General features: G+C 42.8%; 54 protein-coding genes and 1 riboswitch (2 of these 55 running past the window's edge). Of the genes, 26 read left to right on the plus strand and 28 right to left on the minus strand.

The window, feature by feature from the left end:
• Nucleotides 1-150: the start of a TonB-dependent siderophore receptor gene (locus A8L45_RS00775; RefSeq protein ID WP_068898197.1), read on the minus strand. Its footprint begins 2049 nt before the window's first position; only the first 150 of its 2199 coding nucleotides appear in the window; its start codon is at nucleotides 148-150; its stop codon lies off the left edge, out of view.
• A 635-nt stretch (nucleotides 151-785) separates the two neighbouring features.
• On the opposite strand from A8L45_RS00775, the gene A8L45_RS00780 reads away from it, so the two are divergent.
• The 7 genes from A8L45_RS00780 (at nucleotide 786) to A8L45_RS00810 (ending at nucleotide 12147) form a co-directional block, all read left to right on the plus strand.
• Nucleotides 786-3386 (plus strand): GNAT family N-acetyltransferase, encoded by a 2601-nt coding sequence (locus A8L45_RS00780; protein ID WP_068898201.1) that lies wholly within the window; start codon nucleotides 786-788, stop codon nucleotides 3384-3386.
• Nucleotides 3387-3932: 546 nt separating this feature from the next.
• Entirely contained in the window at nucleotides 3933-5471 is a 1539-nt protein-coding gene (locus tag A8L45_RS00785) for a pyridoxal phosphate-dependent decarboxylase family protein (protein ID WP_068898204.1), read from the plus strand.
• 4 nt (nucleotides 5472-5475) lie between these two features.
• Nucleotides 5476-6774, plus strand: coding sequence for a lysine N(6)-hydroxylase/L-ornithine N(5)-oxygenase family protein (locus A8L45_RS00790; RefSeq protein WP_068898206.1), 1299 nt, complete (start codon nucleotides 5476-5478; stop codon nucleotides 6772-6774).
• A 62-nt stretch (nucleotides 6775-6836) separates the two neighbouring features.
• The gene (locus tag A8L45_RS00795; protein ID WP_139122266.1) at nucleotides 6837-7994 is read left to right on the plus strand and encodes an MFS transporter; all 1158 of its coding nucleotides are present in this window, start codon (nucleotides 6837-6839) and stop codon (nucleotides 7992-7994) included.
• A 1-nt stretch (nucleotide 7995) separates the two neighbouring features.
• Entirely contained in the window at nucleotides 7996-10389 is a 2394-nt protein-coding gene (locus tag A8L45_RS00800) for a GNAT family N-acetyltransferase (RefSeq protein ID WP_068898211.1), read from the plus strand.
• Nucleotides 10386-11075, plus strand: a complete 690-nt coding sequence (locus A8L45_RS00805) for a hypothetical protein (protein ID WP_068898213.1) — start codon at nucleotides 10386-10388, stop codon at nucleotides 11073-11075. Before A8L45_RS00800 ends, A8L45_RS00805 begins: the two co-directional genes overlap by 4 nt.
• Complete coding sequence (locus tag A8L45_RS00810; protein WP_068898215.1) at nucleotides 11065-12147, plus strand: heparan-alpha-glucosaminide N-acetyltransferase domain-containing protein; 1083 nt, start codon at nucleotides 11065-11067, stop codon at nucleotides 12145-12147. The genes A8L45_RS00805 and A8L45_RS00810 overlap by 11 nt, the downstream gene beginning before the upstream one ends.
• A gap of 148 nt (nucleotides 12148-12295) precedes the next feature.
• On the opposite strand, the gene fhuB is transcribed toward A8L45_RS00810, so the two are convergent.
• The 6 genes from fhuB to A8L45_RS00840 all read right to left on the minus strand — a co-directional run bounded on the left by fhuB (nucleotide 12296) and on the right by A8L45_RS00840 (nucleotide 20079).
• Complete coding sequence (fhuB, locus tag A8L45_RS00815; RefSeq protein WP_068898217.1) at nucleotides 12296-14275, minus strand: Fe(3+)-hydroxamate ABC transporter permease FhuB; 1980 nt, start codon at nucleotides 14273-14275, stop codon at nucleotides 12296-12298.
• Entirely contained in the window at nucleotides 14272-15192 is a 921-nt protein-coding gene (locus tag A8L45_RS00820) for an iron-siderophore ABC transporter substrate-binding protein (RefSeq protein WP_068898219.1), read from the minus strand. Before A8L45_RS00820 ends, fhuB begins: the two co-directional genes overlap by 4 nt.
• Complete coding sequence (locus A8L45_RS00825; protein WP_068898221.1) at nucleotides 15186-15953, minus strand: ABC transporter ATP-binding protein; 768 nt, start codon at nucleotides 15951-15953, stop codon at nucleotides 15186-15188. The genes A8L45_RS00820 and A8L45_RS00825 overlap by 7 nt, the downstream gene beginning before the upstream one ends.
• Before the next feature lie 94 nt (nucleotides 15954-16047).
• Entirely contained in the window at nucleotides 16048-18225 is a 2178-nt protein-coding gene (locus A8L45_RS00830; RefSeq protein ID WP_068898224.1) for a TonB-dependent siderophore receptor, read from the minus strand.
• 282 nt (nucleotides 18226-18507) lie between these two features.
• Nucleotides 18508-19443, minus strand: coding sequence for an AraC family transcriptional regulator (locus tag A8L45_RS00835; protein WP_068898226.1), 936 nt, complete (start codon nucleotides 19441-19443; stop codon nucleotides 18508-18510).
• A gap of 285 nt (nucleotides 19444-19728) precedes the next feature.
• Nucleotides 19729-20079, minus strand: a complete 351-nt coding sequence (locus A8L45_RS00840) for a hypothetical protein (protein WP_068898227.1) — start codon at nucleotides 20077-20079, stop codon at nucleotides 19729-19731.
• A gap of 222 nt (nucleotides 20080-20301) precedes the next feature.
• On the opposite strand from A8L45_RS00840, the gene A8L45_RS00845 reads away from it, so the two are divergent.
• The 3 genes from A8L45_RS00845 (at nucleotide 20302) to alaE (ending at nucleotide 21967) form a co-directional block, all read left to right on the plus strand.
• Nucleotides 20302-20757 (plus strand): hypothetical protein, encoded by a 456-nt coding sequence (locus A8L45_RS00845; protein WP_068898229.1) that lies wholly within the window; start codon nucleotides 20302-20304, stop codon nucleotides 20755-20757.
• Nucleotides 20758-20827: 70 nt separating this feature from the next.
• Nucleotides 20828-21355, plus strand: coding sequence for a hypothetical protein (locus A8L45_RS00850; RefSeq protein WP_068898231.1), 528 nt, complete (start codon nucleotides 20828-20830; stop codon nucleotides 21353-21355).
• Between the two features lie 171 nt (nucleotides 21356-21526).
• A complete protein-coding gene (alaE, locus tag A8L45_RS00855) occupies nucleotides 21527-21967 on the plus strand; it encodes an L-alanine exporter AlaE (protein WP_245680615.1) in 441 nt (146 codons plus the stop codon).
• 110 nt (nucleotides 21968-22077) lie between these two features.
• Here the strand turns inward: alaE and A8L45_RS00860 are convergent, their stop codons facing one another.
• Entirely contained in the window at nucleotides 22078-22719 is a 642-nt protein-coding gene (locus tag A8L45_RS00860) for a hypothetical protein (RefSeq protein ID WP_068898236.1), read from the minus strand.
• A gap of 172 nt (nucleotides 22720-22891) precedes the next feature.
• Nucleotides 22892-23800, minus strand: coding sequence for a LysR substrate-binding domain-containing protein (locus A8L45_RS00865; RefSeq protein WP_068898238.1), 909 nt, complete (start codon nucleotides 23798-23800; stop codon nucleotides 22892-22894).
• Between the two features lie 111 nt (nucleotides 23801-23911).
• Between A8L45_RS00865 and A8L45_RS00870 the strand changes: the two genes are divergently transcribed.
• Both A8L45_RS00870 and A8L45_RS00875 read left to right on the plus strand, forming a co-directional pair.
• Entirely contained in the window at nucleotides 23912-24451 is a 540-nt protein-coding gene (locus A8L45_RS00870; RefSeq protein WP_068898240.1) for an NADPH-dependent FMN reductase, read from the plus strand.
• Between the two features lie 200 nt (nucleotides 24452-24651).
• Complete coding sequence (locus A8L45_RS00875; RefSeq protein WP_068898243.1) at nucleotides 24652-24843, plus strand: DUF3565 domain-containing protein; 192 nt, start codon at nucleotides 24652-24654, stop codon at nucleotides 24841-24843.
• Nucleotides 24844-24995: 152 nt separating this feature from the next.
• On the opposite strand, the gene trpS is transcribed toward A8L45_RS00875, so the two are convergent.
• On the minus strand, nucleotides 24996-26012 hold the full coding sequence (gene trpS, locus A8L45_RS00880) for a tryptophan--tRNA ligase (RefSeq protein WP_068898245.1): 1017 nt from the start codon (nucleotides 26010-26012) through the stop codon (nucleotides 24996-24998).
• A 710-nt stretch (nucleotides 26013-26722) separates the two neighbouring features.
• Nucleotides 26723-26872: riboswitch (FMN riboswitch) on the plus strand.
• Between the two features lie 172 nt (nucleotides 26873-27044).
• On the opposite strand from trpS, the gene ribB reads away from it, so the two are divergent.
• Nucleotides 27045-27710 carry a 3,4-dihydroxy-2-butanone-4-phosphate synthase gene (gene ribB, locus A8L45_RS00885; protein WP_068898247.1) on the plus strand — a complete coding sequence of 222 codons (666 nt, stop codon included), beginning with the start codon at nucleotides 27045-27047 and terminating at the stop codon, nucleotides 27708-27710.
• Between the two features lie 261 nt (nucleotides 27711-27971).
• Here ribB and A8L45_RS00890 read toward each other — a convergent pair whose 3' ends face one another.
• Nucleotides 27972-28319 (minus strand): DUF3147 family protein, encoded by a 348-nt coding sequence (locus tag A8L45_RS00890; RefSeq protein ID WP_068898249.1) that lies wholly within the window; start codon nucleotides 28317-28319, stop codon nucleotides 27972-27974.
• Between the two features lie 66 nt (nucleotides 28320-28385).
• Between A8L45_RS00890 and A8L45_RS24325 the strand changes: the two genes are divergently transcribed.
• On the plus strand, nucleotides 28386-28604 hold the full coding sequence (locus tag A8L45_RS24325; protein ID WP_175401864.1) for a hypothetical protein: 219 nt from the start codon (nucleotides 28386-28388) through the stop codon (nucleotides 28602-28604).
• A 328-nt stretch (nucleotides 28605-28932) separates the two neighbouring features.
• Nucleotides 28933-29493 (plus strand): histidine phosphatase family protein, encoded by a 561-nt coding sequence (locus tag A8L45_RS00895; RefSeq protein WP_068898251.1) that lies wholly within the window; start codon nucleotides 28933-28935, stop codon nucleotides 29491-29493.
• Nucleotides 29494-29501: 8 nt separating this feature from the next.
• Here the strand turns inward: A8L45_RS00895 and A8L45_RS00900 are convergent, their stop codons facing one another.
• Both A8L45_RS00900 and A8L45_RS00905 read right to left on the minus strand, forming a co-directional pair.
• Nucleotides 29502-30497 (minus strand): hypothetical protein, encoded by a 996-nt coding sequence (locus A8L45_RS00900; RefSeq protein WP_068898254.1) that lies wholly within the window; start codon nucleotides 30495-30497, stop codon nucleotides 29502-29504.
• Nucleotides 30498-31275: 778 nt separating this feature from the next.
• Nucleotides 31276-31749, minus strand: a complete 474-nt coding sequence (locus A8L45_RS00905) for a class I SAM-dependent methyltransferase (RefSeq protein WP_217492103.1) — start codon at nucleotides 31747-31749, stop codon at nucleotides 31276-31278.
• 484 nt (nucleotides 31750-32233) lie between these two features.
• Between A8L45_RS00905 and A8L45_RS00910 the strand changes: the two genes are divergently transcribed.
• The gene (locus tag A8L45_RS00910) at nucleotides 32234-34864 is read left to right on the plus strand and encodes a M64 family metallopeptidase (RefSeq protein ID WP_068898259.1); all 2631 of its coding nucleotides are present in this window, start codon (nucleotides 32234-32236) and stop codon (nucleotides 34862-34864) included.
• A complete protein-coding gene (locus A8L45_RS00915) occupies nucleotides 34861-35346 on the plus strand; it encodes a hypothetical protein (protein ID WP_068898261.1) in 486 nt (161 codons plus the stop codon). The genes A8L45_RS00910 and A8L45_RS00915 overlap by 4 nt, the downstream gene beginning before the upstream one ends.
• Before the next feature lie 139 nt (nucleotides 35347-35485).
• Here A8L45_RS00915 and A8L45_RS00920 read toward each other — a convergent pair whose 3' ends face one another.
• Both A8L45_RS00920 and A8L45_RS00925 read right to left on the minus strand, forming a co-directional pair.
• Nucleotides 35486-35833: a hypothetical protein gene (locus tag A8L45_RS00920; protein WP_068898263.1), complete on the minus strand. Its 348-nt coding sequence runs from the start codon at nucleotides 35831-35833 to the stop codon at nucleotides 35486-35488.
• 294 nt (nucleotides 35834-36127) lie between these two features.
• Complete coding sequence (locus A8L45_RS00925; RefSeq protein WP_068898488.1) at nucleotides 36128-36550, minus strand: VOC family protein; 423 nt, start codon at nucleotides 36548-36550, stop codon at nucleotides 36128-36130.
• 382 nt (nucleotides 36551-36932) lie between these two features.
• Here A8L45_RS00925 and A8L45_RS00930 point away from each other — a divergent pair, with 382 nt between their 5' ends.
• Nucleotides 36933-37442, plus strand: coding sequence for a hypothetical protein (locus A8L45_RS00930; RefSeq protein WP_068898265.1), 510 nt, complete (start codon nucleotides 36933-36935; stop codon nucleotides 37440-37442).
• A 439-nt stretch (nucleotides 37443-37881) separates the two neighbouring features.
• On the opposite strand, the gene A8L45_RS24100 is transcribed toward A8L45_RS00930, so the two are convergent.
• Complete coding sequence (locus A8L45_RS24100) at nucleotides 37882-40170, minus strand: tetratricopeptide repeat protein (RefSeq protein WP_068898267.1); 2289 nt, start codon at nucleotides 40168-40170, stop codon at nucleotides 37882-37884.
• 204 nt (nucleotides 40171-40374) lie between these two features.
• A complete protein-coding gene (locus A8L45_RS00940) occupies nucleotides 40375-41046 on the minus strand; it encodes a GIN domain-containing protein (protein WP_068898269.1) in 672 nt (223 codons plus the stop codon).
• A gap of 492 nt (nucleotides 41047-41538) precedes the next feature.
• Between A8L45_RS00940 and A8L45_RS00945 the strand changes: the two genes are divergently transcribed.
• The gene (locus A8L45_RS00945; protein WP_068898271.1) at nucleotides 41539-41925 is read left to right on the plus strand and encodes a DUF2306 domain-containing protein; all 387 of its coding nucleotides are present in this window, start codon (nucleotides 41539-41541) and stop codon (nucleotides 41923-41925) included.
• Between the two features lie 112 nt (nucleotides 41926-42037).
• Here A8L45_RS00945 and A8L45_RS00950 read toward each other — a convergent pair whose 3' ends face one another.
• On the minus strand, nucleotides 42038-42517 hold the full coding sequence (locus A8L45_RS00950) for a DUF2127 domain-containing protein (RefSeq protein WP_068898490.1): 480 nt from the start codon (nucleotides 42515-42517) through the stop codon (nucleotides 42038-42040).
• Nucleotides 42518-43016: 499 nt separating this feature from the next.
• Between A8L45_RS00950 and A8L45_RS00955 the strand changes: the two genes are divergently transcribed.
• Together A8L45_RS00955 and A8L45_RS00960 are read left to right on the plus strand one after the other, a co-directional pair.
• Entirely contained in the window at nucleotides 43017-43817 is an 801-nt protein-coding gene (locus A8L45_RS00955; protein WP_068898274.1) for a hypothetical protein, read from the plus strand.
• Between the two features lie 86 nt (nucleotides 43818-43903).
• Nucleotides 43904-44536: an SDR family NAD(P)-dependent oxidoreductase gene (locus A8L45_RS00960; RefSeq protein WP_068898276.1), complete on the plus strand. Its 633-nt coding sequence runs from the start codon at nucleotides 43904-43906 to the stop codon at nucleotides 44534-44536.
• 232 nt (nucleotides 44537-44768) lie between these two features.
• Here A8L45_RS00960 and A8L45_RS00965 read toward each other — a convergent pair whose 3' ends face one another.
• From A8L45_RS00965 to A8L45_RS00980, 4 genes are all read right to left on the minus strand, one after another.
• The gene (locus tag A8L45_RS00965) at nucleotides 44769-45623 is read right to left on the minus strand and encodes an NAD-dependent epimerase/dehydratase family protein (protein WP_068898277.1); all 855 of its coding nucleotides are present in this window, start codon (nucleotides 45621-45623) and stop codon (nucleotides 44769-44771) included.
• 338 nt (nucleotides 45624-45961) lie between these two features.
• The gene (locus tag A8L45_RS00970) at nucleotides 45962-46219 is read right to left on the minus strand and encodes a hypothetical protein (protein WP_068898279.1); all 258 of its coding nucleotides are present in this window, start codon (nucleotides 46217-46219) and stop codon (nucleotides 45962-45964) included.
• Between the two features lie 343 nt (nucleotides 46220-46562).
• Nucleotides 46563-47462 carry an AraC family transcriptional regulator gene (locus tag A8L45_RS00975; protein ID WP_068898281.1) on the minus strand — a complete coding sequence of 300 codons (900 nt, stop codon included), beginning with the start codon at nucleotides 47460-47462 and terminating at the stop codon, nucleotides 46563-46565.
• A gap of 71 nt (nucleotides 47463-47533) precedes the next feature.
• Nucleotides 47534-47959 carry an ASCH domain-containing protein gene (locus tag A8L45_RS00980; protein ID WP_068898284.1) on the minus strand — a complete coding sequence of 142 codons (426 nt, stop codon included), beginning with the start codon at nucleotides 47957-47959 and terminating at the stop codon, nucleotides 47534-47536.
• Between the two features lie 260 nt (nucleotides 47960-48219).
• On the opposite strand from A8L45_RS00980, the gene A8L45_RS00985 reads away from it, so the two are divergent.
• Nucleotides 48220-49053, plus strand: coding sequence for a CPBP family intramembrane glutamic endopeptidase (locus A8L45_RS00985; RefSeq protein ID WP_068898286.1), 834 nt, complete (start codon nucleotides 48220-48222; stop codon nucleotides 49051-49053).
• Nucleotides 49054-49173: 120 nt separating this feature from the next.
• On the opposite strand, the gene A8L45_RS00990 is transcribed toward A8L45_RS00985, so the two are convergent.
• Nucleotides 49174-49602 carry a hypothetical protein gene (locus A8L45_RS00990; protein WP_068898288.1) on the minus strand — a complete coding sequence of 143 codons (429 nt, stop codon included), beginning with the start codon at nucleotides 49600-49602 and terminating at the stop codon, nucleotides 49174-49176.
• Between the two features lie 473 nt (nucleotides 49603-50075).
• Between A8L45_RS00990 and A8L45_RS24105 the strand changes: the two genes are divergently transcribed.
• Nucleotides 50076-50252, plus strand: a complete 177-nt coding sequence (locus tag A8L45_RS24105) for a DUF6435 family protein (RefSeq protein WP_139122267.1) — start codon at nucleotides 50076-50078, stop codon at nucleotides 50250-50252.
• Nucleotides 50253-50391: 139 nt separating this feature from the next.
• On the opposite strand, the gene A8L45_RS00995 is transcribed toward A8L45_RS24105, so the two are convergent.
• The 3 genes from A8L45_RS00995 to A8L45_RS01005 form a co-directional block, all read right to left on the minus strand.
• Nucleotides 50392-50925 (minus strand): cysteine hydrolase family protein, encoded by a 534-nt coding sequence (locus A8L45_RS00995; RefSeq protein ID WP_068898291.1) that lies wholly within the window; start codon nucleotides 50923-50925, stop codon nucleotides 50392-50394.
• Nucleotides 50926-51362: 437 nt separating this feature from the next.
• Entirely contained in the window at nucleotides 51363-53051 is a 1689-nt protein-coding gene (locus A8L45_RS01000) for a glycoside hydrolase family 19 protein (protein WP_068898293.1), read from the minus strand.
• Nucleotides 53052-53348: 297 nt separating this feature from the next.
• Nucleotides 53349-54065: a DUF1223 domain-containing protein gene (locus A8L45_RS01005; protein ID WP_068898294.1), complete on the minus strand. Its 717-nt coding sequence runs from the start codon at nucleotides 54063-54065 to the stop codon at nucleotides 53349-53351.
• A gap of 444 nt (nucleotides 54066-54509) precedes the next feature.
• On the opposite strand from A8L45_RS01005, the gene A8L45_RS01010 reads away from it, so the two are divergent.
• Entirely contained in the window at nucleotides 54510-55040 is a 531-nt protein-coding gene (locus A8L45_RS01010) for a hypothetical protein (RefSeq protein WP_068898296.1), read from the plus strand.
• A gap of 138 nt (nucleotides 55041-55178) precedes the next feature.
• Nucleotides 55179-55526: a divalent-cation tolerance protein CutA gene (cutA, locus tag A8L45_RS01015; RefSeq protein ID WP_068898299.1), complete on the plus strand. Its 348-nt coding sequence runs from the start codon at nucleotides 55179-55181 to the stop codon at nucleotides 55524-55526.
• Between the two features lie 181 nt (nucleotides 55527-55707).
• Here the strand turns inward: cutA and A8L45_RS01020 are convergent, their stop codons facing one another.
• On the minus strand, nucleotides 55708-56376 hold the full coding sequence (locus A8L45_RS01020) for a glutathione S-transferase family protein (protein WP_068898301.1): 669 nt from the start codon (nucleotides 56374-56376) through the stop codon (nucleotides 55708-55710).
• Nucleotides 56377-56592: 216 nt separating this feature from the next.
• Complete coding sequence (locus A8L45_RS01025; protein ID WP_068898303.1) at nucleotides 56593-57207, minus strand: glutathione S-transferase family protein; 615 nt, start codon at nucleotides 57205-57207, stop codon at nucleotides 56593-56595.
• A gap of 127 nt (nucleotides 57208-57334) precedes the next feature.
• Here A8L45_RS01025 and A8L45_RS01030 point away from each other — a divergent pair, with 127 nt between their 5' ends.
• Nucleotides 57335-57671, plus strand: partial view of a TetR/AcrR family transcriptional regulator gene (locus tag A8L45_RS01030; protein WP_068898492.1) — the 5' portion only. The gene runs 269 nt beyond the window's last position; only the first 337 of its 606 coding nucleotides appear in the window; it begins with the start codon at nucleotides 57335-57337; its stop codon lies off the right edge, out of view.

The raw sequence follows: 57671 nt of genomic DNA on the forward strand, positions 1-57671 counted from the left end.
GGTGGCTGTATTACGATATGCCTTGCCAAGAACAGTCACTGTATCAAGGGCGCTATCTTCATCACTATAATCTGCCCATACAAAAGGCGAGTTAGCCATTGTTAAAATCAATATTGGAATGGCGTTTTGTATAAAATGCGATATCTGCATAGTTCCCTCTATTACAGCAATTAGAATTAATTATTTTTTTTATCGTATCGCTGAGAAAATACGAAAACTTAACAATTTGGTGCAAAAAAAAATAATGAACGCTTATGTTTGATGTTGAGACTTTAGCCAATTAAAATTTTCTATCTTAAATATGAGATAATTAATATATTTTTTATACTTCACTAAGTGTCAGAGCTCTAAGCTGAAAGTGTTTTTTATTTGCTAAAAGTTAACTTTAATTATTAGTTTAATTGGTATTGTTAGGTTTTTATTCTGTAGGGGTTTGCATAAAAGATACATTTTATTTGATAGTTAAAACCCCTATTTTTAGTGTTTATTTTAATATTATTGAATTTATTTTGATATATTTATTTTTTGTTTGTTTATTTATATTAAAGCAATGATATTATTAAATTAATTTTATATCCCTCTGTATACATTTATATTTTTCTTTAAGTAAAGTATATTTTTTTATTTTTAGATTGAAAAAAATTAGTAAATTTTTATATTAAATTTTTTGCATATAACTTATTGGTTTAATAAATTATATATCGTTGCCTTTATTATTTATTTTAGACAAGATGGTGTTATTAAGATGTTTTTTCTCTTTTAAATTAAAGGGGGTTTAAAAAATAATGCCCATCAAAATATATAGAGATAAATGGGGTATACCGCATATAAAGGCTAATTCAGAATTGGAGCTTGTATTTGCTCAGGGCTATAATGCCGCAATAGACAGAGGCTGGCAGATAGAAGTAGATCGTCTGCGAGCAAAGGGAGTAAGTGCCTCTGTTTTCGGGAAAAAATATATTGAATGGGATAAGTTTGCACGCCGAGTTAAGTTTGATGACATTGCAGAAGAATGTTGGAAAAATTTAGCCCCTGACAATCGACAATGGGTCAGAGAATACGTCAAAGGAATAAACGCAGGTATCAGAATAAATAGTAACCCTGCATTTTCAAAATTCGGTATTACTCCGAAGCAATGGGATCCGTGGACACCAATAAGTATGTGGATTTCAAATCACATTCTTATGGGAGGGTTTGCCAGTAAAATTTGGCGTGAGGAAGTGATCGAATGCCTTGGTGAAGAATATTTAGATTATTTTAAAACTGAAGATTTCTCAAGAGCAGAAAGTAACGGTTGGTATATACCGCCAACGAGAACACAGTCAGGTAAATCAATTCTTGCCGGTGATCCGCACAGAGTGGTTGAACTACCCTGTAGCTACCAACAAATACACCTTTCATGCGATGAATATGATGTTGTAGGTCTTGCAATACCCGGCGTCCCGGGTATTGCCCACTTTGCTCACAAAAGCTCTGTGGCTTGGTCAATTACGAATGCAATGGCAGACTACCAGGATCTATTTTTTGAAAAAATAGTGAAAAAAGAACAGGGTTATTACAGTCAAGGACCGGACGGAGAGGAACGTGTAGAGTTTGCAAAAGAAATTATCGAAGTAAAGGACAGTGACAGTATAGAAATTGATGTGCTCACAACACAGCGCGGTCCCGTCATTATTGAGGCTTGTCATGAGCGATTACCTATCAGTCTTAAGTTGCCTTCATCCATTTATAAAGTATCTGGGTTTGAAACACTGAGGTCACTTCTAAAAGCACAGTCTGCTGACGATGTTGAACGTGCTTTTTCAGATTGGGTAGAACCTGTAAATGTACTCCAAACATCTGATAGAAATGGTCAGTTTATTAGTCGCGTTGTAGGGAGGGTGCCATCTCGCGCCAAAGATAATTTTACTCGCATTGTGCCAGCTTGGCGCCCTGATACCAGTTGGTCTGGTAATGTTGAGGGCGAACGCAACAACAATGGCGAGGGTATCGCGGTCATGGCTAACCAGCGTGGATTAGCTGCCAGAATGGGCACAGAGTTCTCAGCCATACATCGTGCACAGCGTATTTCAGATTTGATTGAAGCTCGTGATAGCTGGTCGGCAGATGAAATGAGAAAAATACACGTCGATAGCCATTTAACGACAGCAAGTATCATTACAAATATGGTGTCGGCACTATCTGACTTACCGGATAAAGTAGCAAGGTTACAGACGTTACTGGATAGGTGGGACGGCAATATGTCTGCAAGCTGCGTCGAGGCTGCTTTGTTTGCTAAGTTGCGAGCGAATATAGTAAGAAATATTGCCTCACTACCAGAACTTAACGCGTTATTAATGGCCATTGAAGGCCATAGATATTCAACCCTTTTTTCCCCTTGGTTGTGTATAAAATCACGTGTCGCGTTTGCACTGAATACCATCTTAAGCGCAGGGTTTCCCAACCTCCAAATTGAACCTGTCGTCAGAAAATCTCTTGTCGACTTATCGCTGGAAAACAATCTGGATGAAACATGGGGTGAGATCCATACTGTTGTACCTTGGACTGCATATGATAATGATAACCTACTTTCTTGGCCGGGAATTGGCGGTGATCATGACTGTGTGCTTTCCTCTTATAGCCTTCCGGGAGTAACTCACGCTTGCTGGCGTACCCCTTCGGCAAGATATATCTGGGATCTGGAGAATGTTGAGAGTAGTCAGTGGGTCGTTCAATTCGGTGCCAGTGATGATCCTGACCACCGCCATTTCAGCGATCAATACAAAATATGGCGTAAAGGTGAAATGGTCCCTGTCATTGTTAGTTGGGATAAATTAGCGCCAGAGTCATCAATATCTACAGTCAATGATCTAGAGAGAAGCGCCAGTCAGGTCACTGACATTGGAACATTTGATATTGAGCCCCTGGATGTGGCAAGACATATTGATGTGGTTTATGAATGGGTAACGCAAGACCGAGCAAAATACTGGGGTCTTTTAGAATATGACAGAGAACGAATAGAGTTAATTTATGAGTATCTCGATGTTCAGTTTTATCATAACGCTTTTATCATTTCGCATAACAATCAGCCAGTATCATTGATTCAGCTTTACGATCCAAAGCATGACGAACTGGGTGATAAGTATCGTGTCATGCAGGGTGACATTGGGCTGCATATTTTGATTGCACCAAAAGATCTGCACCTCCCTAATTTTACGGAAAAAATCTTTTCTTTGATAAAGCATTTTCTAATGTATGATTCGAGGAATAGAAGAATTGTTGTAGACCCCGATGTAAATAATGCTAAGGCATTAAACCGATTTCAGCGTTTGGGTTTCAGTATGGCCGATAAAGTTAAACTCTCTACCAAAATTGCACAGCTTTTTTACTTTAATCTCACCGTATAGAGTATTTTTTCATACTCCCTTACTACCTCTTCCTACGGGGTCTTCGCGACCCTAACAATTTAAAATCTCAGTTTATCTATATCATGTAGTACACAGTTCTTTTATATTTGCTGTACGATAAATTTAGATATATCTAAACATCCATTCTAATATTCTCATCTTCTATATCAGATAGAAAGTATCAATAATATTAAAAATCCTATATTAATAAATGTTATTAATATTAATGTTTTTTATAAAATTTAATAAATCCACCATAGTTAATAAAAATGCGAATATACAATTTTTATTAATAAACATTTAACATTCTGTTAAATTAAATAATAAAAAAATATAATAAGATACGAAAAATTAAAAATTATCATGTCTAAATTATCAATTTAATTGAAATTTATCTTTAAAATTCTCTTTAATAATACAGAAGTTTGTAACATAATATTAAGCTTTATTAAATTGGTAAGTAATATTTATATATTGTATTAAATAAAAAAATATCGATAATAGACGGACACTTCACAGTTATTTTCTATTTAATTGGAATTAATTATGACTGAATTATCAGACAATGCCGTTTATACTTCACAGATAAAATTAACAGACTCAATAAACTATACAGATGGATACATCCTTAACTCTGATAATTGGGCAAATTATGTCGTAGGCGCTATTACTGCAATAAGACATGTGGGTAGCGCATTGTCTAATAATAAAGTATTCAGTGGACAGTTGGCACATGAGCTAAATCATTCAATAAATACTATCGACCTTGAACAACCACTACCCAATATGGATGCGGCACTAGAAGAAGTAAATTCACTTTATCTCAGCAATGCTGTTTATTTTCAAAATCCAAAATATGTTGCTCATTTGAATTGTGCAGTAGCCTATCCAGGGGTGATTGCAGAGCAAATTTTAACTGCGGTGAATTCATCATTAGATACCTATGATGGGAGCGGTGCTGGTACGCTAATAGAACAAAAGATTATAGATTGGACTGCTGATAAAATCGGTTTTTCTCACAACGCAGATGGTGTATTTACCAGCGGTGGTAGTCAGTCTAATTTGATGGCATTACTTCTAGCTCGTGACAATTTTGCGCTCACTAGTCTAAATGAATCTATTAAAGATGTTGGCATAACCGATAATTGTCGAAGATTTAAGATATTCACATCAAGTGTTTGTCATTTTACGATAAAAAAATCGGCTGCAATTTTAGGATTAGGCTTCGATTCAGTCATATCAATTCCAGTAGATAGCAACTTCAAAATGGACCTTCATGAGCTGGAAAGAAGTATTGAAAAGACGATAGAAGAGGGCGGCATTCCTATTTGTATAGTTGGTACTGCAGGTACGACAGATTATGGTAGTGTCGATCCGCTTGATGGTATTGCTCCAATTTGTAAAAAGTATGATATGTGGTTTCATGTCGATGCTGCATATGGCTGCGGATTATTAGTCAGTCAGAAACACAAGGAAAAACTAAACGGAATATCGCATGCTGACTCTGTTACTGTCGACTATCACAAATCCTTTTTACAGCCGACAAGCTGCAGTGCATTTTATGTAAAAGATAGACAGAAACTTTCATTATTGACCTATCATGCAGAATATTTAAATCCTCTTCAAAATGATACAGAGAAAACACCAAATCTAGTAGACAAGAGTCTCCAGACAACAAGGCGTTTCGATGCTTTAAAACTTTGGCTGACACTGCGTGTTATGGGAAGTGAAAATATTGGTAAAGTTTTCGACTCCGCCATCGAACTCGCAGGTGATGTTTACGAATTACTTATGGGTGATGATGAGTTTGAGGTTATTCACTCTCCAGAGACCAGTGCAGTTGTTTTCCGATATTTTAATAAAAAATACTCCAATGAGAAGTTGAATAAGATTAATTACAGTATCAAGGAACATTGTTTCTATGCCGGAAACTGCGCGATTGCAAGTACTAAATTCAAAGGTATTCAATATCTTAAGTTTACAATCCTAAATCCTACAACAACTTATGAAGACATTGTTGAAATTCTTTCAGAGATTAAATCTCATGCTTATCTGATTCAATCACAGAAAGAATATATGGATTAATGTTATGAAAAATAGATATGATTTTATTGCTATAGGCCTAGGACCTTTTAATTTAAGTTTAGCTTGTTTAACAGAGCCAGTGAGTGACCTTAAAGGTTTATTCCTGGAGAAAAAAACTGAATTTAATTGGCATCCTGGACTCATGATAGATGGTGTCAACTTACAAACACCGTTTCTGTCAGATCTTGTTACACTTGCTGACCCAACGAGTTCTTACAGTTTTTTAAACTATGCCAAAAGTAAAGGTAAGCTATATAGGTTCTATATTAAAGAAGACTTTTTCCTATTAAGAAAAGAATATAATCAATATTGCCAATGGGCCACAAGTCAACTTGTAAATATCATATTTGATCGTGAAGTGATAGATATTAAATTCTGTTCAGAAAGTTCGCTTTACCATGTTATTTCAAAGAGTAGTTCGGGTGAGAAATTAGAATACTATACAGAACGTATTATTCTTGGTACTGGACCGCAACCAAATTTAACAGAAGCTATTGACTCAAACGCAACTAACATTATTCACTCAGGACAGTACCTTAATCAAAAACAAAAGCTAATAGAGTCTAATGATATTGTGATCGTTGGATCTGGGCAGAGTGCAGCTGAAATATATTATGATTTGTTATCATCAATTAGAAATTATAATTATCATCTAACATGGGTTACTCGCGCGGAGAGATTTTTCCCACTTGAGTTAACTAAATTAACATTAGAGATGACTTCTCCAGACTATATTGATTATTTTTATTCCTTAACCCAAGACAAAAAAGATGAGTTGATCTGTCAACAAAAATCACTCTATAAAGGAATAAACAGCTCACTGGTTAATCAAATATATGACTTACTGTATGAATTAAGTCTTGATGGTGATGTGCCTACACGCCTACTGACTAATAGTGAGCTGGTTTCACAATCATCTTCATCGCTCAGTTTTAAACAAAATGAAGTTGAAAAAACATTTTCCCTATCGTTTGATCAACTCATTATGGCAACAGGTTTCCACTACAAAACGCCTGACTTCCTCCGGTCCATAATGAGTGAATTAAATCTTGATGAAAATAAACGTTTCAATGTGTCAAGGGATTACACCATCAACGATAACCGTTCTATTTTTGTCCAAAATGCAGAATTACATACACATGGATTTTGTGCCCCAGATCTTGGTATGGCTTGTTATCGAAACAGTAAAATAATTAATCAGATGGTTGGTTATGAGTACTATTCAGTAGAGAAAAAAGTACCGTTTCAGGAATTTTCTGCAGATGAGACAGGCTTTGAATCAAACAAAGGTTTCAACTTATGAGGCCGACTTTAAAGCAGTGTTTAATTCTATTAACACTTATATCCGTAGTGTGTGACACCATAATGCTACCTTTCTATCCAATATTTTTTTTACAACGTTTCGGGATAGACAGTGGTTATCACGTTGGTGCATACCTTGCAGTACTGTGTTTTGTCGTTATGGTTTCATTTCCATTTTGGGCAAAATTAGCCAAACGTTATCACGAAATTCATATTTGGATTTTCACCCAGATTATTGCAGCAGCGTTAGGTATTGCGTGCTATTACAGTACGTCAATCGAATGGCTGTGGATAGTATCGATGACAAAGATGGTATTCAAAGCCAGCTATCTACTTATTTATCCCTATGCGCTCAGATTAGAGGAGAAAGATGCTCATTTAGGTATTGTCGGTCTCTTTGCAGTATTAATGCATTTTGGCGGTATCGGAGGCGCAATTTTAGGCGGTGTATTAATAGATGTTACTGAAGCGCATAACATCTATTTAATTATGTCTTTGGGTGATGTCATTCAGGTCTTAATCTGCATATATCTCAGTATTAAACTCAATCTTGAGTGGAAACAGCTTCCTTACGAAGAACATGTTCCATCAAGAAAGAAAATACCGACGTTTATTTTCACTTTGGGTCTCGTTTCGCTCATTGTGTATTTCTGTGAGTTTCTCGCAAGACCGTATTTTACGCTCTACTGGCAGCAGATCAGTCAATCTGAAAGTACGCTCATTGCCGGGCTTGTTTATGCTGTTCCTGCTTGGATGGCTTTGTTTGGCTTACTTGTGAGCCATGGTCGATGGACATCAAAGCTCAATGCTCAGCAACAAATAACAGCAGCGCTTTTAGCGGCGGCAGTAGGTTTATGTCTTCAAGCGATAGCCGACTGGTATGTAGTATTAGCTGGCCGTATTTTATTTGGATACGCGTTATTCATCATTACGGTGAAACTAGAGGTGATGCTGTTCTCTCTAAGTGAACCCGCTCACTATGCTGAAGATTTCTCAAAAATTCACTTCCTTCAAAGCACTGGGATTATAGGAGCTTCAGTCCTTATTGGCTCGTTAGTTAGCGAGCAGGACTTTAGTATGCCTTTCGTCTTTGCTGCCGGCGGAATGGTAATCACTTGTCTGCTATTTATTATCTTCTTTATTTTTAAACAGACCAACGATTCGGCGACAAACGACAGCCACGTTTCTTCAATTACCCGTTCAGATACAGAGATTCACTGATATGAAAATTATTGAGCAAACCAGTATAAAACACGATCTTTTGGGTGATATTAGCTTTGTTCTTTATAACCCACAGCAACATCTTTCAGTAATACACGAATGGGTAACACAGCCCTATGCCGTATTTTGGGGAATGAATGGATACGAACTGAATGATACTGAGACGTTTTATGCGCGCATTATGGATAACCCGCATGAGACAACGTTGCTGGGATTCGTTGACAACAAACCTGCGTTTCTGATTGAAGTCTATGATGTGGCGCATCATGAATGCTCAGAGCATTTCACTGTTGAACAAGGCGATATTGGCATTCATATTCTCTTGTCGCCTAACAGGCTGTCAATTCGTGGCTTTAGTCACGCTGTTATGTCGGCATCTATGGAGCTACTGTTCGACCAATTCGGTGCAAAGCGAGTGATTGTAGAGCCTGACATTAATAATCACAAAATACACATGCTGAACTTATCTGTTGGTTTTGAGCATCTTAAAGTCATCGAGCTTTCAGACAAGACGGCTTTATTGGGTGTTCTTACCGCTGATAACTATACCCACAGTAAATCATTCCGCTCAGGGCTACACAGTTCTACTCAGCTGTTAAATAAAGGCCAATTGACCGAAGCATTCAGTCATCATCTGACAGAACAACACTGGCAAAGGGCGAATAAGCAACTTGTCATAAAAATGATCACTGAGTACAGCCACGAGCGCCTTATTACTCCATCGAAAGTCAGTGAACATGGCTATCTGTTAACGGATAGTACTGAATCAGTCAGATATGTATTTGACGCTAACGCACTACCGCTGAATCACTTGATGATTGAGCCTGAAACACTCAAAAAGGAGAAAGAGGCTGACGAGGCTCATCAAATCGATGCACTTGCATTTGTATTAGAATTCGCAGACGCACTTGGTTTGGCCGGTGATCGCCTTGCGACTTACCTTGAAGAGATCACCAGTACGCTGAGTGCTGAGTGTTACAAACTGTCTAAACCTGCATTTACTGCAGATCAGTTAGCCCATCAAGCGTTCCAGACCATTGAATCTGAAATGACCCACGGGCACCCATGCTTTATCGCCAATAATGGGCGCATAGGATTCAATGCAAGTGACTATCACAAATACACCCCAGAGGCAGCAACCCCAATACAGATAGTATGGCTGGCGGCTGAGAAGTCGCAGACGTTATTTAAATCTATCGATGGTGTTGAATATGAGTCACTGATTGAATCGCAACTTGATCTGAGTGAGCGGCATTTTTTCTCCAACACATTGAGAGATCGTGGCCTGTCACCCGATAATTACTACTTCATGCCAGTACACCCGTGGCAATGGGAAAATAAGTTTATCCACCTGTTCGGTAGGGAAATTGCCAGCGATGTTTTGGTGTGTCTTGGCAGTGGTTTCAACAAATTTCTTCCTCAGCAATCTATTCGCACATTCTTTAATTTAACCAAACCTGAAAACCACTATGTAAAAGTCGCATTGTCTATTCGAAATATGGGCTTCATGCGCGGCTTATCAGCAAAATATATGGAGGCGACGCCGGCTATCAACCAGTGGGTATACGACTTGGTGCGTTCTGACAACACATTGCAAAGCTTACACTTTGTCCCGTTACGTGAAATTGCCACCCTAGGTTTCAGTGGTACCTATTTTGAAAATGAGCAGTTGGGTGACACGCCTTACAGGAAAATGACGGCTGCGCTGTGGCGTGAGAATCCAACGAAGCAAGTTGCCTCCCCACATTGTCTGGCTACGATGACGAGTCTTCTGCACTTAGATAAGGAGGGTAAGTCCTATCTGGTTGCTAAGATTGCTGCCTCAGGCCTTAGCACTGAAAAATGGTTAACTGCTTATTTTACCGCCTATCTTACGCCGCTGATCCATTGTTTCTATAAGTACAAACTGGTGTTTATGCCTCATGGTGAGAATCTGATTCTGAAGTTTGATAACCATGTTCCTGTCGGCGTGTTTATGAAGGATATAGGAGAGGAAATATGTGTTCTGAACACTACAGAAAACCTCACTGAAGAAATCATGCGGGTCGCCATTACGATGCCGGAGGAAGAGGAACTTTTATCTATTTTCACTGATGTTTTTGATTGTTTCTTCCGCTATATGATGGCAATTTTGACTGACGAGGTTAACTTTTCTGCGTCCTCTTTCTGGCAAATTATCGCCACAGTCATAAGAGATTATCAGGCCTCTCACCCTGAGTTGAACGACAGGTTCAGCGCTTATGATATCTTTGACGACGACTTTGCGCTGTCGTGTCTCAATCGCCTACAACTCGCTGATAATAAACAAATGGTTGACCTCAGCGACCCTTCCGCCAATTTGCAATTTTGTGGGCGATTAGAAAATCCAATTTCACCTTACCGGCGTTCGTCGTGAAAAATGAAAACGATACATGTGGCAGAGCATTGTTGTCAGGTTTATCTCGTTATCCTGAAATAGCTTTCGTGGATGCAGAACAAGCTGATTTCAATTACGAAACTGATGAGTGTGCAGACCTTTATCAGGCCCTTCGAATCAACCAGCCTGATGCGTCTCGCTCATATCTTGCCGTCAATTTTTGGCGGCAACTGATTTGGCAACCGATCTACTTGAACGTTGCCAGTTGTTATCACTATCAGGCAAGCATAAACGTCGATCAGTTTAGTCAAAGACGTATGCAGCACAGACTGTACGGGATACACCTTGAGGCATGCGAACAGCACGAAAAACAAGATACTGCTGTCCAAGCAAGCCTGAATGCGATCGCACAATGTTTGTCTCAATGTTTTGTCCGTCTCAGGCAGTGCTGTCATTTATCTGAAGGACAATCCCACCGTATTGCCGCCGATATGGTTGCTCATGCTCTACTCGGTGTATCAGGTCTTGAGCGGTCATTGCTCCATGACGCACTGCTCTCATGGCAGAGGGCACTCTTTAACAATACACCCACGTCATACGTTACCGAAGAAAACCACCTAAGGGTCAAACTTGCCAGTTGCTGCCTGCATCTACAGGTAGACCCTGAAAATCCTTGCTTTTCCTGTCCAAAATCACTCTCAAGGAGGAAACAAAATGTCATCTAATCGAGTTCAATCTATCGATGGAATCAGGGGGATCAGTGTTCTGTGTATGATATGCGTTCATACAATGTGGATGTATGCTGATATACCTACCCAATCGGACACAATATTCGGCCATGTTGTCCACTTTATCGGAAAAGGCACCGCAGCTTTTCTCTTCACCATGGGTGTGTCACTGCTGCTCTCAAGACACCAGTCTATGAAAGATAACGTGCTACGTGGTGTCATTATCCTCGCGCTTGGCTACTCGATGAATGTTCTCAAGTTCGCGCTGCCAATAGAGGTCGGCGTCATGCCGGATGCATTTGTTGCCGCTTATGGCTGGGAAAGGCCGCTGGATTTTGCCCAGTACCGTTATCTCGTCCTCACGGGTGATATTCTACAAATGGCGGGTTTTGCGCTCATCGTTCTCGGTGTGGTGATGCAACTGGTTAAACATGCCTGGCAATATTTGGCGCTTGCGGTCATCGTTGCGGCGGTATCACGTCCTCTGAGCGGTTGGACACCGGGTATAGATGGTTTAGATTATTTCTTTAAGGTGCTTTGGGGCGATACTTATCATATTTATTTTCCTCTGTTCCCGTGGATTAGCTGTATCTTAGTGGGACTCTTTCTGGGTAAACGTTACACCGAGAATAAAGATCTCGATAAATTCCATCATGAATGTTTAGTCATGGGGCTGATACTTGCGCCATTGGGCGGTGGCCTCATGTATTGGGACTTCGATTACCACTTCAATAATTTCTTCCATTTGGGCTTTGGTGGTATCACTTATCTCATTGGTTTTAATTTATTTTTGGTATGGATGATGTTCAAGGCGCGCAACTGGTGGATTGTTAAGGTCTTTATGCCTCTGTTCACTTATTGCTCACGACATGTCACCAGCTTATATCTGCTACAGTGGGTTCTTATTTGTTGGGGTATGGGGATCATCGGATTCCGAACCATGGATCAGCTGCAGACACTCTCACTGATGCCTGTTGTTCTATTAATCACACTATTTTCACATTACAGCTTTATGTGGCTGAAAACCCGTTTTACAGATAACCAACAACAAGCATCGGAAGCTAAATAGTCATTTAAATAGGTTTTCGGAAACCATGGTTCACACATAATCAAAAGCCAGTCATTTATTGACTGGCTTTTTTCTGCCGTGTCACCGCCCAATCTTTCTATTCGTCATCTACGGAACAATGATCAAGACGATATCATTGATAACCGACTCAGAACGCCTGTCGTTGACGAATTGAAAAGAGAAGGATAATGAAGTAGATACCACCGATTATCGATACGACAGTGCCAGCAGCAACCTGAGCAGGATAAGCAATGATCTGGCCGATGAAGTCAGCGCCAAGTAAAAGAAGAGCACCAACCAGTGTAGCGGTAATGAGCTGGCTTACTGCGCCTCTTGCTCCAAGAATGACGGCGATATGGGGTGACAGTAATCCGACAAATGCCACAGGCCCCATTGTTGTGGTAACGATTGCACAGAGAGCGCCTGTGATGCTGAGTAAAATGACAAAGGCGAATGAAACATTGAGCCCCCTTGCTGATGCGAACTGTCGGCCGGTTGAAATTAAGGTTAACCATCTCGACAACAGTATTGAAATAATGACGAGCAATAGCACGCCAACGGCCAGGAAAAGCGCAGAGTCTGACGTTACCCGGTAGGTCGATCCGGCCAGCCAGCCAAGAAGGACAAATTTTCCCTCCCCAGCCCGACTTAATGAGTAATGCACCACGGCATCCAGCATCGCGGCCAATGATATTCCTGAAAGGATGAGCATCGAAGGTGAATACTGGTGTTTTCGTCCGAGCAACAGAAGAAATACCAGCACCAGAATACTGCCGACCAACGCAATCCAAGGGCTGATCTCGTGAACCGAGATACCGAACAGTAAATTGCCCAGGACAAGTGCAAGCACAGCACCTGCCGATACACCAAGGATATCCGGGCTCGCCAGTGGGTTATAGACCAAGCGTTGGAGAATAACGCCAGCCGCTGCCAAACCTGCACCTGCACTGAGTGCCGTTACGATTCTTGGCCATCGAATGGACCAGGCAAAATCATCCGGTAACTGCCAGATATTGGTCTGCTCAGAGGGATGGAAGCATGAGGAGACAACGACAAGGACTGCCAGACCTGCTATCAGAGCCGGAATCGCAATGGGGGAGGGCACATTTCTCCCTGAAGGTAAAACCAGAGACAATCTGTCTTGCGGCGATATTTTCTTCAGGGAGAGATAAATTAAGGCTGGCGCTCCTACCATTGCTGTCACCGTGCCAGTCGGAATGATATCCAGCGACCATTGACTGAGATATACGGCCAGAGAGTCGGCAAGCATTAACAAAATAATGCCAATGATCCCGCTGGTAACCAGCTCACTTCTCGCCGAGGTGAAACCTAGATAGCGACTGATATTCGGTGCAATTAATCCAACAAAACTGATCACACCGACTGCCGTGATAGAAACAGATACCAGCCAGACACCGATAAAACTGAGCAGGGTATAGGTAAGGCCGAGATTAAGTCCCCGGCCTGATGCTGCGTCTCCGCCAATTTTCAACAGTGTCAGCAAACGAGGAGCGAAGAGTATTATCAGAAAAACCGGCCACAGCTTGGGGAGTAGCCAGTAAAACCACTCCCAGCTGTTTTGGGTCAGATCACCCGCCCCCCAGATAAACAGGTTCATCGCATATTGCTGATTGAGCAAAATAATCGATGTCGCCAGTGCACCGAGCAACAGATTGACTGCCATACCAGCCAGAATCAGAGTAAGCCCTGCTAGGTTTCGGATACCAACGATGGTGACGACCAGCACCATGGCGACCAGCCCGCCGGCCATTGCCGCAAATGCAGAAAAGGTTCCTGTGAGATGTGGCGCGAAGACATTGATGATAACCAAGGCTAGCCAAGCCCCGGAGGACGTACCTAAGGTAAGTGGCGACACCATATGATTCTGCGTCAATTGCTGGAACAGGCTGCCAACCAGCCCCAGCGTTGCGCCAACGATGGCGGCCATCAAACAACGCGGTAAGCTCGCATCTGACAATGTCAGCCATTCAAAACTGTCTTTATCTATTGTGCCGTTTAGGATGCTGCTTGTCAGGGGCCAGAGTAAGCCAAACTGACTTTGATTTACCCCCAGTTGCAAAGCAAAAGATAAACACGCTACTGCGATTAACCAAAACCATACTCTCACTGGACGCTCGCCAAGTTTAAGAGGCTTGCGGTGATTGCCTCAGCATTATAAAGCACTGACATCGCACCCCCGTAACTCCATGTAGATTCAATGTCTGTTACTCTTTTATTTCTTACAAACGGCATAGCCCGCCACACCACAGAGCGTTCAAGCTTAGCCTTGTGATTAAAGGGCTGAAAATACATGGCAATACCATTTTTGATATGTCTCAGGTCAGTGACCCCCTTTTGAGTAACTCCCCACTGCGACGCAGGCTGTGGCATCGCATTTTCAAACCCCATATAACGGAGGACATACTCAGGAATAGAATTCTTGCCATAGATGTACACCGAAGTTTCACTGGCGAAGCGGAAAGTGGTGACCAAGGGCTTATCGCCGGGAAACGCAATGTCCAGTTGCTCTTTCAGTTCGTCCATGCGTTCGGAAATCAACGCCAGCTTCTTGTCCGCAACAGCCTCTTTACCCAGAACCTGTGCAATTTGTCTGAAGCTTTGAAACGCAGCACTGATGTTGTCATGTTTTTCACTGTAGGTTTGATAAAACAGTACAGGTGCGATTTCAGACAGCCGCTCGAAAAGGTCTTTTTGAGGAGACGCGATAAGGATGACATCGGGTTTAAGTTCAGCCAGCAGTTCATAATTCGGCTCAGACCGGGTACCTATGTCGCGGACGTCACTGGGAACAGCAGGTTTCACTACCCATTCCTGATATCCCTTTATATCTGGCATGCCTACTGGCGTGATACCGAGTTCAATAACCTGCTCGGCGATATCCCAATTCAGTGCGGCGACACGTTGTGGCACGCTACTCAGTGTTTTTTGCCCTTCACTGTCAGTGACAATGTGCGCGGCAATACTATTTGTCGCCGTGATAAGGGAGACAACAAGAATAAAAAAAGTCTTCAGGTGAGTCAGCATACGATGGCAACCTTATGATTTTCTTCGGGGTGATTGAGCAGTTGAATTCGGGTGTCATACAGTTCTGAGAGTCGTGAGGCATTCAGTAACTCATCACTCTCTCCATCGAAAACAACTGTTCCTCGTTTTAACGCAACCACATGTTGGGCGAAGCGCAGAGCAAGGTTGAGATCGTGAAGAATGATAATGACGCCTCTCTTCTGGTCTTTGCTTAATTTCGAAAGCAGTGCCAGAAGGTGATACTGATGATGGATATCCAACGCAGAGGTCGGCTCATCCAGAAGGAGGATAGGGGCGAGTTGTGCGATCAGCATAGATACCCATGCCCGTTGTTTTTCGCCACCGGATAAATGCTCTGCGGCATGGTCTGCATATTGATTGATCTGGGTGGCGGTCATCGCGTTCGTCACCGCCAGATGGTCGTCTGGTTGCATCCGGCCAAATGTGCCTAACCACGGAAAACGTCCCAGTGTCACCAGTTCTTTGACCGACAGGCCTGAAGCTTGCGGTAAATGTTGTGGTAAGAAGGCGACCTGTTTAGCCATTTCACGTTTGGAAAATGAGCCCAGTGCAGTCTGGTTCAGAGAAATCTGCCCGGTGTCAGGCAAGGTTTGTCCTGACAGAAGAGCCGCAAGCGTTGATTTCCCCGAACCGTTTTGCCCGAGAATCACTGTCAGCCTGTCTGTAGGGATATCAAGAGAGGCGATGGACAAAATAGCCCGTCCATCGCGGTTTACCTTTATGTCAGATAGTTGAAACATATTGTGGAACTTACCCGTGAGTGAACATACAACCTGCTGCTTTCAGAACCAACAACCCAAGGCGACAAGCCTTCTGCCGCCCTGTTTCAGCTGCTTAGAACTCATATTCAACTGTCAATTCCACGGAGCGTTCAGCACCATACCAGCAGTTTGTTTTGTCAAAACAGGTATAACTCTCCTCGTCGAATGCGTTATTAACGGCGAGGTTAGCTGTGGTGCCAGACAGGGAAGGCGCTACTCCGCCGAGATCGTAACCTACTGAAAGGTCGACGCTGGTGTAGGCAGGCACTTTTCCTTGAGTATTGGTAGCGTCCATCTGCATTTCACCGACATATCTGGCGCCACCGCTGAGTCTGGTACCTGCTAGACGGCCTTTGTCTATGTTGTAGCTTGCCCACAAACTTGCCGCATGGTCGGGGATGTAAATAGGTGTGGTTCCCTTGAGCTGGTAAATGCTGTCCTTGGTAATTTTTTTGTCTGAATAGGTATAATTTGCTGAAAGTAAAAGGTTTTCAGTAATGCCCCACTGAGTCTGTAATTCTATGCCGTCTGACGTGAGCTCACCAATCTGTAATTGAGGGTCGCGGTAATCACCCGGATTGACAATAAGCGCATCACTCTTTGTGATACGAAATACCGATAAAGATGCATTTCTGTTGCCATCGTCAGACTGGTATTTTGCGCCTATTTCCCATTGGTCACTGGTTTCGGGTTTAAATGGTTTACCTTTTGTGTCATTACCTGCAGTCGGCTCGAAGCTGGTGGCGTAACTGATGTAAGGGGCAATACCCGAATCAAGTGTATATAGCGCACCCAGTCGGAAAGAAAATTCATCCTGATCTGTAGAGGATTCATTTGTTCGGCCGTCTTGTTTACTGAGCACCCGAGACTTATAGATATCGTAGCGGCCCCCTGCAAGCAATATCAAACTGCCCATCCGGACCTGGTCTTGAAGGTAAACACCGATTTGTTCAACACGAATACGATCATTTTGCGAGTGACTTTCCGTCAGTGTTGCCGGAGACAGTAAGTCATTGTCTGGATTGAAAATATTAAAGCCGTAAAAGTTGGGATCAGATGACCTAAATTCAGCATAGTCAGAGATGCCTGTCATGTATTGATAATCGACACCGAACAAAACGTTATGCTCAATATTTCCTTTGATGATCTCTCCAGAAAACTGATTATCGACGGTGAATCCCGTCAAGCTCTCGTCGGTGGTATAGATGTTGCGCTGCAGGACACCAGTCGTTTCATCAAAGTTACAATATAAAACTCCGGCAAATACATAACAGGTATGATAAGTATTCTTCTGTGACAGCTTACCATCGACATAACGGGCGTTTTGTAGGAAAGACCAGTCGTCGCTAAACTCGTGATTGAGTTTATAGCCAGCTAAAAACACTTCTCGCGTAAATTCGCTCCAATTCTCGTCACCAGCAGACGTCGAGGGAGACACGCTTCCCAGTGGGTTTTCGATAAACATACCTGAAGCGGGCAGTGATGAGTTTATCCCCATTGATGGATCATTTTGATAGTAAAGGGTGATACCAAGGTCTGTACTGTCATTGATTTGCCAATTGAGGGACGGGGCAACCACATATCTTTCCTCGGTCGCATTATCAACCTGACTATCTTGTTTACGGGTTAATGCGATGAAGCGATAAGAAAGGTCGGTGTTCTCTATGGGGCCCGTGCTATCAATTGTGGCACCCAGCAAATTACGTGAGCCTGCCGAAATACTCACCTTAGAACTTGATGACGACTGAGGCGCTTTTGCGATCATATTGATCATACCGCCGGGGGGCATAGAGCCATATAAAACAGATGTGGGACCTTTAAAGATTTCAATTTGCTGAATGGCGATGGGGTCTATCTGAGGCTGTAAATTCCAGTTTTTTAAATTCTGGAGTAAGAGCCCGTCGAAGTAGGCTTGCTCGACCCTAAATCCTCTTAGGTAAAAGTTATCGTACATAGTCACTGACGAACCTTTGGTTTCTGTCACGACACCCGGCGCATATCTCAACGATTGATTGAGTGACTTTACCCCTCTCTGTTGCATCAGATCGCCATCAATGACGGTGATACTTTGCGGGGTTTCATCTGGTTCAAGGGCTGTTTTGGTGGCCGTGTTCCTGTAGGCTTTTCCGAAAACAGTGACAGTATCCAGCGAGCTTTGCTCTTCAATATTTTCCGCATATGCAACGGGTATTGTGGACACCATGAGTCCGAGTAAAAGGGTTGTCCTTTGACAAATAGGCACAGTGCGCATAGTTCCCTCTATCGCTTCAATTGATAACGGTTCTCATTCAAGGTTATCTTTGTGAGCGAATGAAAAATTAACAATTTGGTGCAAAATGCCGAAATTCTCTGGCGTGCTTGAAACGAAGACCGAGAGCTATTTTTAAGGGATATCTCTTAATTGGAAGAACAAGAAAATAAATCTCTGTTTAAAACGAAATAACATAAAGAATGATTGATGGTGAAATGACAGTATTGGTATCAATAATGGGGAAGGAAATGCATTAAAATACGGTAGAAAAAGGGAGAGGTATTAAGGGTGTTTTTCAATTGCCAGCCAGTACTCCATGACCGCCTCTTCACTGTCTATTTCATAGTCCGCAGGGTAATGCTCAAGATCAAACCCATCTATACCTCGGTAATTTGATTGCGGTAGCCAATCTAAGATGAGCCAGTTCAACGTTTGAGGTAAAAACATAACCTTTCCTGTGTGCTTCACGACAGCATAGGTTTGTTCTGGCACCTCAAGGCTGCTCAATCCTTCCGGGAGCTTCTGAATATCGTTGAAAAATTTCGAGTGTTTTTGCTCGATGACGCCAGCCCAATAAATAAGGTTCGTCCCATCATTGTTGGATTGAGTCATATTAATGACGCCGGTTAGCGGCCATTTATGGGTTAGGTATTCCGGAGTAGACAGTAATAGTTGCTGCCAAAGTGTGGGTACTTTAACAGAGAAATTTTGAGAGTAAGAAAATAGACCATCGATATAATCATGAATACCAACCAACGAAAAAGAAGGCTTGGTTTCTACCCTGATATCAACAAATGAGTTTGTCTGTTTACTGGGAAACTGTTGTATTTGCTGTACTTCTATCGGTTTCCTGAGGCCGGTGCGAACGCCCGCTTGCCTGTAAGAGCGAGGACTGACGCCAAACATGCTTTTAAATGCACGACTAAAGCTTATTTCTGAGTTAAACCCCAAGTAGGTTGCGATATCTATTACTCGGTCTGATGAGTCGAGTAAACGCTCGGCCGCGTCACTGAGTTTTACTTCCCTGACATAATTGGCAACCGTTGTGCCTGTTGCATTCTGAAACACCCTTTGTAATTGCCAGCGAGACCAACAACTTTGTGTCGCGATCTTATCAAGAGATAATGGCTCAGAAAGATTGCCATGAATGAAATCCAGGACTTTTTTAACACGATTGAATGCGACAATTGATTTATTTGATTGCACACCCTTCCTCATATTAGCAATTCATTGTTGAGTGTATTTTAATCTTGACCAAAATTTTCTCATAGGTTTTGCAGAGGATGAAATACCCACTAATGATGAATATTCAACAATGAAATGCATGTAAAAATTGAAAGACAGTAAAAAAATAGGGTCTTTGCATGAACTAAAAGAAGATATCTCTGTTAGATAGAAAATCGGGTGACCGGAAAAAGTTGAAGAGGAATGAGAGCAATATACTCGGGCAGATGTGACACATCAGCCCGCTTGGCGGGCCTGAAGGGGCTTGATGTATACGGGTTACTTTTCCCCTTCCAGCATAACTTCGCCAGCCTGTCTTGCGCTTTTGTCCGCCTCGTAATTTTCTAGTGCATAAAAGGCTTCACAGAAACTCCCGGACTCGTTGTAGTTTTTTCTCGCCGCCGCAATTTTGCGTTCCGCTATGCGACGCTCCATGGGGTCTTTATCGGAAGAGCTAAATGTAACCTGTAAGTCCATCAGCATTTTCGAGAATTTTTTCCGGCAAATTTTTTCATTTTTCTGTGCCATTCTCACTTCGTTTTTCGGCGTCTTCGGTTCCGCTTTTTCCTCAGCCAGGCTGGTTGGTATAGCAAATATCACTGTGATAAAAAGTGTCAGTAAATAGCGCATAATTTCTTCTTATTTGTCTTCTTCATTATGCTAATAAACATAGTTTAACAATCACTTATTTGCATAATAAAAACATGTAATTACCTTAGTTGCTATGAAGAAATATGGTCTAACCTGAGACTACTTTTGAGTCTGGCTTAACATTCCAATAAGAGAAAAGATGCGCCAGCTATTAGGGTCAGGATAATCTAGAGACTTTCAAGGACTGATATCGATAAGACCATGCCAGAGCAAGTTAACGCGTCGCTACTTCAGCTTTACTTCAGGGAATCTGGAAGCGCCGCTTTTTTAGACCATGACGAGTTACCAGCTCTGAATGACAGTGATATGCCGGATTTTTTCAACTGGATGGCGAGTAAACGACATTTCGTTGAGAGTGATGTCAGTGGGCAAACATGGATAAAAACCTGTAGCGCCGGATACATCACTGAGGTGTATTTTCATCCTGACGGGAGGCTAGAGGAACTGACGCTATTCAGCCGCCTCGCTACATCTGGACGCTGGTTAATTCAGCGGGGGGCGCTTGAAATATTCATAGAAAAGGACACAAATCGCTATCATTCACGGGTTATCGCGAACAAGACGACAAATATTCATTCTGCGATTGAATATAAAAATGATGAGTTACACGCTTACCTAAAGCTGGCGCAAGTAAAACCTGCTGATAGCGATAATTGAATGTAGACTCACACATACTGCACATCCAAGAGACGGTGATGGCAGGCTATCGCTGCTGACGGAGAAGGCTATGACACATCGAATTCCCACCTGGACGTTGGTAGCTCTTGGGCTGGCACTGAATATTCTGGCTGCCTTAATGACGAATTTTGTCATTGATGATCTTGGGGAAAAAGCGGCAGATATTTCAGAGAAGCAGTCAGACAACGGTCGGTTAATAGCACTGAGCTGGCAGCAAATTGATGGCCTTGAAAGACGTCGTGAAGCCATCATTACCACTTTGAGCATCTATGACGCAAAGGACCAAAAGTTGCCTGTCGCTGTTTCCGACGCTCTCTTGGCTAATCTGAAAGGGGGCGATAAGGTGCAGCTGCCTGATACTTTGTCTTTCAGTTCACTTGAAGGCGTGATGGCAGCAATAAACCATGAGCAGGCATTTCTCCGCGATCGTATCAATCAACTTTACGCCACAAACCTCGACGAGGGTGATGCCCAGAAGTCGGTAAGCCGTGAGATAAATCTGTACCGTAATTTGGCATTATTTATTCAGATATTGGGTCTGGGTCTGATCATGGCGAAAGATTTATCAAGGCGTTAGCAATCTCTTCAAGTTTTTTTATTTTAGCGTAACAAGCTGTGAATATTGAAAATATAATTAACTGATATTTATCTATTTATAAGATGTTAGCTACCTATTAATCTGCTTTAATATCCCAAAGATATTGGGTGACAGGATTTCCCCATTTTTTAGTGGTGTTTGGGGGAAGAGATGATGAAAAGAGCACGCCTTCGAGCGGCGCTGGTAGACACATTTGCCATGGTGATTTTTTGCTTTATCACCGGTATGTGTATCGAAGTATTTATTTCCGGATTAACTGTAGAGCAATCAATTCAATCCCGCTTTATCTCCATTCCTATTAATGTGTTGATTGCGTGGCCTTACGGTTTCTTCCGCGACAAAATGATTGCGATAGCAACGAGTATGTCTTCAAAACAACGCGCCAAAACAGCAGCCGATTTTATCGCCTACGTGGCATTTCAGTCGCCGATTTATATGGTGATCCTTTTCGTTGTTGGCGCTGAGATTGATCAAATATTCACGGCAGTGGGTGCGAATGCCCTTGTTTCTGGCGCACTTGGTGTGGTGTACGGTATTTTTCTTGAGCATTGTCGCCGCTGGTTTAAGGTAGAGTTAGCAACAGCCACGTGAGCTTTTTATTGATGGCGGTGCGAGAGCAAGCCACGCTATGGGTAACTATTGATTGCTTTACTGTCTATTCATGAGACCTGATTATCATGAATAGACAGTGGCTATATCATTTACTTTCTCGTAAGCCGTGGTCTCATGTATTCCACAAACTCCAGAAAATCATCTAACTGCAGATCTTCAATTTTCTTCATAAATTGAACCTTATCAGATATCACTTTCTCAACGTTTGGTTTATCAAGCAAAATGGTCAGTGCGACCGCGGTCATACCTCTTTTGGCATTGGACGACATATGGAGCCATGATTCTTTATCGTCTCTGATGGCCATCTGATAGGTTGGCTCCAATGTTGAAAAGCGTTCAAACAAAGGCTCACAAAGCCGTTCGAGATTGAAAACCACACCTTCTACCACTTGAGCAATGTCGTCTTCTGACCAAAGCCTCCAAGTCAGCGTTACTTCAGGAAATAAGTCCACGAGGGAAGCGCCCACTGTGCCCGTATTGAGTTGGGATTTCGTTTCCCCATTATTTGCTCGAAGTTCGTTTACCAAGTCTTCCACTTGGTCATGTCTGACTGAGCAGCTGATCTTGGCTCTCAGGTTTGTGCCATAGTTAGCACAAGGAACATGAATAGCCTGCCAACCATAGTCTGTTTTTCGGTATAGAGAGCCTTGTCGTACTTTACTGAAACCAAAGGGGGACAACGCTTCTCCAAGTTGTTTGTACAACGCTTTTTTTAGTTCGCCTAACTTCATTTCTTACATTCGTCCGTGGCTATGTTCGACGATTTTCGTCAGTTTCTCACTGCCTGTGAGGGGTGTATTTTTCTACTGGTGAGTCTGATTACTGGGTAAAGAAAAGGGATAAGCCTTACTTGTACAGTAATTTGTGATACTCGGCAGAAGAGGAAAATTAATACTCAGTGTATTAGCCAGCTATCACAGTCGGTAATCGCTCGCGAATAAATGCGGATAATGCCTCAGTCTGCGGCGGTACGCCTGCACGGGATGGCATCAGTAAGCTCAATTTCGCTGAAAGCGATAACCATTCTGGTAGGACTCTCACCAATTGTCCCGTTTGCAATGCGTCGCGGCACACATAGGTTGGCAGTGATACGATGCCTAATCCCTGAACTGCACCCAGCAGTATGGTCGACATATCTTCGGAACACAGAATGATGTTGGTATGCTGGCGGGTTCGTGTACCGTCAATATGTTGTAACGGAATACTCTCAATACCGTTATCTTGTCCCATCTTGAGTAGCTTGCAGCGTGATAAATCGTAAGGGCTGTCTATTTGGCCAACCTGCTCCAGATAATCCGGAGAGCAAAACAGCCCCCATTCGACATTGGCAATGAAGCGTTGAATCAAACTTGAATCTGGCAAGTCATTCGCGTGACCACGGATAGCAAGGTCCACACCTTCCGCCACCAGATCAACATTGGCATTGGTCACCCGCTGTTCGATCAACACCTTCGGATACAGTTTTGTGAATTCGGTAATGATGTTGAGTAATGCAAACTGGGCAGTGCCGACAGAACAGCTGATCACTACTTTGCCTGATAATGGACCGTGGCTGTTGTCCATTGCCGATTCAGCCATTTCCATGGCGTCGACCAGTTTGCGTGCGTGTGCGTAAAACGTCTGGCCTTCATGGGTGACTGAAATATTTCGGGAGGTTCTTTGTAGCAGTCTTACACCCAATCTTTCTTCAAGCTGAGCCACATGGCGACTCAATCTTGATTTAGGCATGTTTAGGGACTTGGCTGCTGCGGTGTAACCATTTTTCTCAACCACATGTACAAAGTAGAAGTAGTCGTTCAGGTCGATTTTCATCAGGCTTTATTGTTCTATATATGAAACGATAAGTCCGATTATTGACTGTTTTTGTCCGTATTCCCAGTTGATAAAGTAATAACAACTTAGAAAATAGAACGGGCTACCAAAATGAAAGTACTTACTTTTGCAGCAACCAATACCATCCAATCTATCAACAAGACGCTGGTTAAATACGCTGCGACTCATCTGGAGGGGGCAGATATTGATTTTGTTGATATCAATGATTATGACTTGCCCATTTATAGTTTTGATTTGGAGGAAAAGCTTGGTGTCCCTGATGCTGCGCACGCTTTTCTGGCACGAATTGCGCAAGCAGGCGCTATTTTGGTCTCCTTTGCGGAGCACAATGGAAACTACACTGTGGCTTTTAAAAACCTATTTGATTGGATGAGTCGCGTAGACAGAAATATTTACCAAAACAAACCTATCGTTATGCTCGCCACCTCACCTGGTGCTGGTGGCGGGCAACATGTATTGAAGCTTGCTGAAAATTCCGCACCACATTTTGGCGGCCAAGTGAAAGGTACGTTGAGCATCCCAAGCTTCTACGATAACTTCGACGCTGAGGCGGGAAAATTGGTGAATGCCGAGCTGGTGGATGCATTAGAAAGTGTTTTATCGACGTTAAAAGAACCCGTTGATGTGTAAGAGACAGGCATAATAATTAAGGGTTGGCGATTGACTGGTCAATACCATATTTATCAACGGGTAAATATGGTATTTAGGCCCCTACACGCTGTTGTTTGAAGCGGTTGTCTCTGTCACTATATAACTGAACTATGTAGCAAATTATCAATGTGAAACAGAGATAATTCGTCTGGTAACTTATAGGTAGACAGGAGACAATAATGAAACAGCCTATTGTTGGTTATCATAAAGATGACGAAGGGCATTGGGTTGCAGAGCTACGCTGTGGTCATTGCCAACATGTGCGCCATCAGCCTCCATTTATTCTGAGGCCATGGGTAGTGACTCTTCACGGAAGGGAAAAGATGCTTGGCACGTTTTTGTATTGTAAGTTATGTGAAAATGAAAATTAGATTTTTATATCTATGTTCCCTTTGACTTATTGATATTTGGGCATTCGCTGATTAAAGCGGAACACCCATACCACAACTCATTAATACGCGTTAACAAGCGCTATCTTTTATCAGAGATACTGACAAAATAGTCACTATCATAATGTTTCCACTTAGATATCCAGTAAGTTCAAACCAAAGGCCTGCTTAACTCGCTGCAAAACATCATTGCTCTCCTCTCGTGCCAGCAATGTGCCCTTTCTGAGTATCGCGGCGAGTTCCCCCTTATTATCAAGAAACGCTTCGCGTTTTTTTCGAATTGGAGCCAGCAAGTCCTGAAGGCACTCTTCAAGAATTTTCTTTGTTGTTCCGTCTCCAAGCCCACCCTGACGATAACGCTCCTTTAATTGGTTGATATAGTCGCTGTCCGGATGGAGAGCATCGAGATAGGTGAATACAACGTTGCCTTTTACCTGACCCGGGTCTTCGATTCTCAGGTGGTTTGGGTCGGTATACATTGCTTTGACTGCCGCTGTGATTGCTTTGGGTGTTGCTCCCAGTGTAATTGCATTCCCCATTGATTTTGACATCTTACTTTTACCGTCGGTGGAAGGTAGACGGGGTACAGAAGTAAGTAGTGGCTTACATTCTGTCAGAATTTTACGTTTAGCGATGCTGTTTACTTTTCTGACAATCTCATTGGTTTGCTCCAGCATAGGTAATTGATCATCACCAACTGGTATGAGAGTGGCATTAAAAGCAGTGATATCTGCGGCCTGGCTGATTGGGTAACAGAGAAAACCGGCGGGTAGGGATCGACCAAACTGTTTACTTGCGATCTCCGCCTTCACCGTTGGGTTTCGTTCTAGACGGGAAACCGTCACCAGATTGGAGTAAAACTGCGTGAGCTCGGCAAGTGCAGGAAGTGCTGATTGAAGGCAAATTGTTGTTTTATCTGGGTCTATACCTACCGCGAGGTAATCAGCGACCACATTGAGTATGTTGTCTGATACTTTTTCAGGTGTATTTCCGTTATCTGTCAGACCCTGCATATCAGCGACAAGAATAGTTTGTTGGTAAACCTCTTGAAGCGAGACGCGTTGACTTAAAGAGCCTACGAAATGGCCAAGATGCAAAAGGCCAGTTGCTCTGTCACCAGTGAGAATTTTTTCTTGTTGTGGGTATGTCATTTAATGTGTCTCCTTTGGTGTGAACCAACCACCGAAGACAGATAATGATAAATAAATGTGTTTCACCAGCTGCCATCGGCGGCGGATGAAATATTGAATGCCCGCGCCGCTTTATTGAGAGGCACGCCACCAGATGAATGTGTTAGAAGCTGGAAGTAAAATCTTTTTCATACAAGGAAGTTATCAGTACCTCATTGAAAAAACAAGAGTGTTTTTACAGGTGCTTGTGGCTTAATTTAGCAACACATATCGACTAATCGTGTTACGTCTAACGTGGTGATAGACGTCATCTACCGAAGTGAGTGCTTTTTATGCCGTAAAGGGTAAGTGTTCCGTCAAAGATATAAAATGATAATTGATTAATTTCCACCAACTGCCATGTTAAGACAATGAAACATTGAGTGTCAGTACTGTTTTATTGATGGGTATGTCTTTTGACAAGCGAGTTGTACGACGTAAAACATCATGTTTCTAAACAAGAAAAAGGCCATGGTCTGGTCGAAAAATAAAACAGATTTAAGCATCCCTGCGTAACATGTTTCTCAATCTACAATTGTGCTAATTTCATAAATAAAACCTCTTATAACTTTACGTGTCAAACGCTTAAATATTTAAGTGATGAAATATTCCTAAATGTCTGTGTTTTGTAGAGCAGTGGCCGCTTTCTACATTCTTCTTGCACTGATTAAGTAAATTACTCTATTCTGGTGATGAATTCTCAGGGCGGGGTGGAATTCCCCACCGGCGGTAATGCATTTTGTGCGCAGCCCGCGAGCGCCTGCATGCGATTTTGTGCAGGGTCAGCAGATCTGGTGTAACTCCAGAGCCGACGGTTAAAGTCCGGATGAGAGAGAATCAGTGAAAATAATCAAATGTGAGATCTGGCGACTGAGATTCACTTTTTAAAGTGCTTCGCAGTGTTGGTTTTCCCTCCCACATGGCAACATGTGGCATCAGTTCGTCTGCAATTTACGGACGGGCTCACTGCTTTTCTATGCCCTGATTCTGGTAGTTTTACACAGGAGTTTTACCATGAATCAGTCTTTACTCTCACCATTTGGCTCAGCATTCGATCGTGTCGAAGCTGGACTTGCCGCAATACGCGACGGCAAGGGGGTGCTCGTCGTTGATGATGAGGATCGAGAAAACGAGGGTGACATTATATTTGCCGCAGAAACACTGACACCAGAACAAATGGCATTGATGATCCGCGAATGTTCAGGGATTGTCTGTCTATGCCTGACTGATGAAAGAGTCCGGCAACTGGCGTTACCCATGATGGTTGAGAACAATACCAGTGCTAATCAGACCGGTTTTACCGTCACTATTGAAGCCGCTCAAGGTGTGACAACTGGCGTCTCTGCATCAGACAGAGTGACTACTGTACAGGCTGCCATAGCGAATGGTGCAGTACCTGCTGATCTCAGTCGCCCGGGCCATGTTTTTCCCTTGAAAGCAAACCCAGAGGGGGTATTAGGGCGACGTGGTCACACTGAAGCAACTATCGACCTAATGCGACTTGCCGGGAAAAAACCATACGGTGTGCTCTGCGAACTCACCAATCCTGATGGTTCAATGGCAAGGTTACCCGAGGTTATCGCTTTTGGTGAGAAATGGGGTATGCCTGTTCTGACCATTGAAGATCTCGTCGCATACCGTTTAGACAAAATGGGCGAGTCAGATAATAAAGTGGCTTAATTCACATTTTTGGGTGATTGATAAACGGTCGTGAGCCGGGTACAAATCCGGTTCACTTCTGCTCCTCTACTATCATAACCATCATCTCTATTACCGTTTCTATTTAGTTGTTTGTCACTGCCTCACTCACGGCTCCCTGTGATTGGGTGCGTGCCTGATGACTGTTGTGAGTTGACTTGACCAAAAAGCTACTTCTGCTAGCTATTGTGACAATAAGCTTCCACGTTCTAACAGTAACAGATGACTAGGTATACGTGTTACCTACCATAATTCAATTCCAAAGGGTTTTAGCGCCCAGCCCCAGATGAAGAAAACACCAACAGTCATGGCTGCACTGAGCCCCAGCCCTAGCCAGAAGCCAAGCTGATAGTATAACCAAGGAAAGATCAGGAACATGGGTAGAGTCGGAACGACATACCAAAAAGTATAGAAAGCATGGTTAGTTATCTGCTCCGGAGTGCTTTTTTCCAGGTGAAGCCAAATAAGTACAAGTAGAGTGACGACGGGTAATGACGCCAGAAAAGCACCGAGATGTTCGTTGCGCTTAGCGGCTTCTGAGACAAGCACAACAATGGCCGCTGTAAGAAGGTATTTGATAATAAGCATCATATGATGCACTCCAAAGGGGTAATGTGAAAGCAATAGAAACCGCCAGACTATCCAGCAAGTTTCCCTTTGATCGCAATGCTCAAGCTCTTCAACGTAACTGTGCCTTGGTCAATCACCGACGAATGCTTTAATGACCTAATTATGCTGATGGCAGCAAACCTTGAAAACAAAAAGTGTAAGAAGCCAGTGTCGCACTTTGTCGGTACTGATTATTTTACGACACAAAGAACCGACACCTCTTTAATTCAGCATCGTATTTTTACATCCTTATTACTGCGCTTTTGAACGTCAACGTCCGATATTATTTTGATTGAGCAGACGCTAAGTTAGCACTTTTCTATCACTCTCTTATTGTTATTTCGTGTGTGTATCGTTTTGTAAACAAAAAGTTAGTTCTCGCTCTGAATTCGGTGTCGCAAGCGTACTTTTTTTCCAGTCTATTGATAGCCTTGTGCCTATATGGTGATGTAATTAAGGCACTGCTCGTAAAGAGTTTTAGATGCTTGGTGACATGACCGTGGTTTGCTTTAAAAGTCAGTGACGTCGGAAACTATCCAGATTTTCATCCCGTTGTCAGGAAATGACATAAAATGATAGAAGAGGTAAAACGACAATGGATATATTTTTACTGCGCCATGCTGAATCTATTTCCAGCCAAAATGGCTCTTTTGCATCAGATGCAGGAGAACCTTTAACTGAAAAAGGTTACAAAGACGCAGAACGAATTGTTCCTCTACTTTCTGAGCTGGATCTCGACAAGGTGCTTTGCTCTCCCTACCTAAGAGCGAGAGATACTGTTGCGCCTTTCGTGCGTGAGTCTGGCGTAGATCTCACAATCCTACCCAGCCTCGCTGAGGGGCAATTAGTGCTGGATAATATTGCGATAAGTCCAGAGCCAGCGGATTACATACTGGATGAAAGCGGAGAATTACAGCCCGCGAAACCTGAAACTCCGGGAGCCTTCCTCTCTCGAGTCAGGCAATCAGTAGGCTCCTTATTGGACAACCGAGATGAGCGAATACTTGTTGTTAGCCATGGTCATATGATTCGTGAAATTCTCAATGTCTTGATGAGAGTAGATACCAAAATCCGTTTTCCACATGATAACTGTGGTATGTCACATCTGACGCTGGGTAATGATTTTACCTGCCACTACATCAACCGCACCTTGTAGCTGTTTCGTCAAATCCCATTATCCTTGGCAGAGAGAAATTCGCTCTCGTTACCTCGTCGTTTCGGGAGCCAGATATCTTTGGATGAATTGATCAGCTGCTTAGGAATGTTGATCCTCATCTCGAGACTGTGGAACGTGTTGCCAAAGCCGAGAACCCTCCCTGTATGAGGACAAACCTTTTCAACCTCAATGTTTCGCAGAGAATACTCGCTCTTGTTTGTGCCATTAAAAGCAAATTCACCTTGCCTGACACTACTTACCACTTCATTGTCGATTTTGAGTGGTATTGTCGCCATTCCTTTATCGACTAACTGTAACTGAGAAACAGAAACCAATGGTCTGCCAGACTCGCTGAAAAGATTAGCTTTTACCCGATAAAGCCCTTCGGTTTTCGTTTTTATGACCAAAGGTATTACCGCATCATTACCATCAATGTAAGGATTTGCAGAGTCAGTCAGATTAGCGACTGGAACAGAGAAATTAATATCAGCTTTGATGATGTCACGCCCCGAAGGAAACTCAAGGTCGGCGACGAGGCGTATTTCTTCAGGCCAATCGGGTCTTGTGTTCAGTTCAAGGTATTCATCGACCATATGCTGTCTTAGCAAAATCTTTTTGCTCTTTGCGTCGATGACAAATATTTCTGCTGACCGGGTACTGATTTCTGATGCAAGACTGATACGAATCATGTCTGGGTAATAAAAACGGGCCTTCTCTAAAATGATTGCCGCCTTAACTGTCCCATCTAAGACTGGTGAGGGTTTTGGCTTATAGGTGTTCGGGAACATAATAAATGCCCCCGGCTTTTCTATCGGCTTTGCTGAGTTGGCATAAATAGTAAGCAAACTCAGCGCCTCTGACGGTATATCGAGGGATTTTGCAACACTCTCGTTCCCGTCGCTTAGGGATACTTTTAGGCGCTTGTCTCTTATGCTGTCACTTGTAAGATCGTTGTCTTTAACGACACTGGTCTTCTTATCAACATCGGCGACGGCGACACCCATTATGATACATTCCGGACAGTCTGGACTGGAAAACAAGTAAAGCCAGAGGCCGAAGATTGAAAAAAGGGTTATTCGATACACGTCACTAGCTATCCTTAGTCACGAATTGCAGAAGCGATTCTCTATCTCGAATGTAAAGTGCTGGCGGTAATGCGTTAGTTCAATGTGTTTTCTATTTTTGCAGCAGTATGCAGTCAGCACGCTCGTAATATTCCAGTAGCAATATAAAGTTTGTGGTGATTTCAAAACAAGCTTATATTTTTGAAATACTCATTTTCCGCAATCAAAAAACAAGTTATTGAAAGTGAGAAAATTAGACTTATGAAATTTGCTGTGTATTTTTTAGGTGCGCCGCAATAAATATAGAAAAATAGTCATTTGACGATAATTATCACATCTCACTATTATTTTTTAAACTATTGATAATGTTAAGTTTGTTTTTTATTTATCTGTATGTATGATCAGATTTTTTGTGTTTCGTGGATACTTTTAATATCAAGTAAAGTCAGTCAATGTTTATGATAAGATTTTTTTATTAAATCAATGGAACCTAATGCAGTCCCCGACGGCTGTTAAAAGTTAAAATAAATTAAATATTAATCATTGTCGGCCAATAATAGTTCGGGACTCACTAAGGTGTCGCAATATGTAAACGTATTCCAACTTTGAATAATATTTCTATTTTAAAGCTATTACTTTAATTTTCTTGTAGTGAAAATATTAATTCCTCAATTCTCCGATGACACATGGTGACGCAGGATAGAGATTTATGCTTTTTTCAGTCGAGGCGATATCGATAAATGGGAGAGTGATAAAAATCATTTAAACGAATTTCTTGTTCGGGTTGATGATCAGGCAGGGAAAAATTATTGCTAATAACAAATAATGGAAGGGCATCTCGTGTAGTTGTGTTGAGTTGATTTGCTTCATTATGAAATGAAGATAGTTTTGATCCTTTGATTTGCGCTGATGAAATAAGGGCTGAGACCTTTGACATACCGCCCGGGTAAAGATAGCAGAGCAAAACTGACGCCTCTGATAAATCAGAAGCCATAAAATCTCTACGGTACAACGTGAGGTTGTTGGCTCCATAGACCTGTTTGAGAAAAATACTCACCAGATAGGGCAGCAAAGACAGCTCATACCCAACCACTTTGCGGTCAGGAAATCGTGCAGCTGCACGTAGGGCAAGCGTCCCCCATCCAGAGCCGAGATCATAAATTGCACCTTGACCAGTATTTTCAGTCAACATTAACATTGTCTGATATGCCTTAGCAGAACTTGGCATTGGTGAGATCCCCACCCTGAGAGTGGTCCAAACGAGAGAGATAGAGAAAAAAACAACCACAAGCAGGAACAGTACTTCCAAAGTAGGCATAGGATATCTTTCTTAGTTTCAGCGCAATTATCGTGGGCAATAAGACGTTACAGACAGGATATCATATCCTCGTTAATTCCCTCTCACATCCCAAGGTTGTCAATAATCTTCAACATCAATTACACATTTCAAGATGAGATGCTAATGATTATTTAACTCGTCAGTATTTGAGTCTAATTTAAAATAATCTCATTAAAAATAACTTAATAGAAAATATATATATTTCAATTCATTTTCTCGTAGTGCCAACATTTAGTATTGATATATCACCTCTGATCACTAGAGAGTAATGCTTCTTCGCACCGTACCATCGCAAATCATTTACTACGATTAATGACAGGCGAATAAAGGTCATGTCATGCAAAAAGTATTGCTCAGTAGAGTGTTAATTTTTATTGTTTCGGTCCTCTTCTTTGGCTGTGACGGGTCAACCGACGTTGAAAATCAGCCCCCAAAAGAGGTGTTTAATGAACTCACCGTGACTGTGGTAGATGGGTATCTTGAGGACGCTACGGTTTGGTTGGATATCAATGCTGACGGGATGTTAGATACAGAGGAGCCCAGTGCAGTCTCTGATGAAAAGGGTATCGCACGATTGAGCGTCCCCTCCAATATCGACACTCAGCGTTTCTTTCTGATGGCACATGCTGACCCTGAAAAAACCATCGATAAAGACACCGGAGAGCGAGTCGTCCATCCATTTATGCTCGCCTCACCTCCGGGACACAATATTCTATCACCACTGACCACTTTGATGGTCATTCACATGAAGCAAATCCCAACTGACCTTTTGTTCTCTGAAAATCCGGTCGATATATCATTAAAGGCTATGCTCTGGGCTTCTGAAATATTTGGTATACCGACTGAGACAGTGATGAACGATTTTATCGCGTCTGAAAAGCATGTTACTCACTACGCTGCATCAATGGTGACTATGTCAGGGCTACTTCCCCGTGATTCAATAACCTGGCAGAAATTAACGGATAAAAATAGCAGTCAGACCTCTTTCGAAGATAAAGCCTATCAGGTTGGTCAAGCAGTCATTCAGCAGGTAGGTCAAGTTGACACCAGTAATATCTCGAACTTTTCACAAATCCCACTTATTTACACCGTCGTCGGTGACAATGACCAATGTCCAGAAGGGTTTGTGGCTGAGGCAACTGTCTGTGTGATTGATACTGATGGCGATCAGCGAAGCAATTTCATTGATAACGATGATGATGGCGATGGCGTGGTCGATACAGAGGATATGTTTCCACTTGACTCGACAGAGAGCGTCGACACTGATTTAGACGGGATTGGCAATAATACCGATCAAGACGATGATGACGATGGCTACAACGATGATCAGGACCAACTGCCACTTGATCCGAGTGATTTTCAGGATACGGACGGTGACGGCATTGGTAACAAAGCCGATACAGATGACGATAATGATGGCGTGCCCGATAGTGATGATGTCTTTCCGCTGGATCCTGATGAGTCAGTCGATACAGATAACGATGGGACGGGTAATTATCGCGACACCGATGACGATGACGATGGCGTGCCTGATACCGAGGATGCTTTTCCGCTTGATCCTCAGGAATCTGTGGATACCGATCAAGATGGTATGGGAAATAATCGCGATACGGACGATGATGAAGATGGTGTCCCTGACGTTGAAGATGCCTTTCCGCTTGATACTAGTGAATCAATGGATACTGATGGAGACAAGGTTGGTGATAACACAGATGTTTTTCCAATGGATCCCACCGAATGGCAGGATAGCGATGGCGATAGGGTAGGTGATAACGCCGATGCATTTCCGGGAGATATCGCTGCCAGCGTTGACCGAAATAATAATGGTAAACCTGATATCTGGAATTCAGACTGTTTCAGAGATTGTCAGCAGGCCTCTAACTTGGAACTTGACTGGGATGGTATAGGACCCGCCACGATACAAGGTCGATCAGATGGTGTCGGTGTTGATCTGGTGATCCTAGGGGATGGGTTCACAAAAGAAGACAAACAGGTTTTCAAAAACACAGTGAATGATGTCTTTGAGCATTTTTATAATGAGGCGACGATCAAAACTCATATTCAGGGTTGGAACATTCATGTGATCGGCACTGAGTCGAACGAGTCAGGTATTCGCTCATCACCCACTGCCAACCCCGTTGATACGTTTTTTGACAGCTATTTTGGTTGCTACAACATAGCACGGCTCTATTGTGTCAACGTTTCCCGTGTTCAAAGGGAAACAAATGAACACTTTCCTCAGTGGGATATTTTATTACTGGCTGGAAATACTAAACAATATGGTGGCGCGGGTTACTCTAAGCTGGGGACATTCAGTCTGGCTAATTCAGCGATAGAAATCGCAGTGCACGAACTTGGCCATTCATTTGCCGGGCTTGCGGACGAATATACTTACGGCAGAACCAGCCCGCCAGGGACTGAGCCATCCCAACCTAACATTACTGTTAATAATGATCCGGCGTCGCTGAAATGGAAATATTGGGTTTCTCACCAAAGCACGCATCCTATTCCTAACGAGTCACATCGTGTTGGCCATTATGAGGGTGGACAATATGTGAAAGAGGGGGTGTGGCGACCGACGAAAAATTCGATCATGCGCAGCCTTGGAAATGCCTTTCATGCTGTCAATGCAGAGGCCTGGGCGTTGAAAGTCTACAAACATGGCGAACCTGTATTGTCTTTTAGCCCAGAGGAAACGTCACAACAATCGCCAAAAGCACATCCACTAGAACAGCCTGTCGTTTTCAAAATCGACACCGTTTACGATTTGGCAAAACTGAAAGTACTTTGGTTCGTCAACGATGAGAAAGTTGATAATGATGGTAGCCTGACTTTCTCGCCCAATCTGTCCTCATCGGGTGTGTATAAAGTTGAAGTGCGGGTAAGCGATGATTCCGGATTAATTTTATTCGATCCCAAAAACTATAGCCGACGCACATTGACCTGGTTCATGGAGGCAACAAAATGATGAGTCTCACTGCTGATAGGCTTCGCATTGCGAAAGTCGGATTTTTTACTTGCTTGTTGATGATAACCTGTTCTGTTTCTTCAGCGACTTTGATGATTAATGTTGAGGTAAAAAACGAACAACACACTGTCGATAAAATCTGGGTGCTTGAGCAAGATTATCCTCCTTTTGAACATGGTCTTGACCAGGGGAAATATATCGTTGTGACTATCACAGACAGAGATGGCAATGCAGTGCTGACTGAGAGGATCCCAGACCCAACAATTATGAGAGGTGTATTGGAGCTGGGTGTTCCAAATTCAACACATGGACAATATGTCGCTGAGGTTGCCTCATACACCTTGAGATACCCTTATCAGACATCCATGCACAGAGTGAAAGTAACGACACTCGATACAACGAAAGCACCAGTGACACGCAGCCGTGTCAGAGGTGCTCCTCAAGAAAAGACGGTTGTTGACGAAGAAATTATATTTAAATGAGAACACGAGACTTTTTCTCGCTGATAGAGAATGACTTTTCTTACTTTATGCTTTGTGTCTGCAAACACCTTATCGCTCTGAACAAATACAACTGACAAGGTTAGATAGCGGTTATAACGTTACCGTGAGTCATTCCTTTTCATTTCACACCAGAGGTATGTGTTTTGTTGGTGGAAAAAATCAGTGCGCTATTGAACGACTTATAGTGGTAGTGAAACTCATTATAACAGCCAAACTTCGTTGAACTCAGGCACGCATAACCCAGTGACATAAGAAATGATGTTAATGATGCATACTCGCCATGGCGGGTCGTTTCAATGATTCGATATGCTTTGTTGTCAGTTTGAGAAAATATATGCAGTTGAAAAAGCTGCTTATCTGTATTGTTCTCATCACTGCTATTTTCCAGATTTCGTTGAAGACAGAAATCTTCAATGGCGACGTCTAACAAAGGGTAGTCAGGTTTTCCGACTAAGGTTGTTTTCATCTGATACAAACCTATGTTTTTTCGTGATTTCTATCGATTTGTTCAAAGTACAGCCAATCCTTTGCAAAGCTATTGCTATCGGGTTTATGTCTTCCGTTTCTGTAGACACAAACATTCAACGCTATTCGTTGCATTTATACCTGAGTAATCAGTGATCGGCTGTTAGCAATCATCGATAATTACTCAACATGGTAAAACCTGTCTTTTTGTTTAAACGTGACTTTTGGTGTGTTTAAACATCCTATTTACAACATACTGCTAAGAGTGTGATTAATACTGACAACGAAGACGGGGTTATTCTTGTAGGTCACAATCTATCTGGCTCTTCAATTCCACTGTGTTTCCATCAGGATCCTTAATGTAAACCGATGGACCTCTGCCCTGAGCACCGTAACGAGAGCTAAATTCAACCTCATTAATACCATGGCGCAGAAGATGGTCAGTCAGTGTTTGCTGCGAGATCTTTTTCAGTTGCAAACAAAAGTGATCCATGTTGTTTCCTGTTGCAGTGGGGGCTTTCCCTCCCAACTTGCCAAGCTCACTATCCACCTCAACAATATCGATCAGAGATGTTCCGGCTCTCAGTTGTGTTAATCCTACGTCAGGTGGAGTTTGGCGTTCTACTTTGCACCCAAGAACGTCAGTGTAAAAACGCAGCATGGCATCGAGATTCGCCGTTCTTAACACGAGATGATCAATGGCAGCAATTTTAATCATGATGTTTTTTCCGTTGTCTTTTTTACTCAGGTGACTTCTCATGTGTCATTGAGTTATGTTTAATATTTTCGCTATTAATCTTTTGAACACAGCACGTTGTTTTTGTCATTTAATACCAGAGGAAATTGTCCGGCAATATTCATCACTCTGTTTCTTTTCATTTTTTTAAAAAATCCGCTCAAAACCGCGATGTAGCACGTTGAGCGAGTAACCAGTATTTCATTGCCATTTCTATCCGTCACTAATGGCTCTATGGAATTTGTGATTATCGCTTGCTGATGAACCGCCTCAAAACTGGATATGAAGGCTTTTCGCTCGTTATTTTCTCACTTCTGTTCTACACCTATATTAAGAGGTGAAGAACCTGTATTGGATTGAAAATATGAAAGTAGTTTTATTTATAGCGTGCTTTTTCTTAATACCTTTCACGGTGATTGCTGGTGAGGAATATCATCAAGATTGGATGGTAGATACCAATGGCAATGATTATTTTTATGCCGCCACCATAAATAATAACGACCAGATTTTTGGTAAGTACTGCTACTTCAGCTCAGAAAATTGTCTTTATCTGATTGGTGTAGATATTACCTGCGAAGCGGGCAGTGAATACCCTGCATTAGTGAATGCGGAAAGCGCTGCTATGCACGTTACACTGTATTGCGGCGACAAGTTTATGGATCAGAATGTATTAGTCATTGAGCCCTATGAAGACATTGACCTCGCGATTAAGCAGGGTGAGCAATTAGGTATCGCTGTACCCATGGAGAGTGGTCAGTTTCAGGTGTCAAGGTTCAGTCTTGATGGGGCAATTATTGCTATTGATAGGATGATGGATGCTGCGCTTTATCACCTTAGAGAGAATCGTTCTTTACCTGACAGCGAGAGCTTATAAAGTTATCAACAAAAGCAAATAACGCTCTCAAAAACGGGTTTCGCTAAGAGTTTACTTATTGTTTTATAAAGGATTGACTCGCAAATACGCCTGACTAACTAGAAGCAATTGGCAGTATTGAGTAACGTCTGAGCGTTTGTTTGGTGGCGTAACACCATCACATTCAGCCCGGGAGCCTGAATTTGATGCATTCAGCGTGTTAACAAAAATTGCTTTTCCTTCCTTTTAAGCGGTATGAACACCCCGGGCATCCTCTAACACGGTTCTGTAGACCTAGATTGAGTAAAAGATAGCGCAGGATCTCATTCACCAAGAGAAACTGCTTCTTTGGTTATCATGAAAACCAGTATGTTGAAGTGTGAGTGTAGAATTCTGCCATGATCTCTCGTCAAACTCTGCAATGACGAGAGATCATCAATGTACAAGCAATGGTGAGCAGTTAGCCACATACTATGTAATTGGTTGTCAGACACAGGTCAGCTTCCCGTTGTAGCCGAAGACTCTGATCACTGTCCAGTTGTTTCTTGACCTGTTGGGCGGCTTTTGGAGCAGTGGAGAAGCCGTTGTTCGCAGAAACCAGTAGCCAAAGATATGATTTTTCTTTACTCATTTCGACGCCACGTCCATCAAAATACATCACGCCCAGATTAAACTGTGACAGCTTGTTTCCCTGCTTCGCTGCTTTCAGGTACCACTGTGCCGCTTGTTCTTCATTTTTAGCCACACCTAGCCCTTTCTCATATGCCGCACCTACATTATGCTGCGCCATTGAGTGTCCATTATTTGCAGCTTTCTTGAACCATTTTACCGCTTCAGTCGGTTTTGTTTTCGGCCCTTGTAGATAGACATAACCAAGATTGACCTGCGAGGGAATATCACCTTTGAGTGCTGCTTTTTTTAGCCATTGCTCGGCATTACTCAAGTTCTTTTCGACACCCTGACCGGAGAGATAGAGATAACCCAGGTTGGCTTGTGCGGCCCGATGATTCTGCATTGCTGCTTTTCTAAACCAGCTTGCCGCTTGTGAAAGACTTGGCTCGACACCGTCGCCCTTCTGATACAAGACGCCAAGATTATTTTGAGAGATGGCATCGCCTTTTTCAGCTGCAAGATGCAGCCATTTTGCGGCTTCAGTGCTGTTTTGTTCTACGCCCGGTTCAAAATAGATTTGGCCGAGTGCACGTTGTGCGCCAAAGTGATTGCGACTGGCAGCTTTTCGAAACCATTCAACTGCGGCCGCAACATCTTTTTGTACGCCCAGACCCTTTTGATACATAACACCCAGATTGAACTCACTCTCGGTATTGTGTTGTTCAGCAGCCAGTTTAAACCATTTTAACGCGGCTCTGTTGTCACTGCGGGTGCCATCTCCTGCAGCATACAGTTTTCCGAGATTAGTCTGTGCATTCGGCTCCCCCTGTTCTGCGGCTTTTTTATACCAATTAAAAGCCTGCTCCGGGGATTTTGTTTTGCCTCTGCCATCCTGATAAAGCAATCCGAGATTAAGCTGCGCAGCCGCCAGGCCCTGCCTTGCTGACAGAGAATACCAATGACTGGCTTTGGTATTATCTGCCGTTACTCCCTTTCCTGTTTCGTATAACAGACCGAGGTTAAACTGGGCATTCGCTGAACCACCATTCGCTGCTTCTTGATACCAATAAAACGCTTCCGGATAGTTTTGTGACTGTCCGAGCCCATTTTCTGCCATCTGACCGAGTGATAACTGCGCACCTACAATTCCGGCCTTTGCTGCCTTGCGATACCAGTTGTTTGCGGCGGATAAATCTACTTCTACACCTTGCCCATCTTGATACATCTGAGCGACTCGCCATGCTGCGTTATCATCTTTTTCGGCGGCTTCTTTGAACCAGTTAAATGCCGCTGTCGTGTCTTTTTCAAGTCCGTCAGCTCCTTTAAAAAGCAACGTTGCAAGGTTGACCTGTGCGGCGGTATACCCCTTTATAGCAGCCGTCTGGTAGTGAGAGGCTGCGCCTGTTATGTCCTGTTCATTTTCTAACATTACGCCCAGTGTATTGTGTGCAAAAAGGTCGCCTTCTTCAGCTGCCTGCGATAACCAATACCTTGCTGTTTCAGTCTCTTTCGTTGTTCCGAGACCGTATAAATAGAGGTAGCCGAGCTGGCTTTTGGCGGCTGTCAGCCCCTGTTCCGCAGCCTTTTGATACCATTGAAGCGCATCACGCTCATTTTTTGGCAACCCCAAACCATATTGCAGCATCCTGCCGATACTGTTCTGAGCTGGGGCAAAGGACTTGTTTGCAGCTCTTGTCAGCCATTTGAATGCCTCTTGGTAATCTCTTGTTATACCGATGCCCTCAAGATACATGTAGCCAATGTAGTATTGAGCAGGTGCAAGGTCGTGGTTTGATGCTTCTAAAAACCAGTTCATCGCCAGTCTACGGTCTTGTGCGACTCCCTGTCCGTCAAAGTACATCACCGCGAGATTAAGCTGAGCAATCGGCTGCCCCTGTTCGGCCGCTTTTCGATACCAAAGTGCCGCAGCATGGTTATCTTTCTCCACACCCAGCCCTCCCTGATACATACGACCAAGGTTATTTTGTGCTTCAGCATTACCAGAATTAGCATCAGTGAGATATTGCAGAAAAGCTTTCTGATAGTCACCTGACTTTAATGATACCCAGCCAGAACTATCAGTTTGTGAGTAGCTTGCGAATGAAACCAGTGCCAGAGCCAACAGATATTTTTTCATTGGATAAGAGCGTCCATGTTCTTTGTTTATTGGATGACGCTATCACCGAGAAAAAGCAAATTCATCTTCGAGAGGGGTATATTTATGAGATTTTGTACATTATTTGGCCTTGCTCCCGTCAGATGCACTTTCTAATGTCACTCAGGTACCAAATTGAGACCTGAGTGACAGCGTCATACTGCCTCGGCGGGGCTATTAGAAAAACTATCCAAGGCAAGTTGAATGCGTAACAGATGCTCCCATCGAGGAATTAACGCTATTGACGGTATCTTTCGAAATGGCAATGGAGCTGCCGAAACTCTGATCACCGCTGACGGCGAGTGTGTCACATAGTGTGGCTGATGCTCCCATCTCCATGTCGATAAGAGTCTTTTTCACTGAAAAAGGCTCATTATTTTCATTAAAGACCGCGCCATGGGATAGCTTGAGAGACAGTGATTCAGATTTACCCGTTACAGATATTTTCGCACCCATGTAGCCATCAACGTCAAGTGAGTCGCCTGAAACGGCACATTCGGGTACAGATAATAGAACGCCCAGTCCCGCTCTGACCGAAGAAAGAGGTTTACTGACTGTGATAGTGAGTTTAACGGCATCATTGTCAAACCAAGAGTCGCCAAACTGGTCGTTTGTGATTCGAAGTTTGCCCCCGTCAGATGAGAGTTGTAGGTTTTCAAGAGCTTTTTTCGTCCCTCTCGCCTCTACTTTGGGTGATGAGCCACACCTGAAGTTAACTTCCAATGATTTTGAGAGATCAACTGACGTGAATTGAGATGGAGAAAATGTTTGCTGGTCGGCTCCTGCAGAGGCTACAAGAGAGATACTCAATAGCAGACCTGTTCCCATTGATTTTATTGATGTGTTTGAAATTGCCATAATAGAGCTTCCAATTGCTTACGAACACGTGAGAGAGTCTCTTCTGTTGCAACAACAATGCCATCATCTTATTGAATAAAATCAATTAAATAGAGTGATTTATTTGTCATTAATCACTAGGGTTTGGTCAAGATGGCCAATTAGTGGGCAAACTTACTAAGCTAGTCCGAGACTCCCTTTGGTCAGCATTGGCACCAAATCCCTGTTATGGATATGTGTCATCTGCTTTTTTGTTCAAGACGAATACACTAGCAAGAAAGTTGATAATCAACTCAACAATAGCTTGGCTCACTATCACTTATTCCTTTGCCATTCATCGGCCAATAAGCCCGTTAAAACCATTCTTGGGCCTTTTATCGCAACCGATTATTTTTGCAGTGTGTTTTCTTTAGTCTTTTGTTGTTCTCAGTCGAAACCCAAGGAACAACAATGGCTCAGATGACAATTTTCTTTAGTCTTCTGTTGTTCTCAGTCAAAACCTAAGGAATAAAAATGGACCAGATGACAATTATTTACATGCACCTTTTCACTGTCCTGCCTGCCATACTGATAGGAACATTTATGATGTTCTATCGGAAAGGGGGAGTGTTACATCACTACCTTGGACGCGCGTATATGGTGTTAATGTTCACAACGGCCTTGTTGTCACTTGGCATTTCATCGGGTGTTGGCCCATCAATATTAGGCCATTTCGGACCTATCCATATTTTGAGCGTAATGACGTTGTATACGGTTCCAACAGCTTTGTTGGCAGCACGGAGAGGTCAGATAAAAGCTCATCGTAATGCGATGATCCAACTCTATTGCGGTGCGTGTCTGGTGGCTGGTATTTTTGCCCTCATGCCGGGGAGAATGTTACATGGCATGCTATTCGCCTGAGGTATCATTTGGGCTGGTCTGGATGTGATTATACCAATGTATAATCAGCTGAGATTTTCTTGGGTCATCTAGGCCAGTTGTTACTGGCCAGATACTCTTACGGGAGGGATGCCTATTGTTGATTAGGTTTATTTTCAGTGTCTTTTTTGTGCTCCCGGATCACTGAGTACATATAAGCGACCACAGCAAGATTAATCGTCAGCACTGCAACGCTTAAGTCATTCTGATGCTGGATGACTTCGTAGATTTCGAAAGGCACATAAATGGCACCGCTGACCAGTGCAAACCACTCAGTCCACAGTAATCCAAACCACAGGCCATAGGCTTCAACCAGCCGGATAATGGCATAAACTCCAGCACCAATGACGACAAGATTTAGGTTTTCTGGTGTGAGGAGAGAGGCTTTTTCCAGCAGTATGCCGGGGAGTTCATTTGCTGGGTTGAGGTGAAAATGACGGAGCAAGTTCTCCAGAATTACCTGAATATTTTGACCCGCGAGTTCATGAATACCGAAACCGACAATCAGCGATACTAAACCTTTGATAGCCTCTAAAAGCGCGACGACTTTTAGACCACTTTTCTTTGTTAACATAGAAACCTCTTGCATCACTGACTCACAGTGTACGCTTTTTTAGTAACTGGACACATTGATGTGAACGGATATTTATCTCGCTACTCTGCTTAATACCATGGGTATTCATCACATGTGCCTCAGATAATGAATATGTTTACGCTCACAGCAGAAAAACCTCATGCATCTCAACGCAGCACCAGACGTCGTATCAGAGTCTTTTGTCTCAATACACTACCGATGAAAATTATGAACGGCGTCCATAAAGCGAGGAATGATGACACGAGTCTTGGTCTAGTAAAATGCGGCAGACTGCTTTTATTTTTCCCTGAACAGTAATGAGAATTTTACAGATGAACACCATTTATTCACTAAGAGTATCCTGAATACACGATTGCTAGGGAGTATTCTATGAAAGATCTATCAAATGTTCATTTCATTTTGAACGCTGTAAATAATTTCTTGCCTTCCTCTTTAAATTAATATAGAAAACGATGTTCATAATTAATTGAGAACAGAAATGAACAGGTGTTTAACAATTGCCGCTTTTTCCATTGCCGCTATGGGAAGCGTTAATGCGGTCAGCAGCCCGGGAACTGGGTTGCATCACAATGTATCAATCATTGATCTTATCGACAGAGGGAAAGAAAGCACTCCGCTTACCTTAGAGATGAACGTAAGCAGCAGGGAAAGCCCCATTCTTGTAACTCTCGATAAAGGGCAAGCTTATTTACAGCGCCTTGATTGGGAAAGCAGCAAACGGTCCGCAAAAGCAACTTTTACTTTGTCAGATTTTACAAGCGGATGGCAGTGGCAAAAAGATAACCTGAAACTTGATGGCTACAGACATTTGCCTGCGAGAAAGGCAAGTAGTGTTTTGGTGGCATATGGGAGTAAGGCATCGCCAGTATGGGCTGAATTACCCGGAGCACCTCTGTCTGATACGGGTAAACTTGTTATCAGACATGTGAACTTGTTTGGTCAACAAACAGGTACCGGTGATGTTAGCTGGCAAATTAATTATCAGTGCGAAAAACCAAGGATCACTTCTGGTAAAGCGATTTCGAAATCGGGTGTACTCACTAGTCATGCTCAGCATTTTGAATGCAAACGCGGAACCCTCCGACGTATCAGTCTCAAACCATTGGGCGGGGAGGCGAGCAGTCAATCTGAGGTGTCTTTTCCACTCAATGACGAGAAACTGGAGAAGCTTTATACGGGCCACTACTTGATGCTCATTTATCCTGACAGTCAGCAGCCAAAGGGCGTTAACTACGCAATCGTTGATTTGGATAAACCTGTTAAACCATACGGAGAATAGATTCACGGTATGACATAACATCGCCCTATGTAACAGTCACGTTACCATCAGCTTTGATAAACTACTCCAAAAAGAGAGGAGACATGATGAATATCGTTGCGATCTGGGGTGCGGGAAGTGGGCTTGGAGCAGTGCTCGTTGAACATTTCCACAAAATGGGTTTTAAAGTTATCGCTATCGTGCGAAATCCGGACAAAAATCCACGCCTTAAAGAGTTGGGTATTGAAACACTCGTGTGTGATGCCACAGAAGAAACTCAGGTGAAGGACGTGGTCGAAAAATTGCCCCTTGAGACACAAGTGATTTCCTCGATGGGCAGTTATCGGGCTGCTGTTCCTGTTGATTATATTGGTCATCGATATTTGATTGATGCGTTGGTGGAACGGGGCTTAAGTCGGTTTTTACTGGTGACGTCACTGGGATGCAGTGAGACATGGCGTTATATGTCGGAGCGCTCCAAAGCAGGCTTTGGTGCTGCAGTGAGGGAAAAAACACTTGCAGAAGCTTGGCTGCAGACAAGCAACCTGAATTATACAATCGTGCGTCCCGGAGGACTGAAAGATGGAGTAGCGACAGGAACGGGTGAACTTTCACAGCATACTGAGGTACATGGTTTAATCACTCGTGGTGAGGTGGCAAGGCTTATTCAGAACCTTCTCGATACAGATGAAAGCATTAGCCAGACTTTTCAGTGCGTGGATACCTCATTGACCTACTGAGCTACCTGTTGGTCTGCATTCGCTGACGGATAAAAAAGCCAGCCACACAATGACTTCCTTTTTCGAAGTTTCACTTACTCTGTTTTTTGGCTGGTATGAATATAGATATGGCCACCCTGTAGAAGTGTAACTGTGTGGCCGTTTTAAGCTTTATCGTGCTTTGGCCTTTCGGTGCAATCAACCACTCATTGTCGTCCTGATCATACCAACCGTTAGCAGAGGCGGCTAACCATTATTGGTTTGTTTTTTGTGTGTAATTTACCAAGTTTTGCTCAATATAATGCCTGACAGAACAGGTTTGAATAAATTGAGCACTGACGGGCACAGTCAGGTTGAATCTCTCAACGTCACATGCATCTTCGCCGTTAACTGCGCGAAATTCATCCCAGCTGACTTTCTTGATATCCTGCACCGCCTGAGACCGCTGGAGTAGGCTGGCAAAGTCTTCCGGCGAAAAACCTCCTTGTTCAGCGATGAAATGCTGACGCACAGATGAGGTGGTTTGAGTGGGTAGTGTTAAGTAAAAGCGGGCGACATCGGTGACATGGACATATTGATTGAAGCCAACACTGGGGGTCGCTATGGTCAATGATGACTCTGGCAACTCATCGAGAATTCGTTTCAGCTGACACGATTGCCCACCATAAACAAGGCTTGGCAGATAAACGATATGCCAATTACGAGACAAAATGTCGGCAATAGTCTTTTTATCTGGCTCCACCATGTGAAAGGGCTTGTGTTCAAATTGCCGGGCTTCTTCACTGTTGGCGTGACCAAATAGCCAGGTGCCAGAGGTGTGAATTTTTACTGCATTTTCAGACGCGAACGTATCGAGTTCAACCAGCAGTTTTCGTTCGATCTCGGCGATTTCGACGGGACTATAGTTGGACCAGTGTGGCCTCGCGCAATTGATCACGATATCGAAGCTACCTCTTAACGAAAGATCACCAGCGATGACGTTTTTATCACTTGGTTTGGTGCTGGAGCACTCCCGCTGAAAAGTGAAAACATCAACATCATGTTCGATGAATGTCGATACAATGTGCCTACCAATATATCCTCTTGAGCCTGCAACGAGTACCTTCAAAATACACCTTTTCAATTCGCTGTGATGCTAAAAGAGTACTAAAACATTGGATAAAACATTCTACCTATTCTGTGTTGTGCTTCTGGGTTTGAGAGGATATCAGGCTATGGAGAAGTATGCGGGCGAAACCTAATTTTAATGGATAGCTGAGTTTTGTCGCAACATATTTGGAAAGCAGAGGACGCAATTACAGCGCTTCGAAGTCCACACTTTTCCGCTAATAAGGAAGGAAGAACAATGATAACTGAGTATGAGATTTTTGCTGGCGGATTTAAGATGTTAACCGTGCTTTAGTCATCATGCCGGGACCATAACTGCATCACCAAAAAGGCGACGATTTATTTCTTTTTCTTCTTCTTTTTAGGTTTGGGCTTGGGCGGCCTTTCATGGCACAGCCGAGTATAAATATCCATACAGTCGTTCGGCCTCTCAGTGATGCTCTCCATACCGAGCATCTTCAGGAGTCTCTTAATTTTATTCACATGGTTCAAGGCATCTTTCGCCTCAGAACGTGCACACACCAGCGTTGTGTACATGTCTACGTCGTCAATGGCGTAATCATCATTTTTAAATTCTTGAGAGGATAATGTACTCATGATTCACCAGTAAAAAGAAAATGTTGATAATCCTAACTTTAACATTTACTAAGAATATCAGAAAAGTTGCGGGGGGAGTTTCGCAGTATTGATAAATATAATAAATAAGAGCCAAGTATAAAACTAATTGATATGATGCTAATTTTATTAATAATGAAAATGCCTATTAATTAGCTGTGAATATTTAAGTTAATAAAAATCATCTTTATTAAATTATTATTTATTACCTAGATAACGTACTGTCAATTTCTTCTTTATAAGAGCGATTTAGTTTATAATGGCGACGGATATGACGAAAATAATACCTATACAAAAAAATTTATACAGGTATTATTTCTTCGCGCTATTTAATTGCTGTACAGAAACTGACATCCGCTGTCATTGTTTGTGGATCGAAGCTATTGTAAAGTTCGAAGCATGGACGGTCATCCATCTCAAGTCCTTCTTGAATGACGTCAGTCATCAACTTTTCCCAGACCATAGAGTATTGGTTAAAGTCAGTAATCTCCCTCCTCAGTACTGCATAGAGTCCGCCTGAAAAGTCTTGTAGTTCAATATCTACCGGCACATCTATATTGTCTGGCACTCGCAAACAGATATCCGTGCGGCACTTGTCACTCGGGGTGATTTCCGGGTTGTCATGGTAAATAAAAAGGGAGGTTGGTTCAGGTATCCCCCTTAAAGCTGCCCACTGGTGAAGACGAGCGCTAGGCTTATCATAACCCACTCCATATGGACCTGTTACCCGAATATAAGCCAGCTTTGACGGTGTAAAGTGCTGTGTTTTCATTTTTGAGTTCCTCAGTGAAAGTTCACAGCTAAGATATACATCCTCGACCTCCCCTCCGTGTCCATTCTTGCGCAAAGTGTGTCCAATCTTGCTGTCTCTCGTCAGTTCAGAAAAAGCCTCATAGTCCTTGCACTCTCGGAAAGCGGTTGGCGTGACACCAAAGTGTTGTTGAAATGCTTTGGCGAGACTTTGAGAGGAAGAGAAACCAAAATCCAGTGCAACATTGAGTACAGGTTGTTTGGTTTTAAAAAGATGATCAGCGGCAGCTTGTAACCTCAATCGACGTATAAACTCAGACAACGTTTCTCCTTGAACAGCCTTGAAAATACGATGGAAATGATAGGGTGATAAATTCGCCAGCGAGGCTACGTTAGCCAAATTGAGTGGTTCATTAAAATGTTGCTCAAGATAGCGGATAACGGGGATAAAACGCCGATGGTAGTCAATACGCATAGTGCTTATAATCTCTCTTTTGAACAAGCCTTTAGGCTAACTTACATCGTCATTGGAACCATAATATGGAGCTAAAATTGAGAGTTAGCGCGCTGATACTCACTCTTCTCGAAAACGCTTTTTTGTTGTTCCAGTGCTTCTTTTTCGCTTCGGGATAAGTCATAGAATTTTCTTCGGGCTACCGCGTTAACAGGTCTCTTTAATGGCCTGACATTACTGATTTCCCACGCTAACCAACCTTCCTCAAATTGAGAATCCTCACAACCCGCGTTCCGACAGTCAGCTTTTATCCAAGGCTTACAGGCAGTGACATCAATAATAGCGACAATCTGGCCATCAAGATCGTGTTGCCCTTTTTCTGTCAGCCTTACCGTGTTTTCGACGAGGGCAATGTTGAGCATGGGGAGTGAATCTGGTTTCCATGATCTGATTTCTAGTGTCTTTGTTCCGGCAGCGATCATACTGGCCCAAGGTTTTATCACTGAAAGTGCTTTCATCTCGTCCTTCTTTATCAACTGGCAATACAGATAGAGCCTGTTGTGATGGTGATATTTTCCATGAAAATATAATTTGATTACTGCATTGTCACCTAATCAGCACCAATGTTTGTGCGAGCTAATTAAATTAATTAAAACGGATAGTTGTAACACTAACGATTCTCTTTTCGTATTAACAATAATTTAAGACTCTTTCGTTGTTTAATAATGTGTTGCTGGTGAATAATAACCCCCTTTACTGGTTAGCAGATAGTTAAGATATGGAATCATCAATGTGGATTTGGCTTCTTTTTGCCCTGGCAATATGTTCCAGCGTAATGTTGAAACCAAAGGTTACTCTGTGCCTCGCTGGGGTAACTTTATTAGCAGCGTTGCTGGAGGGGCGATTATCGTTACTGGCACTGGGATATGTACTTATTGGCGCTGGTATTGCGTTCGCTGTACCCAAAATGGTTGGACGAATACGGTATATTGGCTACCTGTTAATCATTATCTGGTGTGTCGCATTATCAATGCATTTGATCCCGGGTTTTGAAAACCTGAAAGTGTTGGACAGTGTCATAGCAAAACCTCAGAGTACCCCGTTCAGCATGTACCTTAACCTTGATAAGCCGCTTGTTTTCTTTGCACTCTTAATGATGTGGCCTGCGTTATTGGGTAAAGCTCGACGCCCTGACTATCGTTTACTAACACTCACATTAGTTGCGTTGTTTTCTCTCCTCCCTGTTGCCGTTTTTTTGGGTGCATTAAAACCTCAGGTATCACTTCCAGAATGGTGGTGGTTGTTTGTTATTAACAATCTGCTTTTTACTTGTGTGGCGGAAGAAGCATTTTTTAGAGGCTTCTTGCAACAGGGATTGTCAAAGCGTTTTGGCATTCATATAGGACTGATTGTGGCGAGCGTTTTGTTTGGTTTAGCCCATTTTAACGGTGGAGCCTTACTCATTATTTTCGCCACTTTGGCGGGTATTGGTTATGGGGTTGTTTTCCATCTTACAGGCAGGTTATGGGTTGCTGTTCTGACACATTTTATGTTCAATTTTGCCCATCTAACCTTTTTCACCTATCCACTCCTAGCTCACTCGTCGATGTAGAGATCGAAAGGTAGAAAAGCCTAAGCGATGAGAATATCTCTTATCTTCGTTAATAAAAATTTAGTTCCACTATTGAATTCTGCTCAATAGTGGAAATCGCTTGCTTTTTTATTAAATAATTTATGCTGCACCGGGGAAGTTATTTACTGGTATGTAGCGCTTATCTTTGTATTCTTCAGAATCGAAGACACCAATCACTTTCAGAGGTTTTGATTTTTTGTCATATTTTTTTATCAGCTCTAGCTGCTGATCAGTCTGAAACATAAACGAGGAAATATGATCGGGGTAGAATTTGCCAAATTCACCCTTTTTATATACCTGAACTAAAGCAAATTTTTTATAGCTTTTCGAATGCGCTTTATTTGCGGCAAAGTACACGTAATCGGTGATTGACGCTGAACTTGTATTTGGTATTTTCACTCTCTCGAATCGGTGTTCACTTTTCACGCTTGTCTGGACATCACCAACAAAACTTACATCATCACTTGAGCTTTTACACCCAACCAGTGATCCAATAATGAGAAGCGTTAAGAGAGCCTTGTTTTTCATAGAGTGTCCAAAAATCATAGTTCAGAGAAATACAGTAAAAGGTATGTGAAGCCTGAAAATTACATTACCAGATTATTTTTTACTGAAATAAGAGACTAATGAGAGGTCACTCGATTTTTAATGAATAAGGATAGAAACTCACTTTATCTAAAACATTATTTTTTTCTATTCAGTGCTTATCTCTCTGCAAAAAACGGTAATCCAGCTCTCTGTTATGGAATCTTTTCGCTTCCAAGCGCTCGAAATGACTAGCACAGTTCGTCAAAACGGAGAATGCCAGAGAAGCTATGATTCATCTAATCATGGGCTAATAATTTCCGTTTTTGGCGATATTGATATTTGGCAAGCATTCAACACGGTAAACGCGGGACATCAAATTTTAACGAGGGATTTTTGTTTTTTATGTGAATGTCAGTTAATCGCTCATTGCCCATTGTACGTAGTGCTTAACTCTCAAATATGGAGGGATAACTATGTTCTCATTTTTCAAAGGCAACCCCGCTAAGAAACTGAAGAAACGGCACTCAATGTTACTTGAGGAAGCAATGCACGCGCAGAGAAACGGTGATATCAGAACGTATTCCCGTTTGACCGCTGAAGCGGAAGAGATATTTAACCAGATACAGCAACTGAGTGAGTCTAAAACCTAACGAACATGAACGGGTGTATAGTTGGCTTTGTGGCAACAATATGAAAGGCCAACTGTATGAACACTGCTTAGGAGCGGCGTGTTCATCGATTAGCATCTGACTCACAGTCAAAGAAATTTTACGGCTGATGTCTTGAACGTTATTCCAACCATAGCTCGGAGGCTAGAACGGCTTTAACGGGATATTTGAAACTGGTTATGCTGGTCAGCGTGTTGGAGTGATGCTCGCAAATGTCTTTGGCAGCAGCGTGGCTCTTGTCGTGAGTTGTATGGGCATCCACGACGAGTTTTAGTTGGTATCCTAAAGATGCGGCTGCTCTAACCGTTGAATCTACACAGTACTCGGTTGCAAAACCGCAAATGACCAGCTTTGTGACTGACAACTCATCAAGTGTTTTTTGCAAATGTGTATCTGTGAAGGCACTTGAGTTGGTCTTGCGGATGCAAATGTCTGAGTCCGCCCGCCTTAGGTTTGGCTCCAGTTGCCAACCATCTGTGCCGAAATCGAGCACCCCGGGTTTTTCATGGTGTACGAAGATGACGGGTATACCTGATTTACGTGCACCATCTATAGCTATATTGATATTCGCGATGGTCTCATCCGCTTTAAATGGTCTTGGGGTACTTTCAAACAATGCCTTTTGGACGTCGATAATGATCAGTGCTTCAGACATATTTTCGAAATCCTTCTTTAAACAAAACTAATGTTATCTAAACTACGGCTCAACACCATTAAGAACCGGTGAACAATATATTTGGGTTGAATAAAAGGTCGTAGTGTATCGCGAAATTATACAGAATCTCTTTTCGCTCCAGCTTTGTATTCTTGGGGTATTAGTCGAAAAATCTAGATCGTGTCAGGTGCTTGATATGAGGCCGTTGCCTAGTGGCTGTAAAAAAGCGAGTGAATAAAAGTGATATAAAGTCGAATTGGAAAGAGGTAGCTAAATAGTGTCGCCATTTCATCGCCACTTTTTCAAAATGTGAATTTTGATATCTCTATCAACTACACTGATTTGTCTATCAAATTGGATGCTTTATAAATGATGGCTTATGCGTTACTAGAAGTAAAAAAGCCCCGTATAACGAGGCTCTGAGAGGTATTACTCTATTACTCGACGGTGACGCCGTAGTATTTCTGGACACACTTGGTGTAGTCGCCTTTCTTGAGAGTTGAGTGCGCTGTCTGGTAATTCGAAATGACTTTACAGGCAAAGCTTTTCCCACCCGGATTATCTTTGTTGTAGCCCCAATCATTCTCCCAGTAGAGGCCAAAACTCGCACTGTCGGCATTGAAGGCCTTTATACCTGCACAACCGAGTTGTTCGTCAGCAGGTATCGGCACGTCTAACGCTTCAGCATGACCTCGATAGTACTTAATACGGTTTACTGACTGAGGTTTTTCTGTGTCTTGTGTACACTCAATCCCACCGTTAATGATCATGGTGGTCACCCCAAATCCAGGTACCCGTTTTTCAGAAATATCTGATGGAGACGGTTGCCATGTGCCATCTATGACATGCAGCATTGAAGGTTTCGGTGGTTGTGGGTAGACAAAGAAGAAAACCGCAGAGGCGAGATTCAGCCAGCTTTCAGCAACGCGATCTGGGTCATTTAGCAATACAGTGACATCGTTAAAAATAAAATCGGAAAACGGTCCATAGTTATAATGATAAGAAAGCTGCTTGGCGCCTCGTCCAAAGTATTTCACGTATTGACCGCCGTCGTCTGTGCCACAAGGCCACACCTCAGTCTGCCAGTTGTCAGCGTCACACTCACTATTGTAACCGCATGAACTGGCATCAGAGCTGCACCCAGACTCACGGACAAAGAATAGGCCTTGTTTCCATTCAGGATTCGGTGAGTACGGGTTATGTGCTCCGGTTTCTTGTGTAAAGTGAGCGAACATCACTGCAAGAGATTTTGCACAAATATCATTCGATTGAGTCGCTCTGTTGTCACTGTAGGTGGCACAAAAACCTTTGAACTTTCCAACTGCTTTTAAGAAATTCGTGTAGGTATAAGCTGCATTACGTTCAGGGAAAAGTGTGTCCCACTTGGCTGGAGAGATGAGCGCTTCGACACGTTTTACATTGTCTGGATTTGATGCAGCACCGGGACTGATCGCCTCGACAGTAGTGTTATCTCTTGTGGCAATGGATGCCAATGCCTCTCTAAATTCCGGAGAGTCAGTCAGTTCTGCTTCACGACCGTCGAGGAATGACTTACTCATGATGTAACTGCCATCCGGATTTTGTCCAATGATACCGTTGCCGGGATTAGGCTCTGGTATAGGATTCGGATCTGTTGGTGGCTCGGCTTCACCCAGATATTTCCAAACGCCTGTTGACGCGTCACTATCTGGTGCTTCATTTTTAGTCCACCACTGGGCCTCATAGACTTTACCCTCGTGGCGGACTTTATCACCGGCCGTGTAGACTGATCCCTCTTTATATTCTGGCCACTGACCAGGATAAGGGTCTCCCGGTATTGGTTCAGGGTCGGGCTCTGGTTCGGGATCTGGCTCAGGATCCGGTTCAGGGTCAGGCTCTGGATCAGTGTCGTCTTTTGGCCCTATATATTCCCAAACCCCATATGGTTCGCTTTTATCCGGAGTGTCTCCTTGCGTCCACCATCTTGCTTTGTATATATGCCCCTCGAAAACGACATATTCGCCACCAGTATAGACAGATTCAGTATTATATTGCGGATAGCTGGCTAGTGCGCTTGCGGAGAACAGTAGTCCGGGCAATAACAAACCTTGTACCAGTTTTTTGCGGCTAAAACCTGATCGTTTCATCACTGTATTCCTTACATTTCATTGAGTTGAATGTACAGCTAATGCGACCTTAACCAGTGGTCATGATGAGATCTGGCTCGTAATGTAAGCTTTCGAGTGGCGGTGTGTTTTTATTCGAAGAGTTATTTTCGGTCTCAGTAAATCTGTGATGTAACAGAATGTTAATTGGTTGTTTGATTTTTGATCTGAATATGTCTAGGCGAGATAGTTTTGGTCAGTCAAACCATATCACTCACTTTTCAGAATTAAAGGAGAGGTATTGGCGAACCCAAAACCTCTAACTGTTCAACTCTTTTATCAGGGACGATTAATCAGTCCCGCAACTGTTTGAACAGGATCATTACTTCCTGATTGTTCCAGCCAAACGGCAACCGCATCAGGCTGGGCTGAAAGTTCATTACTTATAGTGTGTTGCCACTCGTTTTTACCGTAATAAGAGGCAAAATCAACAACGATAAATTCGTGTTCCAAAGAGCGTCCTGCATTTTCTCCACGTTTGACTTCCGTCGATTCATTCATCGCTAATAAAGCAATATTAACGGTGTAATTACGTGGCTGGTCATAGTTTACTGTAAGACTTTGGTCATCAAGACTTGCTTTGAGAATACCTGCTTTGCTCCCGGATGCGAAAGGCACTTTTTGTCTGGCAAAGAATCCGCGCCACTCCTGATTGTTGATAAACCAGCCCGGCGTGTAGACTCCCTTAGCCTGTCCGGCTGACACTTTTTCACGCTGTCGGTCAGAATAGTCACGTTTTGAAAACCTGTCTTTCCAGCCGATGTAATTCCAATAATCAACATGAAAAGCGAGCGGAATTACTAAAGTCCACAACCCTTTGCTGCTTTTTAGCTGATTGAGTTTGTCTTCTGCTGGCGGGCAACTGCTACAGCCCTCAGAGGTAAAAAGCTCAACAATAGTTGCTGGTGACTGATCGTTGATCCACGTCTGTGCTCCGACAGGGAGACTGGCGAATAGACCGGGTAAAATAGCACATACGGTTGCCTTCACTTTCATTACTCATTCCTCTTGTCATAGCAATATCCCAAATACAAGCGATGTCTGATTTCACTACGTTGGATGCTCTCACGTCTGATGAGAGCAACTTCTTCGATTAAAACGCCATCACGCCTCGATAAAAATCGAGGGTGCGTCTTGTTGTGTTTTTTAACTGCCGTTTTTGGTTCTATGCAATGAGACCAGAGAAAATAGAACATCTTTCATTATCAAGTGGAGACTGGGAATGAATTTACTGGTGAGACGTAACGTTGTCTGATCGAGAGAACATTTTGAGTCAATATAACTGCAAGTTAGATGTGAATCGCAGTGAAGCGACGGTTGCATGTATACATGGAGTAGGAAGCTATAATGGCCTAGTACCCTGTGCCTAGTTTGATGGATATGCTGGCAAAACCTATTAAATATTTCTTCTAATATTCATAAAATAGGAGCACAAGGGATATGCTACTGATATTAATAAAAATACTTCTCTCGATACCCGTTGCCTACGGTCTGGTCTATCCATTTGTTGGTGATGGCCTTTCAGGCGGTATTATGGACGAATTGTCGCTGTTTGGGACAACGGGCTCTATCATCATTGCGTGTAGCTTTCTTCTACTGGTGTACTTTTATTGCCGTGATCTGTATCGGGTGATGTTATCTGTGAGCCCAAATTCCAGAGACGTAAAAGCCAGCAGTGTCTGGTTGATGTTTCTTATTCCATATAACTTTATCGAAGACTTTTTTATTATGAAAAACGTCGCGGATGCACTCGATAAGGAGCGAGTAAAAAGACCATCTTTGACAGCATTAAAAACGAATGGTTTATGGTTGGGCTATGGTTGGTGTGCGGCACAAATTGTTTCTCTACTTCCATTCGCTATTGGGTCAATTGCGGGTCTAGTTGCAATTATTCTCTGGCTCTTGCACTGGAGGGTTATACGCAGTGCGTTACACCTTATGCGTGATGATAAAATGATGGCCGTTAATTAGATTAATAATGTAGCCAGGTCGTTACGAGATGTATCTGGCTGCTGCCTTACGTTTTTGTCTCGACCTCTCTATTACTACACCTCCTTTTAATGAGAGCCGACTACACTCGAGTTACCATATATGTGTAATGAGACAGAGATGGCTAAAAATACGCTACCTAGTGACTCAGAAAAGTTTGCTGTTGTATTCACGACTTATTCTGATGATGCGATGGGAAAATTATTGATTCATACCTTGCTTGAGGAAAAATGGGCTGCTTGTATTCAGGTTTATCCAGTTCAAAGCTTCTATAACTGGCAAGGTGAAATTCAGTCAGACGATGAAAAGCTGGTATTAATTAAGACTCGGCGGGCACTATTTGATGGACTATGTGCGCGTATTTTATCACTCCATTCCTACGAAGTACCTGAAATTGTGATGTTGCCAGTAATGGACGGTGCGGCAGACTACCTTGAATGGATAAAAACCAACTGTCGGCAGGCGTGATATTTACCGCCGCGTTCAATGCTTTTGTCGGCTTTGATTCAACCACCATCATCGAAAAACGTAAATCAACCTGCTGTATTTAGGAAAAATGAGTCGCTGCACGAGCGAATTGACAGTAAGGATGAACCTAATAGGGCTTATCTTTCACTGAAATATCGCTCGCGCACAGAAACAATAAATCTTATTTCGCTATTATTTTACTGATTTGTTTTGCTCTCTCTTCATCAGAAATGTCAGAGGGTGGAGGAGCCATCATTCCAGCCTGAACTGCTGGACGTTCGGCGATACGCTCCATCCAGGCGACGAGGTGGTCGAGTCCCTCAACACTGATACCACTCCATTCGTGGATGCGTACCCACGGCCATGTTGCAATGTCGGCGATGGTGTATTCATCTCCTGCAAGGTAGGTATTGTCAGCGAGTTGCTGGTTGAGTACTTCAAATAATCTTCGTCCCTCATTTTGATAGCGGCTTATCACAACCGGAATTTTCTCTGGAAAGTAACGATGAAACACATTCGCTTGACCCATCATTGGACCAACGCCGCCCATCTGAAACATAAGCCATTGGATAGTGACGGAGCGTTTCTTTGTATCTGAAGGCAATAACTTTCCCGCTTTTTCGGCGAGGTACAATAGGATGGCACCCGATTCGAACACAGCGAAATCATCTTTTTCTCTATCGACAATGGCGGGTATACGTCCGTTAGGGTTGATGGCTAAAAACTCAGGAGTTTTTTGCTCATTTGCCTGTAGATCAAGATGATGAACCGTGTATGGGATGTTCAACTCCTCCAATGCAATAGATATTTTGTAACCGTTGGGCGTCGCGGCTGTATAGAGGTCAATCATTCTAATTCCTTGTTGATAATTAACAAAAATGCCTATTACAAGACTGCTTCGTTGAGTGGTACTACCTGAGAGTACCGTAGAGAATATATGTGATTCAGCTAAACGGTGTTTTAAGGCACGTTATACGTATTAACTATCGTTTTAGCTTGCTGACAAGCCGGATAAAGAGATGTAAATGCACGATTTACATGATAATACCTATCTGGTGACGGGTGTTTAGGCAGTCTGGAAAGCGGGGATTTCGGTAAGTGTTGAATGCCAGGTCAGCATATTTGGGTAAGCCTCGTCAATGAACACATCAACATAAGGTAAGAAATCAACCAGTACGAATGCAGTAATATCAGCAACACTGAAGGTGTCACCAGCGATGTAGGGATGATGGCTGAGTTGTAATTCAATTTTCGGAAGAAAGTGTATAAGACGGTCTCTCGCTTCATAGCCCCATTCTTCAATGCAATTCTCGCGGTCTCCGCATACCTGATTGATATTACGAAAGGCGTCAAAAGCCATGTGTAAGCCGTGCAATTCGATAATACGTTGCCACATGTCAATTTTGGCTTGCTCGAGTGGGTTTGTACCGAACAGAGAATCGTCATCAGGCGATATGGCTTCTATGTAACGGCATATCGAAATAGTCTCGCTAATGTTATCGCCGTTATCCAATTCCAGAACCGGAGTGAGACCTGTGATGCTTTTCAACAAAAATGTATCAGTTAGGTTCTCTCTGCCTCGAATGTCTACATCTATCTCGTCGACGGAGATACCCTTCAGTCGCAAGAAAATCTTAACTCGACTCGAACTTGGTGTTCCTACTCTATGATATAGTTTCATAAAAACCAATTTCAGAATGTACGTTCAGGTTAAAATTTAACCCGAATGCTTGTTGTAGTCAATGATGTTGTACAGATTTACAGTACGGAAGTTCAGGTCAAAAATTGCAATCAAGAGAATACAAGGCATGGCGAGAACAAAAAAATTTGTCCGTGAGGAAAAGCTCATTGAGGCAATGAATCTTTTTAGACGAAAAGGCTTTTCCCAGACATCTATTGCAGATCTTGTCGAAGAGCTAAAAATAAACCGATTCAGCCTGTATGACAGTTTCACCGATAAGGAGACACTGTACAGAGAGTCCCTGAGTCACTATCTGATAGCCGACATGTTACCGTCTCTTGAGCCGTTAAAGTCGTCTAATGCAGGCATAAATGAGATAATTAAATATATAAACAGCTACTTATCCCTCCTGGAAGAAGAACCCTTTGGCTGCTTGCTTCAGAATGCTCTCATAGAGAGAGGGT

The sequence above is a fragment of the Veronia pacifica genome (genome assembly GCF_001707825.1).
Taxonomy (GTDB): domain Bacteria; phylum Pseudomonadota; class Gammaproteobacteria; order Enterobacterales; family Vibrionaceae; genus Veronia; species Veronia pacifica.

Coding starts and splice junctions, on each gene's coding strand:
- A8L45_RS00780 (WP_068898201.1), top strand. CDS start 786: ATGCCCATCAAAATATATAGAGATAAATGGGGTATACCGCATATAAAG.
- A8L45_RS00785 (WP_068898204.1), top strand. CDS start 3,933: ATGACTGAATTATCAGACAATGCCGTTTATACTTCACAGATAAAATTA.
- A8L45_RS00790 (WP_068898206.1), top strand. CDS start 5,476: ATGAAAAATAGATATGATTTTATTGCTATAGGCCTAGGACCTTTTAAT.
- A8L45_RS00795 (WP_139122266.1), top strand. CDS start 6,837: ATGCTACCTTTCTATCCAATATTTTTTTTACAACGTTTCGGGATAGAC.
- A8L45_RS00800 (WP_068898211.1), top strand. CDS start 7,996: ATGAAAATTATTGAGCAAACCAGTATAAAACACGATCTTTTGGGTGAT.
- A8L45_RS00810 (WP_068898215.1), top strand. CDS start 11,065: ATGTCATCTAATCGAGTTCAATCTATCGATGGAATCAGGGGGATCAGT.
- A8L45_RS00820 (WP_068898219.1), bottom strand. CDS start 15,192: ATGCTGACTCACCTGAAGACTTTTTTTATTCTTGTTGTCTCCCTTATC.
- A8L45_RS00825 (WP_068898221.1), bottom strand. CDS start 15,953: ATGTTTCAACTATCTGACATAAAGGTAAACCGCGATGGACGGGCTATT.
- A8L45_RS00830 (WP_068898224.1), bottom strand. CDS start 18,225: ATGCGCACTGTGCCTATTTGTCAAAGGACAACCCTTTTACTCGGACTC.
- A8L45_RS00835 (WP_068898226.1), bottom strand. CDS start 19,443: ATGAGGAAGGGTGTGCAATCAAATAAATCAATTGTCGCATTCAATCGT.
- A8L45_RS00840 (WP_068898227.1), bottom strand. CDS start 20,079: ATGCGCTATTTACTGACACTTTTTATCACAGTGATATTTGCTATACCA.
- A8L45_RS00845 (WP_068898229.1), top strand. CDS start 20,302: ATGCCAGAGCAAGTTAACGCGTCGCTACTTCAGCTTTACTTCAGGGAA.
- A8L45_RS00850 (WP_068898231.1), top strand. CDS start 20,828: ATGACACATCGAATTCCCACCTGGACGTTGGTAGCTCTTGGGCTGGCA.
- alaE (WP_245680615.1), top strand. CDS start 21,527: ATGATGAAAAGAGCACGCCTTCGAGCGGCGCTGGTAGACACATTTGCC.
- A8L45_RS00860 (WP_068898236.1), bottom strand. CDS start 22,719: ATGAAGTTAGGCGAACTAAAAAAAGCGTTGTACAAACAACTTGGAGAA.
- A8L45_RS00865 (WP_068898238.1), bottom strand. CDS start 23,800: ATGAAAATCGACCTGAACGACTACTTCTACTTTGTACATGTGGTTGAG.
- A8L45_RS00870 (WP_068898240.1), top strand. CDS start 23,912: ATGAAAGTACTTACTTTTGCAGCAACCAATACCATCCAATCTATCAAC.
- A8L45_RS00875 (WP_068898243.1), top strand. CDS start 24,652: ATGAAACAGCCTATTGTTGGTTATCATAAAGATGACGAAGGGCATTGG.
- trpS (WP_068898245.1), bottom strand. CDS start 26,012: ATGACATACCCACAACAAGAAAAAATTCTCACTGGTGACAGAGCAACT.
- ribB (WP_068898247.1), top strand. CDS start 27,045: ATGAATCAGTCTTTACTCTCACCATTTGGCTCAGCATTCGATCGTGTC.
- A8L45_RS00890 (WP_068898249.1), bottom strand. CDS start 28,319: ATGATGCTTATTATCAAATACCTTCTTACAGCGGCCATTGTTGTGCTT.
- A8L45_RS00895 (WP_068898251.1), top strand. CDS start 28,933: ATGGATATATTTTTACTGCGCCATGCTGAATCTATTTCCAGCCAAAAT.
- A8L45_RS00900 (WP_068898254.1), bottom strand. CDS start 30,497: ATGGGTGTCGCCGTCGCCGATGTTGATAAGAAGACCAGTGTCGTTAAA.
- A8L45_RS00905 (WP_217492103.1), bottom strand. CDS start 31,749: ATGTTGACTGAAAATACTGGTCAAGGTGCAATTTATGATCTCGGCTCT.
- A8L45_RS00910 (WP_068898259.1), top strand. CDS start 32,234: ATGCAAAAAGTATTGCTCAGTAGAGTGTTAATTTTTATTGTTTCGGTC.
- A8L45_RS00915 (WP_068898261.1), top strand. CDS start 34,861: ATGATGAGTCTCACTGCTGATAGGCTTCGCATTGCGAAAGTCGGATTT.
- A8L45_RS00920 (WP_068898263.1), bottom strand. CDS start 35,833: ATGAAAACAACCTTAGTCGGAAAACCTGACTACCCTTTGTTAGACGTC.
- A8L45_RS00925 (WP_068898488.1), bottom strand. CDS start 36,550: ATGATTAAAATTGCTGCCATTGATCATCTCGTGTTAAGAACGGCGAAT.
- A8L45_RS00930 (WP_068898265.1), top strand. CDS start 36,933: ATGAAAGTAGTTTTATTTATAGCGTGCTTTTTCTTAATACCTTTCACG.
- A8L45_RS24100 (WP_068898267.1), bottom strand. CDS start 40,170: ATGAAAAAATATCTGTTGGCTCTGGCACTGGTTTCATTCGCAAGCTAC.
- A8L45_RS00940 (WP_068898269.1), bottom strand. CDS start 41,046: ATGGCAATTTCAAACACATCAATAAAATCAATGGGAACAGGTCTGCTA.
- A8L45_RS00945 (WP_068898271.1), top strand. CDS start 41,539: ATGGACCAGATGACAATTATTTACATGCACCTTTTCACTGTCCTGCCT.
- A8L45_RS00950 (WP_068898490.1), bottom strand. CDS start 42,517: ATGTTAACAAAGAAAAGTGGTCTAAAAGTCGTCGCGCTTTTAGAGGCT.
- A8L45_RS00955 (WP_068898274.1), top strand. CDS start 43,017: ATGAACAGGTGTTTAACAATTGCCGCTTTTTCCATTGCCGCTATGGGA.
- A8L45_RS00960 (WP_068898276.1), top strand. CDS start 43,904: ATGAATATCGTTGCGATCTGGGGTGCGGGAAGTGGGCTTGGAGCAGTG.
- A8L45_RS00970 (WP_068898279.1), bottom strand. CDS start 46,219: ATGAGTACATTATCCTCTCAAGAATTTAAAAATGATGATTACGCCATT.
- A8L45_RS00975 (WP_068898281.1), bottom strand. CDS start 47,462: ATGCGTATTGACTACCATCGGCGTTTTATCCCCGTTATCCGCTATCTT.
- A8L45_RS00980 (WP_068898284.1), bottom strand. CDS start 47,959: ATGAAAGCACTTTCAGTGATAAAACCTTGGGCCAGTATGATCGCTGCC.
- A8L45_RS00985 (WP_068898286.1), top strand. CDS start 48,220: ATGGAATCATCAATGTGGATTTGGCTTCTTTTTGCCCTGGCAATATGT.
- A8L45_RS00990 (WP_068898288.1), bottom strand. CDS start 49,602: ATGAAAAACAAGGCTCTCTTAACGCTTCTCATTATTGGATCACTGGTT.
- A8L45_RS24105 (WP_139122267.1), top strand. CDS start 50,076: ATGTTCTCATTTTTCAAAGGCAACCCCGCTAAGAAACTGAAGAAACGG.
- A8L45_RS00995 (WP_068898291.1), bottom strand. CDS start 50,925: ATGTCTGAAGCACTGATCATTATCGACGTCCAAAAGGCATTGTTTGAA.
- A8L45_RS01000 (WP_068898293.1), bottom strand. CDS start 53,051: ATGAAACGATCAGGTTTTAGCCGCAAAAAACTGGTACAAGGTTTGTTA.
- A8L45_RS01005 (WP_068898294.1), bottom strand. CDS start 54,065: ATGAAAGTGAAGGCAACCGTATGTGCTATTTTACCCGGTCTATTCGCC.
- A8L45_RS01010 (WP_068898296.1), top strand. CDS start 54,510: ATGCTACTGATATTAATAAAAATACTTCTCTCGATACCCGTTGCCTAC.
- cutA (WP_068898299.1), top strand. CDS start 55,179: ATGGCTAAAAATACGCTACCTAGTGACTCAGAAAAGTTTGCTGTTGTA.
- A8L45_RS01020 (WP_068898301.1), bottom strand. CDS start 56,376: ATGATTGACCTCTATACAGCCGCGACGCCCAACGGTTACAAAATATCT.
- A8L45_RS01025 (WP_068898303.1), bottom strand. CDS start 57,207: ATGAAACTATATCATAGAGTAGGAACACCAAGTTCGAGTCGAGTTAAG.